45 protein-coding genes and 1 pseudogene (2 of these 46 running past the window's edge) are annotated in these 57,671 nt (G+C 33.9%); 25 read left to right on the forward strand and 21 right to left on the reverse strand.

Features of this window, described 5'->3' with window-relative positions; genetic code table 11:
• From metH to ACFSC2_RS13345, 6 genes are all read left to right on the forward strand, one after another.
• Positions 1–1,314 carry the 3' end of a methionine synthase gene (gene metH / locus ACFSC2_RS13320; RefSeq protein WP_379814939.1) on the forward strand. It extends 1,362 nt beyond the left edge of the window, so the window shows 1,314 of its 2,676 coding nt (coding positions 1,363–2,676); the start codon falls outside the window, past its left edge; its stop codon occupies positions 1,312–1,314.
• Between the two features lie 162 nt (positions 1,315–1,476).
• Positions 1,477–2,433, forward strand: coding sequence for a methylenetetrahydrofolate reductase [NAD(P)H] (gene metF / locus ACFSC2_RS13325; protein ID WP_379814938.1), 957 nt, complete (start codon positions 1,477–1,479; stop codon positions 2,431–2,433).
• Between the two features lie 371 nt (positions 2,434–2,804).
• Positions 2,805–3,473 carry a class I SAM-dependent methyltransferase gene (locus tag ACFSC2_RS13330; RefSeq protein WP_379814937.1) on the forward strand — a complete coding sequence of 223 codons (669 nt, stop codon included), beginning with the start codon at positions 2,805–2,807 and terminating at the stop codon, positions 3,471–3,473.
• A 79-nt stretch (positions 3,474–3,552) separates the two neighbouring features.
• Positions 3,553–4,779, forward strand: coding sequence for a dicarboxylate/amino acid:cation symporter (locus tag ACFSC2_RS13335; protein ID WP_379814936.1), 1,227 nt, complete (start codon positions 3,553–3,555; stop codon positions 4,777–4,779).
• A gap of 130 nt (positions 4,780–4,909) precedes the next feature.
• Positions 4,910–7,978, forward strand: a complete 3,069-nt coding sequence (locus ACFSC2_RS13340) for a T9SS type B sorting domain-containing protein (protein WP_379814935.1) — start codon at positions 4,910–4,912, stop codon at positions 7,976–7,978.
• A gap of 65 nt (positions 7,979–8,043) precedes the next feature.
• Positions 8,044–9,453 (forward strand): pyridoxal phosphate-dependent decarboxylase family protein, encoded by a 1,410-nt coding sequence (locus tag ACFSC2_RS13345; protein WP_379814934.1) that lies wholly within the window; start codon positions 8,044–8,046, stop codon positions 9,451–9,453.
• Between the two features lie 88 nt (positions 9,454–9,541).
• On the opposite strand, the gene ACFSC2_RS13350 is transcribed toward ACFSC2_RS13345, so the two are convergent.
• Positions 9,542–11,659, reverse strand: a complete 2,118-nt coding sequence (locus ACFSC2_RS13350; RefSeq protein WP_379814933.1) for a TonB-dependent receptor domain-containing protein — start codon at positions 11,657–11,659, stop codon at positions 9,542–9,544.
• Between the two features lie 371 nt (positions 11,660–12,030).
• Positions 12,031–12,927, reverse strand: a complete 897-nt coding sequence (gene gldA / locus ACFSC2_RS13355; RefSeq protein ID WP_379814932.1) for a gliding motility-associated ABC transporter ATP-binding subunit GldA — start codon at positions 12,925–12,927, stop codon at positions 12,031–12,033.
• A 147-nt stretch (positions 12,928–13,074) separates the two neighbouring features.
• On the opposite strand from gldA, the gene ACFSC2_RS13360 reads away from it, so the two are divergent.
• The 4 genes from ACFSC2_RS13360 to ACFSC2_RS13375 all read left to right on the forward strand — a co-directional run bounded on the left by ACFSC2_RS13360 (position 13,075) and on the right by ACFSC2_RS13375 (position 15,813).
• Positions 13,075–13,653, forward strand: a complete 579-nt coding sequence (locus tag ACFSC2_RS13360; protein ID WP_379814931.1) for an outer membrane beta-barrel protein — start codon at positions 13,075–13,077, stop codon at positions 13,651–13,653.
• Between the two features lie 196 nt (positions 13,654–13,849).
• Positions 13,850–14,431, forward strand: coding sequence for an outer membrane beta-barrel protein (locus tag ACFSC2_RS13365; protein ID WP_379814930.1), 582 nt, complete (start codon positions 13,850–13,852; stop codon positions 14,429–14,431).
• A 189-nt stretch (positions 14,432–14,620) separates the two neighbouring features.
• Complete coding sequence (locus ACFSC2_RS13370) at positions 14,621–15,205, forward strand: outer membrane beta-barrel protein (protein ID WP_379814929.1); 585 nt, start codon at positions 14,621–14,623, stop codon at positions 15,203–15,205.
• Positions 15,206–15,222: 17 nt separating this feature from the next.
• Positions 15,223–15,813 carry an outer membrane beta-barrel protein gene (locus tag ACFSC2_RS13375; protein WP_379814928.1) on the forward strand — a complete coding sequence of 197 codons (591 nt, stop codon included), beginning with the start codon at positions 15,223–15,225 and terminating at the stop codon, positions 15,811–15,813.
• Positions 15,814–16,184: 371 nt separating this feature from the next.
• Here the strand turns inward: ACFSC2_RS13375 and ACFSC2_RS13380 are convergent.
• Positions 16,185–16,461: pseudogene (locus ACFSC2_RS13380) on the reverse strand (5-methyltetrahydropteroyltriglutamate--homocysteine S-methyltransferase); the annotation flags it as partial.
• Positions 16,462–16,564: 103 nt separating this feature from the next.
• Here ACFSC2_RS13380 and ACFSC2_RS13385 point away from each other — a divergent pair.
• Positions 16,565–17,914: a deoxyguanosinetriphosphate triphosphohydrolase gene (locus ACFSC2_RS13385; protein ID WP_379814927.1), complete on the forward strand. Its 1,350-nt coding sequence runs from the start codon at positions 16,565–16,567 to the stop codon at positions 17,912–17,914.
• 77 nt (positions 17,915–17,991) lie between these two features.
• Here ACFSC2_RS13385 and ACFSC2_RS13390 read toward each other — a convergent pair whose 3' ends face one another.
• From ACFSC2_RS13390 to ACFSC2_RS13415, 6 genes are read right to left on the reverse strand one after another with little or no spacing between them, the layout of a single operon-like run.
• On the reverse strand, positions 17,992–18,993 hold the full coding sequence (locus ACFSC2_RS13390) for a DUF3078 domain-containing protein (RefSeq protein WP_379814926.1): 1,002 nt from the start codon (positions 18,991–18,993) through the stop codon (positions 17,992–17,994).
• 35 nt (positions 18,994–19,028) lie between these two features.
• Entirely contained in the window at positions 19,029–20,816 is a 1,788-nt protein-coding gene (locus ACFSC2_RS13395; protein ID WP_379814925.1) for a 1-deoxy-D-xylulose-5-phosphate synthase, read from the reverse strand.
• Positions 20,817–20,869: 53 nt separating this feature from the next.
• The gene (locus tag ACFSC2_RS13400; RefSeq protein ID WP_379814924.1) at positions 20,870–21,532 is read right to left on the reverse strand and encodes a hypothetical protein; all 663 of its coding nucleotides are present in this window, start codon (positions 21,530–21,532) and stop codon (positions 20,870–20,872) included.
• Positions 21,529–22,410, reverse strand: coding sequence for a hypothetical protein (locus tag ACFSC2_RS13405; RefSeq protein ID WP_379814923.1), 882 nt, complete (start codon positions 22,408–22,410; stop codon positions 21,529–21,531). Before ACFSC2_RS13405 ends, ACFSC2_RS13400 begins: the two co-directional genes overlap by 4 nt.
• A 2-nt stretch (positions 22,411–22,412) precedes the next feature.
• On the reverse strand, positions 22,413–23,654 hold the full coding sequence (locus ACFSC2_RS13410) for an energy transducer TonB (protein ID WP_379814922.1): 1,242 nt from the start codon (positions 23,652–23,654) through the stop codon (positions 22,413–22,415).
• Position 23,655: 1 nt separating this feature from the next.
• A complete protein-coding gene (locus tag ACFSC2_RS13415; protein ID WP_379814921.1) occupies positions 23,656–24,585 on the reverse strand; it encodes an energy transducer TonB in 930 nt (309 codons plus the stop codon).
• A 62-nt stretch (positions 24,586–24,647) separates the two neighbouring features.
• Between ACFSC2_RS13415 and ACFSC2_RS13420 the strand changes: the two genes are divergently transcribed.
• From ACFSC2_RS13420 to pbpC, 4 genes are all read left to right on the forward strand, one after another.
• A complete protein-coding gene (locus tag ACFSC2_RS13420) occupies positions 24,648–25,091 on the forward strand; it encodes a nucleoside deaminase (RefSeq protein WP_379814920.1) in 444 nt (147 codons plus the stop codon).
• Between the two features lie 14 nt (positions 25,092–25,105).
• The gene (locus ACFSC2_RS13425; protein ID WP_379814919.1) at positions 25,106–25,738 is read left to right on the forward strand and encodes a hypothetical protein; all 633 of its coding nucleotides are present in this window, start codon (positions 25,106–25,108) and stop codon (positions 25,736–25,738) included.
• A 274-nt stretch (positions 25,739–26,012) separates the two neighbouring features.
• On the forward strand, positions 26,013–31,688 hold the full coding sequence (locus tag ACFSC2_RS13430) for an alpha-2-macroglobulin family protein (RefSeq protein WP_379814918.1): 5,676 nt from the start codon (positions 26,013–26,015) through the stop codon (positions 31,686–31,688).
• Between the two features lie 218 nt (positions 31,689–31,906).
• Complete coding sequence (pbpC, locus tag ACFSC2_RS13435; RefSeq protein ID WP_379814917.1) at positions 31,907–34,279, forward strand: penicillin-binding protein 1C; 2,373 nt, start codon at positions 31,907–31,909, stop codon at positions 34,277–34,279.
• A gap of 1 nt (position 34,280) precedes the next feature.
• Here pbpC and ACFSC2_RS13440 read toward each other — a convergent pair whose 3' ends face one another.
• From ACFSC2_RS13440 to ACFSC2_RS13450, 3 genes are all read right to left on the reverse strand, one after another.
• Positions 34,281–35,075, reverse strand: coding sequence for a hypothetical protein (locus tag ACFSC2_RS13440; RefSeq protein WP_379814916.1), 795 nt, complete (start codon positions 35,073–35,075; stop codon positions 34,281–34,283).
• A 154-nt stretch (positions 35,076–35,229) separates the two neighbouring features.
• Complete coding sequence (locus tag ACFSC2_RS13445) at positions 35,230–36,774, reverse strand: Rne/Rng family ribonuclease (protein ID WP_379814914.1); 1,545 nt, start codon at positions 36,772–36,774, stop codon at positions 35,230–35,232.
• A 381-nt stretch (positions 36,775–37,155) separates the two neighbouring features.
• A complete protein-coding gene (locus tag ACFSC2_RS13450) occupies positions 37,156–37,446 on the reverse strand; it encodes an HU family DNA-binding protein (protein WP_007805026.1) in 291 nt (96 codons plus the stop codon).
• A 140-nt stretch (positions 37,447–37,586) separates the two neighbouring features.
• Between ACFSC2_RS13450 and mutY the strand changes: the two genes are divergently transcribed.
• The 5 genes from mutY to ACFSC2_RS13475 all read left to right on the forward strand — a co-directional run bounded on the left by mutY (position 37,587) and on the right by ACFSC2_RS13475 (position 42,054).
• Positions 37,587–38,633, forward strand: coding sequence for an A/G-specific adenine glycosylase (mutY, locus tag ACFSC2_RS13455; protein WP_379814913.1), 1,047 nt, complete (start codon positions 37,587–37,589; stop codon positions 38,631–38,633).
• Positions 38,634–39,120: 487 nt separating this feature from the next.
• Positions 39,121–39,561: a single-stranded DNA-binding protein gene (locus ACFSC2_RS13460; RefSeq protein WP_379814912.1), complete on the forward strand. Its 441-nt coding sequence runs from the start codon at positions 39,121–39,123 to the stop codon at positions 39,559–39,561.
• 26 nt (positions 39,562–39,587) lie between these two features.
• Entirely contained in the window at positions 39,588–40,883 is a 1,296-nt protein-coding gene (locus ACFSC2_RS13465; protein WP_379814911.1) for a gliding motility-associated protein GldE, read from the forward strand.
• Position 40,884: 1 nt separating this feature from the next.
• Positions 40,885–41,445, forward strand: a complete 561-nt coding sequence (gene gldD / locus ACFSC2_RS13470; protein ID WP_379814910.1) for a gliding motility lipoprotein GldD — start codon at positions 40,885–40,887, stop codon at positions 41,443–41,445.
• Between the two features lie 183 nt (positions 41,446–41,628).
• On the forward strand, positions 41,629–42,054 hold the full coding sequence (locus tag ACFSC2_RS13475; RefSeq protein ID WP_379814909.1) for a helix-turn-helix domain-containing protein: 426 nt from the start codon (positions 41,629–41,631) through the stop codon (positions 42,052–42,054).
• Positions 42,055–42,457: 403 nt separating this feature from the next.
• Here the strand turns inward: ACFSC2_RS13475 and ACFSC2_RS13480 are convergent, their stop codons facing one another.
• Positions 42,458–42,835, reverse strand: coding sequence for a heavy-metal-associated domain-containing protein (locus ACFSC2_RS13480; RefSeq protein ID WP_379814908.1), 378 nt, complete (start codon positions 42,833–42,835; stop codon positions 42,458–42,460).
• Positions 42,836–42,936: 101 nt separating this feature from the next.
• Between ACFSC2_RS13480 and ACFSC2_RS13485 the strand changes: the two genes are divergently transcribed.
• Positions 42,937–43,806: a DMT family transporter gene (locus ACFSC2_RS13485; RefSeq protein WP_379814907.1), complete on the forward strand. Its 870-nt coding sequence runs from the start codon at positions 42,937–42,939 to the stop codon at positions 43,804–43,806.
• Between the two features lie 150 nt (positions 43,807–43,956).
• Here ACFSC2_RS13485 and ACFSC2_RS13490 read toward each other — a convergent pair whose 3' ends face one another.
• On the reverse strand, positions 43,957–46,005 hold the full coding sequence (locus ACFSC2_RS13490) for a M16 family metallopeptidase (protein ID WP_379814906.1): 2,049 nt from the start codon (positions 46,003–46,005) through the stop codon (positions 43,957–43,959).
• A gap of 13 nt (positions 46,006–46,018) precedes the next feature.
• Positions 46,019–47,341, reverse strand: a complete 1,323-nt coding sequence (locus ACFSC2_RS13495; protein ID WP_379814905.1) for a M16 family metallopeptidase — start codon at positions 47,339–47,341, stop codon at positions 46,019–46,021.
• Between the two features lie 273 nt (positions 47,342–47,614).
• On the opposite strand from ACFSC2_RS13495, the gene rplU reads away from it, so the two are divergent.
• The 3 genes from rplU to ACFSC2_RS13510 all read left to right on the forward strand — a co-directional run bounded on the left by rplU (position 47,615) and on the right by ACFSC2_RS13510 (position 49,751).
• The gene (gene rplU / locus ACFSC2_RS13500; RefSeq protein ID WP_306155849.1) at positions 47,615–48,052 is read left to right on the forward strand and encodes a 50S ribosomal protein L21; all 438 of its coding nucleotides are present in this window, start codon (positions 47,615–47,617) and stop codon (positions 48,050–48,052) included.
• 24 nt (positions 48,053–48,076) lie between these two features.
• Positions 48,077–48,337, forward strand: coding sequence for a 50S ribosomal protein L27 (rpmA, locus tag ACFSC2_RS13505; protein ID WP_012023622.1), 261 nt, complete (start codon positions 48,077–48,079; stop codon positions 48,335–48,337).
• 112 nt (positions 48,338–48,449) lie between these two features.
• Positions 48,450–49,751 carry a hypothetical protein gene (locus tag ACFSC2_RS13510; protein WP_379814904.1) on the forward strand — a complete coding sequence of 434 codons (1,302 nt, stop codon included), beginning with the start codon at positions 48,450–48,452 and terminating at the stop codon, positions 49,749–49,751.
• An 89-nt stretch (positions 49,752–49,840) separates the two neighbouring features.
• On the opposite strand, the gene ACFSC2_RS13515 is transcribed toward ACFSC2_RS13510, so the two are convergent.
• Together ACFSC2_RS13515 and ACFSC2_RS13520 are read right to left on the reverse strand one after the other, a co-directional pair.
• The gene (locus ACFSC2_RS13515) at positions 49,841–52,549 is read right to left on the reverse strand and encodes an AsmA family protein (protein WP_379814903.1); all 2,709 of its coding nucleotides are present in this window, start codon (positions 52,547–52,549) and stop codon (positions 49,841–49,843) included.
• Between the two features lie 62 nt (positions 52,550–52,611).
• The gene (locus ACFSC2_RS13520) at positions 52,612–53,193 is read right to left on the reverse strand and encodes a MiaE family protein (protein WP_308095943.1); all 582 of its coding nucleotides are present in this window, start codon (positions 53,191–53,193) and stop codon (positions 52,612–52,614) included.
• 114 nt (positions 53,194–53,307) lie between these two features.
• On the opposite strand from ACFSC2_RS13520, the gene ACFSC2_RS13525 reads away from it, so the two are divergent.
• Positions 53,308–54,552, forward strand: coding sequence for a glycosyltransferase (locus ACFSC2_RS13525; protein ID WP_379815448.1), 1,245 nt, complete (start codon positions 53,308–53,310; stop codon positions 54,550–54,552).
• On the opposite strand, the gene ACFSC2_RS13530 is transcribed toward ACFSC2_RS13525, so the two are convergent.
• The 4 genes from ACFSC2_RS13530 to ACFSC2_RS13545 form a co-directional block, all read right to left on the reverse strand.
• Positions 54,549–55,427, reverse strand: a complete 879-nt coding sequence (locus ACFSC2_RS13530; RefSeq protein WP_379814902.1) for a helix-turn-helix domain-containing protein — start codon at positions 55,425–55,427, stop codon at positions 54,549–54,551. The two genes, ACFSC2_RS13525 and ACFSC2_RS13530, sit on opposite strands and share 4 nt — an antisense overlap.
• 96 nt (positions 55,428–55,523) lie before the next feature.
• On the reverse strand, positions 55,524–56,054 hold the full coding sequence (locus tag ACFSC2_RS13535) for a carboxymuconolactone decarboxylase family protein (RefSeq protein ID WP_379699924.1): 531 nt from the start codon (positions 56,052–56,054) through the stop codon (positions 55,524–55,526).
• Positions 56,055–56,238: 184 nt separating this feature from the next.
• On the reverse strand, positions 56,239–56,361 hold the full coding sequence (locus ACFSC2_RS13540; RefSeq protein WP_379814901.1) for a hypothetical protein: 123 nt from the start codon (positions 56,359–56,361) through the stop codon (positions 56,239–56,241).
• 254 nt (positions 56,362–56,615) lie between these two features.
• Positions 56,616–57,671, reverse strand: partial view of a hydrolase/aminopeptidase gene (locus tag ACFSC2_RS13545; protein WP_379814900.1) — the 3' portion only. Its footprint extends 792 nt past the window's final position; the window shows 1,056 of its 1,848 coding nt (coding positions 793–1,848); its start codon lies off the right edge, out of view; it ends in the stop codon at positions 56,616–56,618.

Below are 57,671 nucleotides of genomic sequence, written 5' to 3' on the forward strand. Positions count from 1 at the left end.
GAAAAAATCATTGCAGCGGCAATCGAACATGAAGTTGATATTATCGGATTAAGCGGATTGATCACTCCTTCGCTCGACGAAATGGTGTATTTGGCTAAAGAATTAGACAAACAAGATATTAAAATCCCGATTATGATTGGTGGGGCAACGACTTCGCGCGCGCACACCGCCGTGAAAATTGCGCCTCAATACAGAGAAACTGTAATTCATGTAAACGATGCTTCTAGAGCCGTTACTGTTGCAGGAAATCTGTTAGATCATAACCGAAAAATATATGCAGCAGATATTCGTGCAGAATACGATTCTTTTAGGGAAACGTTTCTAAATCGTTCGAGAGATAAAAACTTCTTGACGATTGAAGAGGCTCGTAAAAATAAATTACAATTGGATTGGAATGAATACACTCCAACCAAACCTAAAAAGATAGGCGCACAAATTGTCGAAGTTGAATTGGATGTTTTGGTGCCATATATCGACTGGACGCCGTTTTTTCAAACTTGGGAATTGTATGGGAAATATCCAGCAATTTTAACAGACGAGGTTGTGGGCGAACAAGCGACTTCTGTTTTTGCAGACGCTCAGGCGATGCTGAAAGTAATTTTGGAAGAGAAAAAACTAAAAGCAAAAGGTATTTTCGGAATTTTCCCTGCCAATCAGATAGACGACGATGATATCGAATTGCGTGATGAAAACGGAAAAGTGTTAGAAAAATTCTTAACGCTTCGTGTGCAGGGACAAAAAACAAAAGGTGCTCCAAACATTGCTTTAGCCGATTTTATCGCTCCAAAAGAAAGCGGAATCACCGATTATATGGGCGCATTCTGTGTAACAACAGGTTTTGGAGTTGACGAATGGGCTGCAGAATACGAGAAAAACCTTGACGATTATAATTCGATTATGGTTAAGGCGCTTGCCGATCGTTTTGCAGAGGCTTTCGCCGAATATCTTCACGAGAGAGTACGTAAAGATTTCTGGGGTTACGATTCAGAAGAAGCTTTGACCAACGAAGAATTGATTAAAGAATCTTATAAAGGAATCCGTCCCGCTCCGGGTTATCCAGCTTGTCCAGATCACTTAGAGAAACCAACGATCTGGAAGCTTTTAGATGTAGAAAAACAAATAGGAGTGAAACTAACTGAAAGTATGGCAATGTGGCCGGCTTCATCGGTTTCAGGATATTATTTTGGAAATCCGAAAAGCAAATATTTCGGTCTCGGAAAAATAAAAGAAGATCAGGTTACAGATTACGCCAAACGCCGAAATGTACCGCTGGATTACGCCATGAAATGGTTGAATCCTAATATAGCAGATTAAAAATTAGTCATAAAGTCGAAAGTCTTAAAGTCCGAAAGGAAAGACATAAGACTTTAGAACTAGTTGAATCGTAATATAGCAAACTAATTAGTTTAAAGTCAAAGTCATAAAGTCCGAAAGGAAAGACTTTCGACTTTCGACTTTACAACTTTAAGACTTAAAATGAAAGTAACAGAACATATAGAAAACGCCAAAGGAAAAACATTATTCTCATTTGAAATTATTCCGCCTCAAAAGGGGAAAAGCATTCAGGAATTATACGATAATATTGATCCGTTAATGGAATTTAATCCGCCGTTTATTGATGTGACAACTTCTCGCGAAGAGTACATTTATATTGATAAAGGCAACGGACTTTTAGATAAAAAATTGACTCGTATGCGTCCGGGAACGCTTGGAATCTGCGCTTCTATAAAACATAAATACAATGTTGACACTGTACCGCATTTGCTTTGCGGTGGTTTTACTAAAGAAGAAACCGAATACATGCTGGTTGATTGTCATTATTTAGGAATCAATAATGTAATGGCGCTTCGCGGAGATGCCATGAAAGACGAACAATCTTTTGTGCCAAAAGCGGGAGGAAATCATTATGCAGTTGATTTGGTGAAACAAATCAACGATTTAAATTGCGGAAAATATCTGCATGAAGTGATGGATGCGGATAACAAAGCAGATTTCTGTATTGGTGTTGCAGGTTATCCAGAGAAACACTTAGAATCTCCTTCTTTACAATCAGATTTAAAAAGATTGAAAGAAAAAGTGGATGCCGGAGCTGATTATGTAGTTACGCAGATGTTCTTCGATAACTCAAAATATTTTGCTTTCGTAGAAAAAGCAAGAGAAATGGGAATCACAATTCCGATTATTCCTGGAATTAAGCCAATTGCGGTTCAAAGACATTTACAAGTATTGCCACAAATCTTCAGAATCGATTTGCCAGAAGATTTAATCGATGCTGTTGACAAATGCAAAAATAACGCTGAAATCAAACAAGTCGGAATCGAGTGGGCGATTCAGCAGTCATTAGAATTAAAAGCGGCTGGAGTTCCGTTTTTACATTATTATTCAATGGGTAAATCTGAGAATATTCGTCAGATTGCTAGTCAGGTTTTTTAATTTTTTTACCATTAAGATATTAAGTTCATAAAGTCAAGGCTTAATTTTCTTTTTATTATTAGAACTAGGTCATAAAGCTTAGCTTAATTCTCTTAATGCCTTAATGGTAATATTCAATGGGTTTTAATTTTTCTAGTTTTAAAACACACAGTTTGTCATTTCGACGAAGGAGAAATCGCACTCGGGATTCGACAAAGATTGAAAATATGCTTTGCGGAATTTCTAGTGCGATTTGCTTCGCCAGTTCGCTATCGCTCGGGTCTCCTTTCAGTCGAAATGACAAGAATACTGTAAAATTTGGAATTTGGATTTTCAAAATTTGGAATTTGAATTAAGATATTGTTTAATTTAGAAGTTTAAAATTTCATACCATGGAAAAAGAAGAATTACAAGCCATAGCCTCACAATTGAAAAATCCTTCAGGCGAAAAAGGAATTGAAATGGGTAATATGATGAACGAAACGAACATCAATATGACCAAACATTCTATCCAAAATCTAAATATTTCGAAGGAAAATAAAATTCTGGAATTAGGTCACGGAAACGCGGGACACGTTGAATTTTTATTCGAACAAGGAAAAGACCTCAAATATTACGGACTTGAAATGTCGGAACTGATGTTTCAGGAAGCACGCCAGATCAACCGAAATTTTGTTTCTCAAAAACAGGCTTTCTTTTCTCTTTATGACGGCAATAAAATTCCGTTTGAAGATGAATTTTTCGATAAAGTATTCACAGTAAATACCATTTATTTTTGGCAGCGACCAGAAGAATTACTTGCAGAAATTTATCGCGTTTTAAAACCAAATGGAAACTTCTGTCTGACTTTTGCAGAAGAAGATTTCATGAAAAAACTGCCGTTTACGCAATTTGATTTTGAACTTTACAGCACTCAAAAAGCGCAGGATTTAATTGGAAAATCGGATTTTAAAATCATTTATACCGAAACACAGACAGAAAAGGTAAAAAGCAAAACAGGTGAATTGGTTGACAGATCTTTTACAACATTTGTATTAGAAAAGTCATTTAAATCATTTTAAGTTGTTGCATTAATTTCAGCAAACTTTTAGTACTTCATTGTTTCCTATTAGTTTTTCAATTGTAATACTTTAAAAAAATATGGAAGTAAAAAAGATCAACTTTCTACAAAGTTACAGCAGTATTTTATTACTTCTTGGCGGTATCATTATCGGTAGTATTTTCGGATTGGTTTTTGGCGAAAAAGTTTTGGTGATAAAACCGCTCGGAGATATTTTCCTGAATTTACTTTTTACAGCGATTATTCCGCTTATCTTTTTTACAATTGGTTCTTCGATTGCGAATCTGGAACGGACAGAAAAACTTGGAAAACTATTCTTTATCATGATAGTGGTTTTTCTGGCGACGATTTTAATATCGGCAATTGTAATGATTTTTGCTGTATATCTTTTTCCAATTCATGAAAATATTGCAATTGCAAAAATTCCGTTTGAGAATGTAGAATCTGGATCGGCGGGAGATCAAATTGCCAAACTGCTTACTGCAAATGATTTCTTCGAATTATTGTCACGAAAAAGTATGCTCGCGCTGATTATTTTTTCTTTTTTAATTGGTTTTGCCACATTACAATCGGGAGAAAAAGGAAACGCTTTCAAGAGTTTTCTGGATTCCGGAAACGAAGTAATGAAACAGCTTTTAAATATAATAATGAAATTGGCACCAATTGGTCTGGGAGCTTATTTTGCTTATCAAGTTGGTATTTTCGGACCGCAGTTGTTTGGTGTTTATGCAAAGCCTATGGCGGTTTATTACGCAGCCTGTGTTTTCTATTTCTTTACCTTTTTTAGTTTATATGCGATTGTTGCGGGCGGAAAACGTGCTTTCAAAGTCTTTTGGAGCAATAATATTACGCCATCTTTAACCGCAGTTGGAACTTGCAGCAGTATTGCCACAATTCCTGCAAATCTAGACGCAGCACAAAAAATGGGAATTCCGTCTCACGTCCGAAATCTTGTTATTCCGCTTGGAGCACCTTTACATAAAGACGGTTCTAGTATGTCATCCATCTTAAAAATTACTTTTCTATTTGCCATGTTTGGAAAAGATTTTACCGAACCTTCAACAATTCTTTTGGCTTTAGGCATAACAGTTATTGTTTCTATAGTCGAAGGCGGTATTCCAAATGGAGGTTATATTGGCGAAGTTTTAGCTATTACGGTTTATGGTTTTCCAATGGAACAGGCGCTTCCAGTTGCGATGATTTTAGGAACCTTAGTTGATCCAATTGCCACTTTATTAAATGCAAATGGCGATGTAATAGCTTCAATGGTGGTTTCGAGATTCTCTGAAAAGACAAAATGGGAATAGAATTCGATATCAAATAATACATTGGTAGATAAGACTTTTAGATACATCGATTGTTTACTTCACTTAGTATAAAAGTTTAATGTAATGACTTATTAAACAGTAGTTTTACAAAGTAAAAATGTTTTTTATTTTGAGAAGTAAAACTCTTTTTGTTTTAGGTTTATTCGTTGTCTGCTTCCATGTGCACGCTCAGTTGTGCACAGGAAGTTTAGGCGACGCTGTAGTTAAAATCGATTTTGGTACAGGAACTTCTTCCCACGGAACCGCTTTGGGAACTGGAATTACAAGTTACACCTACACAACAGCAGATTTCCCAAATGATGGTTCTTATACCATAGAAAAAGCAACCAATACTCCAAATACATGGTGGACAACTACAGATCATACCGGAGGTGGTTATATGATGGTCGTAAACGCCAGCCTTTCTACAACTGATTATTTTTATAAAAATACCGTTACAGATCTTTGTCCAGATACAACTTATGAGTTTGCAGCTTGGATTATGAATTTATTGCGATCAAACGATACAAGTCCACCCAATATTACTTTTACGATCGAGTCTACAACAGGTACAATTTTAGGGACTTATAATACAGGCGACATTGCCTTAAATTCTAGTGCTGTTTGGAAACAATATGGTTTTTATTTCACCACACCTGCAGGAATTTCGACGGTAGTAATTAGAATGCGAAATAACAAAGCGGGTGCTGCACCGGGAAATGATATTGCTTTAGACGACATAACCTTTAGAGCTTGCGGACCAACAGTAACTTCAACAATTCAAAACAATACCAATACAAGTTTAACGATTTGTCAGGGAGATTCTCAGAGTTATACATTAACAGGAGATGTTTCTTCGGGATATTCCAATCCGGCTTATCAGTGGCAGGTTAGTTCAAATAACGGAACAACTTGGACAGATATTTCTGGAGCAAATGCACTAAGCTATTCTTTTATTCCAAATACAACAGTAGGCACATATTTGTATCGCATTGCGGCAGCTCAAAATGCTAATATTTCTTCAGCTTCTTGTAGGGTTGTTTCTAATAGCATTACTTTTAAAGTAGACGAAAGCACCATTGCTCCATCTTTCACTACTGTGCAGCCAACATGCGATGTGCCAACTGGAACAATAAATATTACCACAAACGCAAATACAACTTACAGTATCGACGGAGTGAACTATCAATCTTCGGGTATTTTTTCTGGATTGGCAGGTGGAGATTACAATATAACGGCCAAATTAGCTTCGAGTTGTGCTTCTAATCCTTTGGTAGCGCATATTAATAGTATTGCAACTTCAAATGCAACTCCTACTTATTCCGTAATGCAGCCTGTAATTTGTTCTAATCCATTAGGAACCATAACGATTGCAAGTTTAGATTATGAATATAGTTTTGATAACGGTACAACATGGTCTCTTACTAATAGTAAATCTGGACTAGAAGCGGGAGATTATTTAATAAAAACCAGAAACAGCTCAAATTGTGAAACTTCTGCAGCATTAGTTTCGATATTAATGCCGCCTGGTTATCCGCCGACTCCAACAGTTTCTGTTACACAGCCCGATTGTTTAATTGCTGCAGGAACAATAGCAGTTTCAGATATTGAAGCTTCTTATAGTTTTGATAACGGCGCAACATGGACAACATCCAATTCAAAAAACAATTTACTTCCCGGAAATTATAATATACTTTTAAAAAACACTCTTGGCTGTATATCTCTTGCAGCAAAAGAAGTAGCAATACAATCGTATGTCAATACAGAACCGCTTCCAACAGCTCAAACACCTCAAACTTTCTGTGTTCAGCAAAATGCGACTTTAAGTGATATAAGTATAAACGGAAATAAGATTAAATGGTATGATGATGCAGTAAATGGAAATTTAGTATCTAATGCCACAATTTTAGAAAACAAAACCTATTATGCTTCGCAGACTGTTTCCGTTTGCGAAAGCGAAAGAATTCCTGTCGTTATCAATATTCAAAATACAATTGCGCCGACGGGTAATTTAGAACAAAACTTTTGTACGAGTCAGAAACCTGCAATTTCTAATCTAGAAGCCACAGGAACAAATGTTGTTTGGTATGATAATGCAATAAATGGAAACGTTTTGGTTTCGACAGAAAGCTTGATTGATGGAAAAACCTATTATGCATCTCAAACTTTGAATGGCTGCGAAAGTGTAAATAGATTGGCTGTTAAAGTTACGATTGTTGCTCCAAGTCTTGCCATTCAGAATGTGACTTCGAATGTTTGTGATGAATTAAACGATGGATCTGAAACAATAGATCTTACCTCTTATAATGCATCAATAGCAACTTGCAGTTCTTGTACTTTTACTTATTTTACAAGTTTGTCTGGAGCAGAAAATCAAACTGTAAGTGAAGAAATAAACAATTTTTCGAGTTATAATTTAGCGATAGGAACTACTATTATTTATGTGCGAATTGATTCTAATGATAAATGTTATCAAGTTGCCGAGTTGCATTTAACACTTGTAAACGTGCCAGTAATTGCGATTTCAGATGTTGTATCATTATGCGAAAATGCAGCGGTTGAAGTTCATGCCGGGTTGGGTTTCGATAGTTATGTATGGTCAACAGGAGAAACTGCAGAATCGATTACTATTACAGAAGCTGGTAAATATTCGGTGACAGTTACTCAAAATCATGGAAATGCGATTTGTTCTTCAACAAAAGAATTTCAGGTAAAACTTTCTAACAGCGCGACAATTAAGAATCTTGCTGTAAAAGATTGGAGTGATACCGAAAATGTAATCGTTGTTGAATTATCAGACAGCAGTCTGGGCAATTATGAATATTCGATTGACGGAATTAATTATCAAGACAGCACTACTTTTTCGGGTTTAACAACTGGAGATTATGTTGTTTATGTTCGGGATAAAAACGGCTGCGGAACAGTAAATCAAGAAGTTTTTCTATTAAATTATCCAAAGTTTTTTACACCAAATGCAGATGGATTTAACGATACTTGGGGAATAATTTTCTCTGAAACAGAACCTTCTATCAATACAAAAATCTTTGATCGATATGGTAAATTGATCAAAGAATTAAATGCTTACACGACTTGGGACGGAACTCTTAATGGTTACAATCTGCCATCTTCAGATTATTGGTTTGTTGTCACTCGAGCAAACGGAAAAGTGTATAAAGGTCATTTTAGTATGAAAAGATAAAGTCATGGTTGTTTTTAAATGAATGCGTATTATTTCTTAAATTCGGGTTCAAATAAATACAACAAATGAATTCAGTACTACATCAAGATTTACACGATTTCGAAAATATATTAGAACAAGCAAAACAGCAGGGAATTGATTTTTTAAATAATCTAGAAAATGTTCCAACATCGACTACCTATAAAATTGAGGCAAAAAGAAGCTTAAACGAAACAGGTTTAGGATCTGTCGAAACTCTTAGAGAATTTAATGAAAGATTAGCGCCCTTAATGGTATCATCTCCAGGACCAAGATATTGGGGATTTGTTACCGGAGGATCAACACCGGCTTCTATTGTCGGCGATTGGCTTGCATCAGTTTATGATCAGAATGCTCAAGGAATAAACGGGCAGGGCGGAAACTCTGCTTTAATTGAATTTGAAACTATTAATCTTTTGCTGCAGTTATTAAATTTACCAGATACTTTTCTAGGCGGATTTGTAACCGGTGCAACAATGTCTAATTTTACTTCACTGGGAGTTGCCAGACAATGGTTGGGAGCACAATTTGGGAAAGATTTCGCTAAAAACGGAATCTCAGAAAAGATCAATATTTTTACGGCTACACCACATTCTTCTTCAGTAAAATCACTTTCGATGCTCGGAATCGGAAGTCATAATTTTACTTTGGTTAAAACAATAGAAGGTAATCGCGAAGCAATCGATATTCAGGATTTAGAGAAAAATATTGAAGCTTTAAACGGAAAACCTTTTATCTTAATTTCAAGTGCTGCAACGGTAAATACAGCCGATTTTGATGATTTTAAAGCAATATCAAAACTTAAGGGAAAATATAAATTCTGGTGGCATATCGATGCTGCATTTGGCGGTTTTGCAGCAGTCTCAGAAAAATACCAACATCTGGTAGAAGGCTGGGAAGGAGCAGACAGCATTACGATCGACTGTCATAAATGGCTGAACGTGCCTTACGAAAGCGCTTTTTATTTAATTAATAAAGAACATGTAAATCTGCAGATCGAAACATTTCAGAATTCGAACGCGCCTTACTTGGGAAATCCCTTAGAGAACTTTAATTATTTAAATTTCCTTCCCGAAAATTCAAGACGTTTGAGAGCCTTGCCGGTTTGGTTTTCGCTTCTAGCGTATGGAAAAGAAGGATTCTGCGATCTTGTTGAAAAAAGTACTTCTTTAGCCCTGCATTTTGGAAACGCTTTAATCGAGCAAGATTCGTTTGAATTATTAGCGCCAATTCGTTTAAATAATGTTTGTTTTACTTTAAAAGGAGATCACAATCAGGAAAAAGTGTCTTCGTTTTTATTTGCCTTAAACGAACGTGGCAACGTATTTATGACGCCGACTGTGTATCAAAACAAAAAAGGAATTAGAGCGTCTTTTGTAAATTGGAGAACAACTGAAAATGATATTAAAATTGTTATTGAAGAAATGAAAGAAACGCTTCTCGATTTAGAAATATAACTAAAATACAAGAGCCTGTTTTGAAGGAAACAGGCTCTTAACTAACACAAAAAAAAACAAAAAACAAGGTATTATAAAGAACGAATTTTTAGATTCGATAAGTAAATGCAATCGTTGCAATTCGATTATCGAGCTCATATTTTTTATCAATAGCAGTTTGTCCCACTACCGATTTGATGTAGAAATTATTAGTATTGAAAATATCTGTAAAATTGAGTTTGATATTTCCTTTCTTAGCCAAAACCTGCTTAGAAATTCCAACGCTGAAATCAAAGAAAGCATCACGCTGATAAATTCCCAGATTTGATTTTGATTGAAAATTAGCATTCGCTTCCGCTTTTAAAGTTTCAGTTATCGTAAACGAATTTTGCACATTCAGATTCACCGTTACAATTGGGTCAATTGTAGAACTATTCAAAACATTGCCCATAAATTTATTTTCAAAAACATTGAATAAAGTATTGATAGACCACCATTTATTAAGCTCAGAGCTATTCGTTATATTCACTCCGTAATTGTATGATTTGTCAACATTTATTTGCGTTGTAACTGTCGTATTCGTGTCTGGATTATAGTTGTACACTTCTGTGAAAACATCTTTTGTGCTGTTAAAATAAACAGAAGCCATAAAAACACTCTTCCATGCATAACCAATTTCTGCAGCATGAGTAATCTCAGGAATCAAGTTTGGATTTCCCTGCGAATAGTTAAAAGAATCATCATAAAAGCGAAACGGATTCAAATCAAACTGACTTGGTCTGTTGATTCTTTTACTATAAGAAGCATGCGCAGAATGATTACTTGTAAATTCATATTTTAAAGAAAGACTCGGAAACCATTTTAAATAATCATCTTTATGTTTTTCATTTAAAGTTTTCTGATCAATATCAATAGCAGTATACTCAGATCGTAAACCACCCTGAATATTCAGCTTTTCTAATTGATATTTATAATTAATGTATCCAGCATAAATCTGTTCATTGTACTCAAAATGATTGGTCGAATTCGGGTCAATCTGCCATTGATTGTTTTCATTAAACTCATAAACAGAAGGATTATCATTGTTTTTAATACTTGTTTTAAAACCCCATTCGATAGATTGTTTTTCTTTAAATGGATTCACAAAATCGATTTTTCCTGTAAAAACCTTTAACTGTGACGGAATAAAACCACGGCGATCATTTATGACGGCAGCGTTTGCAATATTGTCGGCACTTTGAAATTGATTCGATCTAAATTTTGAAGTTTCATATTCAAAATCAAAAGTCATGTTTTTTCCTTCGGTATTAAATTTATGAACCCCTGAAAAAGCATAGGTATAATCATTCCAATTTTCTTTGCTGGAATTGTAGGTCAAAGCATCAAAAAGAGACAGATTTGAATTGTCTGTAACCCTATTTGTACCATTTGCGAAGTTTTCATAACGTCCGATTTTGGCGTCAACGTAAAACTCTAAATTGGTTTTTGGCGAAACCTCGTACTGCGTTCCAATTTTAAAATTGTTCGAAGTTAAAGGTTCATCGGTAATTGAAGTCTGATGATTTTTAGTTGCAATTTCCTGACGTGAAACATCTGTAAACTGCGTCTGGTTGAATTCTTTATGTTCTTCTTCACCACGAAAAGTATAGCTGTAATTTCCAAAAAAGCCCCATTTATCTTTATTATAATTTAAATTAAAGCCAGAATTGGTTCTGTTTTTTCTGCCGCGTCCGTAGCTTGCAAAAGCAGTCCCTTTTAAGCCTGAAGAGTTTGGTTTTTTTAATATAATATTGATAATCCCCGCTTTTCCAGCTGCATCAAATTTAGAAGACGGATTTGTAATCACTTCAATCTGTTTGATGTTTGATGAGGTCGTCGATTTTAAATAGTTGGCTAGTTCTTTCTGCGAAAGCTGTGTTAATTTTCCATTAATCATAACACTCACACCTTGCTGTCCTCTAATAGAAAGATTTCCGTCTTGCGAAACCACCACGCCTGGCGCACGCGATAAAACGTCAAGAGCCGTTCCACCTTCAGAAACTATACTATTTTCTACATTAAACACTAGACGATCTGATTTTTGAGTGTATAAAACTTTCTTTTTAGCAATAACAATTTCGTCCAAAACATTAATTGAAGTTTCAACGATACTGTCTTTTTCTTTTTCGGTTTGTGCGTATCCATAAGCTGAAAAAGCAAACATTATGGAGGTTATAATATTTTTCATGTTGTTCAATTTGGCAATGCTCTAAATTTTTCGATTTAGAAATAATCTTTACTATTTTTTTGAATTAGAATTATTGCAGTACAATTTCTTCTAGTTTATCAAAAATTTTGTTTTGAAGATTAAATGCGTGAATTGAAACAGCTGAAATTGTTTTTTTTATTGAAAGGAGTATAGATAACATATTGTGGCATTTTAAATTCTGATGCCAAATATATAACTATTTATAATAAGTCTAAATAAAAATAAATTTTATTTTTTAAAGTTTAATGCTAAGGCATTGATAAATAGGAGAAAGTAGAATTTATTAAAAACAAAGAATCGACTTGTTTTATAGAAAAACAAGCCGATTCTTACTTAAAAGTTAACCTAATTTATTTAGTAATTTCTCTAAATACAGCTTCTAGGTTTTTATTTTTTTGATTTAATTGCAACGTTTTTAATCCGTTTTCGTTTGCAAAGTCAAAAATAGCGGGACGCATATCTTTTTCTGTAATAAAAGTCAATTCCCAAGTCATGTCATGCGTGTTGACATACGAAGAAATGTTTTTCAGCTTAGCCAAAAGCTGTTCTTCAACCTTGTAATCAAACTCAACTTCAATCACTTGCTCTTTGTCTGTTGTCACTAAATGATCTAACTTATTGTCGGCAACAATCTGTCCTTTGTCAATAATTATGACACGATCACAAATTGCTTCAACTTCCTGCATGATGTGTGTTGATAAAAAAACCGTTTTATTTTTACCCGCATTTTTGATCACGTTTCTAATTTCCATTAACTGATTAGGATCCAGACCAGTAGTCGGTTCATCCAAAATCAAAACATCTGGATTATGAAGCAAAGCATTTGCAAGTCCCACACGCTGGCGGTATCCTTTAGACAATTGTCCGATCTTTTTATGGCTTTCTGGTGTCAGTCCTGTCAGTTCGATAACTTCCTCAATTCTTGATTTTGGCACAGAATATACGTCGGCATTAAAAGCCAAATACTCACGAACATACAAATCCAAATACAACGGATTATGCTCTGGTAAGTACCCAATTGATCGTTGTACTTCTTTAGCGTTTGTCATGACATCGTGGCCATTTACAAGGGCTGTGCCATCATCTGCCAATAAATAAGTGGTCAAAATTTTCATTAAAGTAGATTTTCCAGCTCCGTTTGGACCAAGAAATCCGACAATTTCTCCTTTCTGAATTGAAAATGAAATTGAATTTAATGCTTTTTGTGTTCCGTAACTTTTTGATATGTTGTTTACTTCTATCGACATGGACTTTTTATTTGCTACAAAAGTAAACAGAAATAGTTTGGATTGCTACATTTTGTATTCTAAAGAATTTCTTAAAAATTTTAACGAGTCCGCCATTCACGGCATTGTTGTTGTTAAAGGAAACTTAAATTTAAAAAAAATAACCAAATGAAAAAGATTTTAGTGATGGCTGCTTTAGCTATCTGCAGTTTTGCAAACGCACAAAAAGGAACAATTTTAGTAGGTGGTAACATTGGATACACTTCTGAAACTACTGATTCTCGTTTTAGTGAAACAAAATCAAACGAATTTAGCTTTTCTCCAAAAGTAGGTTACCAATTTCATGATAACTGGACTGTTGGGGGTGAATTCACTGTTGCTTCGTCAAAAGATGATCAAGGAGCAAACGAATACAAAACAAATACTTCTAGATTTGGAGCATTTGTACGTTATACAATGCCATTAAGCCAGACTTTTGCTGTATTCGCTGATTTAGGAGCTGGTTTTCAAAACCGTACTGAGAAAGATTATATTGGAGCAGCATACTCAAAATATAAAGCAGACGGAATGTACATTGGTGTAGTTCCTGCTCTTTTTATTAACATGCAAAAAGGTTTCGGTTTAAACTTCAGCATTGGAGGTTTAGGATATGATACATTAAGCTATGATAATAATGGTCCAGATGTTAAAAGATTCAACTTTAACTTCGGTCAGACATTTAACATTGGAATCTCTAAAAACTTCTAATCTTAGTTTTTATATTCAATTTCAGAAAGCACTCCAATCGGAGTGCTTTTTTTTATGATAACAATTTATTTTTATTTTTTTAATTTCTGATACTCCAAACTATGGTTGTTTTTAATTAATTGTTAATAAAAGCATTGCTTGTTTATCTTGGTATTTTTGTTGCTCATTGTATGTGAAATCTTAATAAATATAACATATGAAAAAAATGCTACTTATTCTTGCATTGTCAGTATTTGGCTTTGCAAATGCTCAAAAAGGAACAATTTTAGTGGGCGGAAACATTGGTTATTCTTCTAACAAAATTGAACGAGAAATGGCACCATCGAAAAACACTACCTTTCAATTTTCTCCAAAAGTGGGATATCAATTTCATGATAATTGGACAGTTGGAGCAGAATTTTCTTTAGTGTCTTCAAAAAGTACTATTGAAGAAGGCGAAGGAAAAGCTACTAATTTTAAAGCTGGAGCATTTGTAAGATATACAGTGCCATTGAGCGAGACTTTTTCTGTTTTTGCAGATCTCGGAGCTGGTTTCCAAAACCAAAAGGATAAGATTTATGAAAATGGAGTGCTAACATCAGAAGGTAAAGGAGATGGTTTGTACGCAGGAATAACGCCAGCTCTTTTTATTAATATGAAAAAAGGCTTTGGATTAAACTTTAGTATCGGCGGTTTAGGATACGAAACAATGAGTTATGATGCTACAGATGCGGATGTAAAATCGTTCTATTTTAATTTTGGAAAAACGATAAACATAGGAATCTCGAAAAACTTTTAAAATTTTACTTTTTCATTTTAAGGAAAGCACTCCAAATCGGAGTGCTTTTTATGCTTAAAGAATTCAACTCTAAAATATTTTAGAATTAAACATTTGAAATTCAGTTTTTTAAAAATAAACCTTAGAATAATTAAAAATAGCGGCATTGTTGTTGTGAAGCAGTAAGTAAGAAATTTATATACAAAAATTATGAAAAGAATGTTACTTATTGTTGCAATAGCTATGTGTAGTTATGCAAATGCTCAAAAAGGATCTGTTTTAGTAATGGGAAGTATTGATTACAATTCTCAGAAAACCTCTTATGATGCGGGGGATACCACGCAAAATTCTTTTGGTTTTTCACCCAAGGTCGGATATCAATTTCACGAAAATTGGACAGCGGGTATAGAAGCTAGTGCAGGATCTTACAAATATGAAAATTATACATCTGGAGTACAGAAAACTACAAATTTCTCTGTAGGAGGATTTGTTCGTTATTCTAAGCCTTTAAATGAGACATTTTCATTTTATACAGACTTAGGGCTTGGTTATTTAACTAGAAAAGAGACAAGAAATTATCCTTTGGCTCCAGATTATGAAGAAAAAGGAAATGGAATGTATGTTAATGTTACGCCAGCCCTATTTATTAATGTGCATAAAGGGTTTGGTTTGAACTTTAATATTGGTGGATTAGGGTATAATGCTTTGAGTTTTGATAATAATGAAAGGGAGGATAAAAACTTTAGTTTTACTTTAGGACGATCATTTTCTATAGGTATTTCAAAGAATTTTTAATCTAAAACAGACATAAAATGAAAAAAATATTAGTTCTTCTTGCATTGGTTATTTTTAGCTGTGCAAACGCTCAAAAAGGATCTGTTTTAGTTATGGGAAGTATAAGTTATTATTCTCAAAATACTTCTAGCACGAATGGAGATGATAAACAAAATACAATTATTTTTCAGCCAAAACTTGGTTACCAATTTCATGAAAATTGGACAGCAGGTGTGGAGGCAAATTTTACAAGGGTTAAACAGGATTTTATCTATGACACTGGGCGCAAAGATAGAGTTTATTCTTTTGGCGGTTTTTTGCGTTATACGAAACCTTTAAATCAAACTTTTTCGGCGTATGCTGATTTGGGTGTTGGTTACCAAAATAGAAAAGAGATAAACACCATTAATTCTGACAGATATTATTTTGATTATGACGGAATTTATGCATCTATTACACCAGCGATTTTTATTGATGTATATAAAGGTCTTGGTTTAAATTTTAATATAGGAGGGTTAAATTATAATGTCATGAATTATGATGGAGCTTCAGGAGAAAGTTCTAAAGCAAAATCATTTAATTTTACTTTAGGACAAGCATTTTCTGTCGGTATTTCTAAAAACTTCTAATCTTAAGGTTTATATTTTAAAAGCACTCCACTTGGAGTGCTTTTTAATAACAAGGATTTATAGTAAAAAAAATCTTATTGCGATATTTAAATAACTTTTACAGTCTATTTTGTCGTTTAGTTCGTCATAATTTTGCCTATCCAAAATATTAAAATCAAAGTGCCATGAAAATTAGAAATATTGAAAAAGAAGAAGTAAATAGAGAGAACATTGTCACCAAAGTTATATGGTTTGTTTTAGGATTTATAGTTTCATTTATCCTTTGTAAACTTTAAAAAATTAATGCCAGCGAGCGGTGCCGAAACTAAATTATAACTAATTTTCGGCGCAGCTCACTGGCATAAAAAAACAAAAATATTCTAGTAAAACTCTTAATTTACAGAAGTCTCAACTGCTGCTCTCATTTCTTGTGGTGCAGCTACCATTTCTATCATAGCTTTTTTGGTTTCGTCCCAATGACGCGTTTTTAAACGCAGTCTGGATTTACCCAAAGCTGATTTCCAGGTCCAATTTCGTTTGGATATTTAAGTTGGTAAAAGCATCTAAAAGTTCCATTTGCGAACCAGAACACTCAATTGTAATCACGTTGGCATCCTTATCGGCAATATTCTGAATAATGTCGTTAAACTCGCTGTAACACGTTGGAGTTTTAGAATATGAAATCCTTAAAATAAAACGTATTTTTGTAGCTTCGGGAATCAATCTATAATCTATCCCGATAATTATCGGAACAAAAATCTAAAATTAAAAAATGAACTGGGAACAACTTTTATCACTAAAACGACAAGGCGACACAAGCAAAAGATTACGTGCAGAACAAGATGACACCCGTTTAGGATTTGAAGTAGATTATGATCGAATTATCTTTTCGGCTGCTTTTAGAAGCCTTCAGGATAAAACTCAGGTAATTCCGCTTTCTAAAACAGATTTCGTACATACGCGTTTAACGCACAGTTTGGAAGTTTCTGTTGTAGGACGTTCGCTTGGACGTTTAGTTGGAAAAAAAATTATTGAAAAATATCCGTATTTAAAAGAAGTTCACGGTTATCATATGAATGATTTTGGAGCTATTGTTGCGGCCGCTTCTTTGGCGCACGACATTGGAAATCCGCCTTTTGGACATTCTGGTGAAAAAGCGATAGGAGAATATTTTTCTATTGGAAAAGGACAAAAATATAAAGAGCAGCTTACCGCTAAAGAATGGCAGGATTTGATTGATTTTGAAGGAAATGCCAACGGTTTTTCGGTTCTTACCGCAAGCCGTCCCGGAATTGAAGGCGGACTTCGTATTTCGTATGCAACTTTGGGTGCTTTTATGAAATACCCAAAAGAAAGTCTTCCGAAAAAGCCAACCAATAATATCGCTGATAAAAAATACGGTTTCTTTCAGTCAGACAAATCATTTTTTGAAGAAGTCGCTGAAGATATGGGAATGATTGCTAATAAATCGGGAGAAGATATTGGTTTTGAAAGACATCCGCTGGCTTATTTAGTAGAAGCAGCAGATGATATCTGTTATACCATTATTGATTTTGAAGACGGAATTAATCTTGGTTTGGTATCTGAGGATTATGCCTTAGAATATTTGATTAATCTGGTAAAAGACAGTCACTCTTGGAAAGATAAGTACCATAAACTGCTGACCAAAGAAGATCGTATTAGTTACTTGAGAGCTTTGGCAATCGGAACTTTGATTAATGATGCTGTAGATGTTTTTATTGAAAATGAAGAAACCATTTTGGCGGGACAATTTCCTTATGCTTTAACCGATAAAAGCAAATACAAAGCACAAATAGATGATATTATCAAGCTAAGCGTGGATAAAATCTATCAAAGCCGTGAAGTTGTGGAGAAAGAAATTGTAGGTTATCAAATTATTCAAACGCTGTTGGATAAGTTTATTACAGCATTTAACAATAAATATGAAGGAACGGCTTCTAACTATGATAAATTGATCTTAAAAATGCTGCCAGAAAAACATCATTTAGATAAAACCAATTTATACGATCGTTTATTGCATATCTGTCATTATGTTTCGCTTTTAACAGATGGAAATGCCTTAGAATTGTTTGAAACGATTAACGGAAGAAAGAAAAATTAATTTCTATATTGCTGACAAAAAAGCCTTTTAAAATCCATAAATTTTAAAAGGCTTTTTTATTTGATTTATAAGTTTAGTTATTGAAAAGCATATACCAGACCAACTCCCAAAACTTGTCTTAACTGCATTTTTGGGCCGTCGTTTACTTGCGATTTTGTTCCTGTTACTGGATCAACAACATCTTTTTTGGTTTTAATATCGTCGTCATAGACCAAATGCACACCGATATTTGCCTTTACATAAGCATTAACGACCAGATCTAATTTGGTGTCATAATCGATATCGACATTACCAAATCGGTTTAAGTAGTCGGTATAGAGACTTAATCTGTTTTCATAGAAAACGTTTTTATAGATTTCGGTTTTCATATATCCTGTAAATAGAATACCAAATTCGGCTTTTACTTTCTGACCTTCGCTAACTAAGATTTGACTATCAGGATTTAACGGGTCAGCCATATAAACTGCTTTCTTAACACCAAATGCTCCTTGATTAGCTAAATCTTGGTCTAGAACCAAAGTAGTTTTTAACGTTATAGGAGAGAAATAAAACACTCTGTTTTTTGCTTTATTCGAATTCTCAGCTCCTGCTCCCAGAAATACGTATGCTGGCGCAAAAGGCTTAGAAATGGCAATATCTCTGTTTGGATAATTGTAACCGTTTGTAAATTGTGTATTGAAGTTTAATTTTGAAGAATAATACCAGTTTGAAGCAGTATCTTTTCTAAAACCATAAGTGGAGTTAAATTGCACCGCATCGTCTGTCTTTCGTAATTCGATACCGTCTTGCTTATTTAAACCATATTTTACAATAAGTTCGTTTACCCATTTATGATTATCTTTTGCGTAGGTTCTATTAAATTCACCTTTAAATAAACCGGAAATAGAACTCGTTCCCCCGGCACTCCAATTGACAAAAGCGATTTCGGAAATGTCAAAGCCAAGCTGATTCTTCTTTATCCAGTTCGAGGGCGGTTTAGGCGCTTGATTGGGACTCAAAGTAGTTTGTATAATCTGGGCAAAGTTATTAGAAGTACACAAAAGCAATAAAAGCAAAAGGGTAGAACGCAATAATTTCATTATGGTAATTTTAATATTTTGGTGGCGCAAAATACTTATTTTGCCCCGTTAGAAAAAAGATTTATTAAACTTTTAACGTCAATTTTACAGATTTGTTGTAATTGATCTACGGTTCCATGCTCAATAAAATGGTCTGGAACGCCTAGATTTTTGATGTTACTTTTATAATTATGTGAAGCGGCAAATTCTAAAACTGCGCTGCCAAAACCTCCGTTTACAACACCGTCTTCTATAGTAATGATATCTTCAAAATTGGAGAGTATATCGTGTAATAGTTGGACATCTAAAGGTTTTATGAATGGAAAATCATAATGGGCAATAGTTTCAGAATTTGCACATTCTTGAAGCGCCAAAGTTACATTATTTCCAATTGTTCCTGTTGATAAAATCGCTGTTTTTGTACCGTTTTTTAAACAGTTTGCCTTTCCAATCTCAATGAATTTGTAGTGTCCGAAATTTTTTACTTCCCAATCGGAGATAACACCTCTTCCTCTCGGATAACGTATTGCGATCGGATGATTTAATTCAGTTTGTACGGTGTACAGAATGTTCTGCAGTGCAATTTCATTTATTGGAGCATAAATCATCATATTAGGAATAGATCTCAAATAGGCAATATCAAAAACACCGTGATGCGTTGCACCATCTTCACCTACCAATCCCGCGCGGTCTAAGCAAAAAATAACAGGAAGATTTTGTAAAGCGACATCATGTATAACTTGATCATACGCGCGCTGTAAAAAAGTAGAATAAATGTTGCAATACACAATCATTCCCTGAGTTGCCATTCCCGCAGCAAGTGTTACTGCGTGCTGTTCTGCAATACCAACATCAAAGGCACGATCTGGAATTTCGTCCATCATAAATTTAAGAGAACTTCCAGAAGGCATTGCAGGAGTGATTCCGATGATTTTTTTGTTCTTTTTGGCTAAATCCAAAATAGTTAAACCAAAAACATCCTGATATTTTGGAGGCAGATTTTCTTCAGATTTTAAATGAATTTCGCCCGTTGAAGCATCAAATTTTCCAGGCGCATGGTATTTCACCTGATTTTCTTCGGCTTGTTGAAGACCTTTTCCTTTGGTAGTTACAATATGAAGAAACTTTGGACCTTGTGTCTTTTTTAACCTTTTTAATTCTTTGATTAATGACGGAAAATCATGTCCGTCAATCGGACCTGAATAATCAAAATTCAGCGATTTGATGATATTATTCTGTCTAGGATTTTTTCCGTTTTTAACCGCGGTAAGATATTGTTTCAAAGCGCCGACACTTGGGTCAATTCCAATAGCATTATCATTCAAAATAACCAAAATATTAGCATCTGTGACTCCAGCATGATTTAAGCCTTCAAATGCCATTCCGCTCGCTATTGACGCGTCGCCGATAACTGCAACATGTTCTTTTTTCAAATCTCCTTTGAGCTTAGAAGCAATTGCCATTCCTAAAGCGGCAGAAATTGAAGTAGAAGAATGCCCAACGCCAAAAGTGTCATAAACACTTTCACTTCTTTTAGGAAAACCAGAAATACCACCCAATTGTCTGTTGGTATCAAAATTTTCTCTTCTTTCGGTCAGGATTTTATGTCCGTAAGCTTGATGTCCGACATCCCAAACCAATAAATCTTCAGGAGTATTAAAAACGTAATGCAAAGCAATTGTAAGTTCTACAACGCCAAGACTTGCGCCCAAATGACCTTCTTTTACAGAAACAATATCAATAATAAAATCGCGTAATTCCTGAGCGACTTGCGGAAGTTGTTTCTCTTCTAAAAGACGTAAGTCAGAGGGATTTTTTATGTTGGAGAGTAGATCGCTTTTCATTGTAAGGTAAAAAGCAAATTTACGGTTTTAAATTTAATTTCTTTTGAAACGTCTTATTTCAATAAAATGGGTACAGAATATTGCATCCTGGTCTTTTTTCCATTCGCCTCGCCCGGCTGCCATTTAGGACATAAATTTAAAACTCTGATGATTTCTTTTTGCAAAGGTTCTTCAACAGCAGGCGAACATTCTAGAAATGATACACTGCCGTTTTTCTCAACCGCAAAGGCAAGTGTGAAGTTGAGTTTCCAATAATAAATCCCTTCAGGTTTTTTATATTCTTTCATAAAAAAAGTATGAAATTGATCAATACCGCCTGGGAATTCAGCATTTTTAGGAGTTTCACTTACTTTATTAGGAGAATTTATTTCTTTGGTTTTTGGAGGTAATCCTTTAGAAGAAACGGCTGTTGAATCTGTTTTTATTTTCTTTTTTAACTTTTTTTCTAATACCACAGTCTCGTTTGATTCTTTTGTTAATAAAAGTGTAGAATCATTTTTGGAGTTGTTTTCACTTTTAGAAATTTTACTTTCAGTCACTTTTGTTGTTGATGTATCAGCTGTTTTTACAACTTCAACATCAATATTTTTTCTATCTTCTTTACCGTTACAGCCACAGAAAAGCAACCCAATCACCATTATCGATAGGGTAAAAAACATTTTATTGCAGTTTCCAAGACAAGTTTTAGTCAAGGTTATTTTGCATTGTTTTTTCATGATTGAATAGCTATTGGAAAACTGTATTTTGTTCTTGTTCTTTTTCCGTTCTGTGTGCCAGACTGCCATTTGGGCGATAAGTTTAAGACACGTGTTATTTCTAATTTTATTTTTGGATCAATATCTTTTGGAAATTCAAAGGACGACAATGAACCATCTTTTTCAATCACAAAATTAATCAAAATCTTGCTTTTTGGATTTTCGGCTTCTTCTGGAAGTTTAAATTCGCTGACAAAAAATTGATAAAAATTGTTAATGCCACTAGGATAATCTGGACTTGTTTCAATTGATGCTCCCATAACATAAAGACCGTCTTCTACAATTGAATCCTTTGCAGTTGTATTTTGATCCTTTATTTTAGCGGAAGAATTGTCTTTATCAATAAAAGCTTCTCCGCAAACTATAGGACGTGGTTTTACAAATTTGACAGGAATAGATTTCGGCAATACCGGAATTGGAATACTGTCTTTTGACAATTCTTTTTCAACAATTCTTTCTTCTAATTTTTTATTTTCAACAATTTCTATTTTATCAATTTTCTTTTTATTTCCATTTTTGTCTGAACAGCTAAATAAAGTGGTTCCCATAGAAATAAACAGCGCCAATAAAAACATTTTATAATACTGTGTTTGTGCATATAAAATGCGATCAGGAATTTGGATTGTAATGGTATCTAGTTGTGATTTTTTAAATCTTCCGCAAATTTTTTCATTCTGATGTTCAGTAAAATAATGTCGAATTTCTTCAGGATTCATCGTAGAAAAATCAACAACCGTTTTAGAACAACTCATGCAGAAACGACCATTTTCTCTTGGAGTCATTTCGTCCCAGTTTTCATGGCAAGGTTTCGGAATTGTGATTTTGTATTTGATTTCCATTGTTACTTTTTAAATGAGATCGGCAAAGTCATATTTGATCTCACAGCACGATTGTTTAATTTTCCTGGAATCCATTTTGGACTCATTTTTAAAACCCTTATTGCTTCTTCTCCGGTTCCTGGTCCAGCGTCTCTTAAGATTTTGAAAGTACTCAATGTTCCATCTTTTTCTACTACAAAAGCTAGGTATATTTTCCCTGTACGATTGATGTTTTTCGGAATAATATAATTGGCATTCACAAAAGAATAAAATTTATTAATGCCGCCTTCGGGATTTGGCATTTTATCGAGAGAAAATGTGTTAAAAAGACCGTCGTAGTCAATAGGGATATCTCCTGATTTTTGACCTGCGTCAACGGGAGCTATTTCTCCAATTGCCATTGAATGATAATCTTCGGAGTCTTTTTTAAGGGTCATTTGTAAAGTATAAGATGATCGAACAATACGACCATTTAATTTCCCAGGAATCCAATTCGGAGCTTTTTTCAAAACGTTGATCGCTTTTTCGCCTATATCTTTTGGTGTATTCTTGACAATATTGAAATTACTCAAACTGCCATCTTCTTCTATAACAAATAGGATAGATATTTCTCCTCGAAATTTTTCTGTTTTGTTTTGCGCGACATATTCTTTATTAAAAAAATCATAGAAACTTTCCATACCGTTTTCAGGAGCTGGTAAAACATCTAAATCGGCTGAACTATATACCATGTGATATTGAAAACGCCCTCTTTCATCAAGTCTGGGCGGAAGAAGTACTCCCATTGTAACGTGAACATCACTGTCTTCTACTGTTTTTTCTGTTCTCTTTTTAGATTCGAACTCATGTCCATAACACCAAGAAACAGGTTCATTATCGTCTTCATTTTGCGAAGCATTATCAACAATCTCGATTTTATCAATTTTGTTTTTATTGCCGTCTTTGTCTGCACAGCTGAATAAAGTTGTTCCCATTGATACAAACAACGCCAAGACAAACATTCTGTAATAATTTGTTTGTGTATACAAAACCCGACTCGGAATTTGAATGGTAATTGTGTCTAATTGAGATTTTCTAAATCTGCCGCAAACATTTTTATTCTGATTTTGGATGAAAAAATGCTGAATTTCTTCTGGCATCATCGACGTAAAATCAACAACTGTTTTAGAACAATTCAAACAAAATCTTCCATTATCTTTTGGCGTCATTTTGTTCCAGTCTTCGTGACAAGGCTCCGGAATTGTGATTTTATGATAGTTCTCCATTTTAAAAATTATTTGCGAGGCTGATTTTTGTATTATTGGCCTTAACAAGATCAATAGTAGTTATTTTAGATAGATTTCTTTTTCTATTATTTAGCGTATCTTTTTCTACTAAAATTTTAAGTCTCATCACAACCGAATCTCTATCATCAACAAAACCAGGTATCCATTTTTTTGATTTTTGCAAAACGCGGACAATTTCTTCTCCAGTTTCATGACCAATATTATCAAACACTTTTATCTGGTTTAGGATTCCATTTTTTTCAATTACAAATGAAACTTCAATTTCTCCCGTGCTCCGTTTGGCTTTTTTAGGAATTTTAAAATCACTTCTTATTAAATCATAAAACTTTTCTAAACCGCCCGGATAATCTGGGAGTTTTTCTAGAACGCAAATAGGAGGTTGAATTGCGGGCATTCCAGTAATATGGCTTTCGTAAACAGCTTCAACTCCGATTCCGACTTTTGGCTCCTCAATTATAGCAATAGGACTTATTGTTTGAAGGGGTTTATTGCTGATTAAGCTGTCTTTTTTATTATCATTATAAACCTCTTTATTTATTTGCTCTTCAATAACTTCTATTTTATCAATAGTGTGTTTATTTCCTTTGTTATCAGCGCAGCTAAATAAAGTTGTTCCCATAGCAATAAATAATGCAAGCAAAAACATTTTAGAATAATGTGTTTGTGTATACAAAACCCGACTCGGAATTTGAATGGTAATTGTGTCTAATTGAGATTTTCTAAATCTGCCGCAAACATTTTCATTCTGATTTTGGATGAAAAAATGCTGAATTTCCTCCGGCATCATAGCCGTAAAATCAACAACTGTTTTAGAACAATTCAAACAAAATCTACCATTATCTTTTGGCGTCATTTTGTTCCAGTCTTCGTGACAAGGTTCCGGAATTGTGATTTTATATTTTCTTTCCATAAAGAGAATTTCGAGAAATAAATGTAATAAAAAATAAGATGTAAAAATGTATTTTTGCATTTATGGAAAATCCTTTCACCGACGAATATTTTATGAAGAAAGCTTTGCAGGAAGCTGAAATGGCTTTTGAAAAAGGCGAAATTCCTGTGGGAGCCATAATTGTTGTAGCAGACAAAGTTATTGCCAGAACTCATAATCTGACAGAACTTTTAAACGATGTTACAGCTCACGCCGAAATGCAGGCGATAACTTCGGCGGCAAACTTTCTTGGCGGAAAATATTTAAAAGATTGTACGTTGTATGTTACTTTAGAGCCTTGTCAGATGTGCGCGGGAGCTTTGTATTGGAGCCAGATTACTAAAATTGTTTTTGGCGCACGTGATGAACAAAGAGGTTTTCTCTCTATGGGAACCAAATTACATCCTAAAACTACTGTTGTCTCCGGTGTAATGGCCAATGAAGCGGCTGATTTAATGAAACGTTTTTTTCTCGAAAGACGTAAGTAAATATTAAAAGGATTATGACCGATTTCTCAATAATAAAAAATTTATTTCACATCAGCGAATCTGATGGTTTTTCAAATAATGAAATTCAAGTTGTAAAAGATATTTTTGGACAACTTCCAGAGGCTTTTGTAGATTATTATACGCAATTGGGAAAAATTCAAAGTTTAAATCATACCCAAGATTCGTTGATTGTTCCAGAACGTTTTCAATATTTTACACATAACGATTATCTGATATTTTATGCTGAGAACCAACGAGTTTGTGTTTGGGGAATTCATAAAGATGATTTATCAAGTCCGAATCCGCCGGTTTATATAAGTTATGATGAAAAAGAATGGAATCTGGAAACAGAAACATTAACAGATTTTTTTACAGCAATGGCATTTCTTCAGGCTGGTTTTGCTTTAGATTTTACCTGTGATACTTTTTATGAATTAGAAACTGAGGATTTAGATTTTATTACGCATCAATTTTCGAATAAGGGAGTTTCATTTAAACATTGGGCAGAAGGAATTCAATTTTATGGAAACCATGATGATGATGTAATTGTAGTCATGAGTAATAATCAGCTTTTTTATTCATCAAATACACAAGCGCATTTCCTTGAAATGGATAAAGTGCTGTCAAAATTAGGAACGGAACTTTAATTTTTTAAGAAAAGGGTCGCTGACTCAGATGAAAGCGGTATTCTTTTTACCCGCTTTTTGAAGGATGAAAAGATATACCGGACAGCTGGAATATGTTCTGATTAACTCTCAGGGCTTTATAAACTTCAACAAAAGTTAAATAATCATTATTAGAGAATTTTCTTCTTAAAGGCACTTCAAAATATTTTTACTTTTATCGCTATTTAATTTGTATTTTGCTACTAATGTTTTAGCAGTAAATATTCTAGTTTGTTAACCCTTAACTCTAAGTAAATTGAAAGCAAAAGGTTTAGTTCTCGTATTTTTTGTGTTTTTTATTTTTCAATCTTGTGGTCGAAAATCAAATTTTAATTCCGATTTCTCTTTATTCAAAGATTACATCGTGAGTTTTACAGGCGGTATCGTGTCGTCGCAGTCCGATATTCGTGTGGTTTTGGCATTCGATAAAAAAGAATGGAAAGTAAATGAAGTTTTAGAAAGCGATTTGTTTGATATCTCGCCAAGTGTAGACGGAAAAGTCGTGGCACTTTCTGGAAATACAATTGCCTTTATTCCAGAAAAGAAATTAAAAGCTGGAACGGAATATCAGGTCACACTACATCTTGATAAACTGATTACGCTGCCAAAAGAGAAAGAAAAAGAGCTTTCTGATTTTAATTTTACAGTTAAAACAATCAAGCAGGATTTTGTCATTAATACTGCAGATATTCAATCGTATAACAAAGAATATCAATATTTAAACTGCGTTTTAAAAACAGCAGACGAAATGGATCTTGAAACTGCAATAAAGTTAGTTTCGGCAACTCAAAAAGGAAAAGATCTTAAAATTAAATTCGATAAAAAAGAAGGAACAGCCAAAGAATTCCACTTTATAATTGATAGTATTCAGCGTTTTGATGAAGCTTCGAACGTCGAAATTGCCTACGATGGAAGCGATGCTGATATTGACCAAAAAGGCGAGCAAGATTACGCCGTTTCGAGTATCAAGGAATTTAAAGTGGTTAAAGTTGAAGTGCCAGAAGGAACTAATCAATCTGTTTTAATCAATTTTTCTGAACCTTTAGAAAAAGGACAGGATTTCAAAGGTTTAGTATCCATTCAAAACACAGATAATCTTAAGTTTTCGACACAAGGGAATTTACTAAAAGTATATTTTACCAATCAAGCGGCTCCTCAAAAAGCCACAGAACCTGTTGCGGTTGTCGCTGAAGAAGAAATAACCGAAGTTGCAGTAGATTCGGCTGCAGTCGTAGTTGACAGTGCAGCAGCTGCGCCTGTAGAAAGTCCTGTAGAAGTGGTTGAAGAAGAAGTGCCATCAGAACCTGAGCCAGTTTTGACAGGAGATTTATTGTTAGAAGTTTTTCAAGGAATCGAAAGCCAATACGGCAATAAAATGAACAATAATTATTCTGAAAAAATAACTTTTGACCAGATAAAACCAAGCGTTCGTTTCATTAAAAACGGAACAATTCTGCCAAGTTCCAACAATTTAAAATTAAATTTTGAAGCTGTAAACTTAAGTGCAGTTGATGTAAAAATATATAAGATTTACAAAAACAACATTCTTCAGTTTCTTCAGTATAATGCATTAAATGGCGCGCAAAATCTTAAAAAAGTAGCACAGCCAATTGCCAAGACAACGCTCAATTTAAAAGAAAATACTTTAATAAATCCGACGAAATGGAACACTTTTGCTTTGGATTTATCTAAAATAATCACGCCTGAACCTGGAGCCATTTATCGTGTAGAATTTGAGTACAAAAAGAAATATTCTATGTACAAATGCGAAACTTCAGACGAAAGTGAACCTGAAACAGAGGAAGAAGAAGTTGATGAAAATGATGTCAACTACAGCGGCAATAATTATGACGACTACTATTATGATGATTATGAATGGAGAGAAAGTCAAGATCCTTGCTCCAGTTCGTATTATTATAATGCCAAAATCGGAACCAATATCTTAGCATCAGATTTAGGTGTAATTGCCAAAAGAGGCGAGAATAAATCGTATTTATTTGCAGTAAATAATATTGTTACAACAGAACCAGTTTCGAATGCAAGAGTAGATTTATACAGTTATCAACAACAAAAACTAGCAACAGCAGCAACAAGCAGTGAAGGAATTGCATCTTTCCAATTAGATAAGTTTGCTTATTTCGCTATAGTTTCACTTGGAGATCAATCGACCTACGTGAAGCTGGATGACGGACTTTCGTTATCTGTAAGTAATTTTGATGTTGCGGGAGAAACACTTCAAAAAGGTTTAAAAGGATTTATTTTCGGAGAACGAGGCGTTTGGCGTCCCGGTGATAATTTATATTTATCTTTTATTTTGAATGATGCTGCGAATAAACTTCCGAAATCGCATCCGATTAAATTTAGATTGAATGATCCAAGCGGGAAAACAACTTATCAAACTGTTCAAAAAACAAACGATTTAAATCATTATTCCTTTGTAGTTCCGACAAGTCAAGATGCACCAACAGGAAATTGGGAAGCAATGGTTAGTGTCGGCGGTGCTAAATTTTATAAGAGTATTAAAATAGAAACGATTAAGCCGAATCGTTTAAAAATCAAAAATAATTTTACAAGAAAAACGCTTTCGTCTTCTTATCCAAATGCAAGTAATCTAGAAGTGACATGGCTTCATGGTGCAATTGCGAAGAATTTGAATGTAGAAATGCAGGCGAAATTTTCACAGCAGACCACAACTTTTAAAGGTTACGAAAAATATAGTTTTGATGATTTAGTAAGACAATTTGGTTCTGAAGAAATCAATATTTTCTCAGGAAAGCTAAATGAAAATGGAAGAGTTTCCGTTCCGATTGATCCTAAATTACAAGGTCAGGCACCAGGAATGCTTCGCGCTTCATTCATTACAAAAGTATACGAAGAAGGAGGAGATTTTAGTACCGATGTGATTTCGACCACTTATTCTCCATACAAAACTTATGTCGGAATAAAATCACCTGAACCAAACAAATACGGAATGCTTGAAACTAGAACTGCGAACCGTTTTGAAGTAATTACAGTTGATGAAAATGGAAGACCAAAATCAGTTAGAAATCTTGAAGTGCGAATTTATAAAGTAGACTGGCGCTGGTGGTGGGATTCGTCAAGTGATAATTTATCGAATTATAATTCATCAAATTCAACAACATCTTACAAGTCTACAACTGTAGATACCGATTCGAGCGGTAAAGGAAGTTTTCAATTTACATTATCAGATGAAGAATGGGGACGTTATTTAATTCGTGTAGAAGATGGTACAAGTGGACATGCAACAGCTTTAACCGCTAATATTGACTGGCCGATCTGGTCTGGAAAAACGCGAAATAGAGATGCATCAACAGCTAATATGCTGGTTTTTTCTACCGATAAAAAGAATTATGAAGTTGGAGAAAAAGCACAGATTTCGTTCCCGTCAAGCGAAGGCGGACGTGCTTTAATCTCGATAGAAAACGGATCGAAAGTAGTGCAGACCGTTTGGGCAAAAACACAGAAAGGAGAAACAAAAGTTGAGATTCCGATTACGGGCGCGATGGCTCCAAACGTATATTTCAATATTACGCTTTTACAGCCTCATGCAACAACCAAAAATGATTCGCCTATAAGAATGTACGGTATTGTTCCGATCGAAGTGGTTGATAAAAATACGATTCTGGAACCAAAACTGAATATGCCAGATGTTTTGAGACCTGAACAGCCATTTACGGTAAAAGTAAGCGAAAACAAAGGCAAAGCAATGACTTATACAATTGCAGTTGTTGACGAAGGTTTATTGGATTTAACTCGTTTTAAAACACCAAATGCATGGGATAGTTTCTATGTTCGTGAAGCTTTGGGTGTAAAAACCTGGGACGTTTACGATGATGTAATTGGTGCTTACGGCGGGAAAATCAATCAGATTTTCAGTATTGGAGGTGATCAGGATTTAGGCGGTGGAAAAGCAAAAAAAGCCAACCGTTTTAAACCTGTTGTATTGTATTATGGTCCTTTTAAATTGGATAAAGGCGAAACCAAATCACATCAATTAAAACTGCCAAAATACATTGGCTCTGTTAGAACAATGCTTGTCGCGGGTGATGCAAATACAAGTGCGTATGGAAGTGTAGAAAAAGCAACTCCGGTTAAAAGTCCTTTGATGGTTTTAGCTTCATTACCAAGAAAAATTTCGCCATCAGAGAAAGTAACACTTCCTGTAACCGTTTTTGCAACCGAAAATAAAATCAAAAACGTTTCGATTCAGGTAAAAACCAGGAACGGATTAAAAGTAATGGGAAGTGCAGTTCAAAAATTAAGTTTTGCACAACCAGATGAAAAAATGGCTTACTTTAATTTAGTTGTAGGTGCTACAACCGGAATTGCAAAAGTTCAGGTTATTGCGACTTCAGGAAGCGAGAAATCGGTTTATGATGTTGAAATTGACATGACCAATCCGAATCCAGTTACGAGTACTTTTACAGATATTATTTTACCGCCAAATAGCAGTAAAACTATTTCGTGGAAAACATTTGGAGTAGCTGGAAGCAACAAAGCAAGATTGGAAGTTTCGTCTATGCCAACCATTAATTTAAACGGAAGATTGCAATTCTTGATTCAATATCCGCACGGTTGTGTTGAGCAGACGACTTCTTCGGTTTTTCCACAGTTATTTTTGAATGATGTAGCAGATATCGATTCTAAACGTAGTGCAATAATTCAAAAAAATATCGCTGCCGGAATTACGAGATTAGGAAGTTTCCAATTGGCCAATGGAGGATTGCCATACTGGCAAGGAAACGCCATTGCAGATGATTGGGGAACATCATACGCGGGTCATTTCTTGATAGAAGCAGAGAAAAAAGGTTATGTTTTACCGATTAATTTCAAATCAAAATGGCTGTCTTATCAGCAGAGAGAAGCGAAACAATGGCGTTTTGAACCAAAATATGGCAATGATTTAGCGCAGGCATATCGTTTATACACTTTGGCTTTAGCAGGAAATGCAGATCTTTCTTCTATGAACAGACTTAGAGAAACCAAAGGTATCTCAAATGAAAGTATGCTTCGTTTGGCTGCTGCTTATGTTTTAGCAGGGCAAAAATCAGCAGGACAAAGCTTGTTTTTGAAAACAAGTATCGACGGCAGTTCAGACGGTTACAGCTATTACTATTATGGCTCAACCGAAAGGAATAGAGCAATGGCACTAGAAACGATGCTTTTATTAGATCAAAAACAAAAAGCGTTTGCAACAGCAACAAAATTAGCCAAAGAAATGGCAGCAAATCAATGGATGAGTACACAGACTACGGCTTATTGTTTGTATGCGATGTCGAAATTTGCGGCTTCGAATGGTCCAAAAGGTATTAATATTCAATTCAATAAAAACGGAAAAGCAGAAACTATAAATACAGCAAAAACAGTTGCAGACAGGAGCTTGTCTGTTCAGTCAGGATCAAACAGTATTACTTTAAAAAACAATAAAAATAATACAGTGTATGTTCGTGTATTGAATACTGGAATATTGCCAATAGGTCAAGAAAATGCAACTCAGAATGACGTTTCGGCTTCGATAGTTTTCAAAAATAGAAAAGGAAGCGTAATTGATGTTTCTAGAATCAGTCAAGGTACTGAGTTTGTTGCCGAAGTAACCGTTAAAAATCAAAGAGGAGAAAGCGTGCAGAATGTAGCTTTGTCACAGATTCTTCCTTCAGGGTTTGAAATTGTAAACACCCGTTTTACTGATTACGGAGATGCTGTAAACAATATTGCAGATTATATTGACATTCGTGACGATAGAACAAATTTCTATTTCGGAATGAAAGCCAGAGAAACCAAAGTGTTTAGAATTCTGTTGAATGCTTCATATTTAGGTAATTATTATCTGCCAGGATTACAGTGTGAAGCCATGTACGATAATACTTTCTTAGCCAGAACAAAAGGATTCTGGGTTGAGGTGGTGAAATAAATTTTATAGCCACAGATTATATGGATTAAAAGGATTTTTAAAAATCTGTGTGAATCAATTTAATCTGTGGCAAAAAAATCTTTATGATAAAAGGTCTCCCGCAGATTTTGCAGATCAAGCAGATAAAATAAATCTGTAAAATCTGCGCAAAACTTCGCGTCCCGATAGATAGCGGGATTGCGAGTAACTTAGTGCCTTTGCGGTTAAAAAAATAAAAATTGAAAAATAAATTAAAAGCCTTTTTCCAACGCATAATAATTTGGATAAAAAAGAACAAAATAAAATCAGCAATTGCATTTCTGCTCTTGCTGATTTATTATTTTGCACTTCCAAAACCTTTATTTCAAGAGCCTTATTCAACCGTAATTGAAAGTAAAGAAGGCGAATTATTAGGCGCAAAAATCGCCAGAGACGGACAATGGCGTTTCCCTGCTCAAGACAACGTTCCTGATAAATTCAAGAAATGTATTGTTTATTTTGAAGATGAATATTTCTATAAACATCCCGGTTTTAATCCAGGGGCAATGATAAATGCTTTCAAGCAAAACCAAAAAGCGGGAAAAGTTGTTCGAGGCGGAAGTACTTTGACACAGCAAGTGATCAGACTTTCGAGGAAAGGAAAAAAGCGAACTTACTTTGAAAAAATAATCGAAATTATTCTTTCAACGCGTTTGGAATTAGGATATTCCAAAAACGAAATTTTAGAATTATATGCAGCACACGCACCATTTGGAGGAAATGTTGTCGGACTAGAAATGGCTTCATGGCGTTATTTTGGAGTACAGTCCAATCAATTATCGTGGGCAGAAAATGCGGTTTTGGCTGTTTTACCAAATGCACCAAGCTTAATTTATCCAGGAAAAAATCAGATTAAATTATTAAAAAAGAGAAATCAGCTTTTGCTAAAATTGCATAAAGAAGGTATAATCGACAAGCAGACTTACGAACTTTCTATTGAAGAACCATTGCCTCAAAAACCTTATGATTTACCGCAGATTGCACCGCATTTATTGCAGCGTGTTGCAAAAAATGAAGAAGGAACAAGAGTTAAAACTACTCTAGATTATGCGTTGCAAAATAGAATAAACCAAATTGCAAGATATTATTACAATCAATACAAACAGAATGAAGTACATAATCTGGCTGTTTTAGTGATTGATGTTGAAAGCAGGAATGTGATAAGTTACGTTGGGAATTCGCCCACAGATAGTGATCATCAAAAAGATGTTGATATTATCGATGCTCCAAGAAGCACGGGAAGTATCTTAAAACCATTGCTTTATGGAGCTATGCTTGATGAAGGTGAATTATTGCCTAATACTTTGATAGCCGACGTTCCAACACAGATTTCAGGTTATACACCGCAGAATTTTAATTTGACTTTTGACGGAGCTGTTCCTGCGCATCGAGCTTTATCAAGATCTTTAAATATTCCAGCAGTTTTGATGCTTCAGGAATATGGAGTAAATAAATTTTATGAAGAACTCCAGAAATTTAAACTAAAAAACATCAATAAAACGCCAGATCATTACGGACTTTCACTGATATTGGGCGGGGCTGAAAGTAATTTATGGGATTTGTGCAGAACGTATGCAGGCTTGTCTTCGACTTTAAATTATTTTACAAAACAAGGAAAATATAGAGAAAATGAATTCTCAGAATTAAATTATAAAAATAATTTTGAACCAGATTTTGGTTCAGAAACAGACCAAAAGAATATTTTAGGTTCTGGGGCTATTTGGCAGACTTATAATGCAATGGAACAAGTAAACCGACCAGAAGGAGATGAAGCGTGGAAATTTTATGACAGTTCGCTTAAAATTGCGTGGAAAACAGGGACCAGTTTTGGAAACAGAGATGCGTGGGCAATTGGAACCAATTCTAAATATGTTGTTGGAATTTGGGTTGGGAACGCTACAGGCGAGGGAAGACCAACTTTGACAGGAGTGACCAGTGCAGCACCTATTTTATTTGATGTTTTTAATTTACTGCCGAGACAAAAATGGTTTCAAACACCTTACAAAGATTTGGCTGAAGTTGAGGTTTGTAAATTAAGCGGTTATCTGGCTAAAGATGGCTGTCCGAAAATAAAACAATGGGTTCCCAAAAAAGGAAAATCTACGGTTGTTTGCCCCTATCATAAATTAATTCACGTAGATAAATCGGGGCAATTTCAAGTAAACAGTAGCTGCGAAAGCATAGATAATATCGTAGCGAAGAACTGGTTCGTATTGCCTCCCGTTATGGCTTGGTATTACAAAAGCCAGCATATTGATTATCTTCCGTTACCTCCTTTTAAAGAAGGCTGTCAAGGAAATCAAAGCACTACAATGGATTTTATTTATCCCAAAGCAAATAGTAAAATCTATTTAACTAAAAATTTCAACAGCGAAGTACAGCCCGTAATTTTAAAAGTAGCTTATGCAGAACGTGATAAAGAACTGTTTTGGTATGTTGATGATGTTTACAAAGCCACAACAAAGACATTTCATGAATTGCAGATTACACCAACAGCTGGTTTTCATTACATTACAGTCGTAGATGAATTTGGAAATGAAATTCGAAGAAAAATAGAAATTGTAAGGGAATAGTTTACTGAATAACATTGAATTTTTGATAAGCCCTTTGGCTTCTTGAAAGACGAAGGGTAATAGAAGTAGTAAATCCTTTGTAGGTTGGTATTTTGTCTTTATTGAAAGGGAATGAATAACCGAAACCTAAATCAATTAGATTTAAAAAAGTAAAACCACCCAATGCATAGGCATTTTTATGAGAACTTCCCGCTTTTAAAAATAAGAAATCTTTATTGTACGAAAGATGTAAGTCAGGAAGCCCATAATAATTGCCATTATAACTATTTGTAATTCCATATCCTATTCCTAAAAAAAGTTTGTCTTCATGTTTACAATCAAGACAAAATTCCAGTCCTGCAGTAAGCAGACTTTTGTTGGCAACGCTGTAGTTGATATAAGTCATAGGCGGAATCGGAACGCGAAATGTGCCTGGTGCGGGTTTGTCAAAATCTCGTGAATAGGATAGAGATCCATCTTCATTAAACCATTTTGCTTTTCCTGCGTTATTATTGCCTTCTGCGTCTTTGGTGTAACCTTCAAACTGTAACACATTGTTTTTTACGTAGTAATCTTTTATGAGGTAAAGAGAATCAACATATTGTATTTTGTGTCCGATTGCTTTTGTTGTTTTTATTTTGATAGGTTTTATTCTATAATAAACAGCAGAATCTTTAGTGGTTGTTTTCCATTTTGAATTGAAAAATATAGTGTCTATTTGAGCTGTTAAATGGTTAGAAAAAAGAATAAAAGCCACTATAATAAAATAGCAAAAATGATTTTTATAGACAAAATATTTGGTTGTTTTAGACAGCATGCGCGTTAGATTGATAATTTTAAGTCTAAAAATACTTTATTACATTTTTATATCTAATCTTTAAAGAATCTTTTTATGTTAGAATAAGATAAAATTTCTTAGAAAAAAGCCATAAAAAAACCGCCAATCTCACGAAAGGCGGTTTCTAATTTTTTTATTCTGAAATAACATTTCCTTTTTTATCGTAGAAATGATATTCTAAGTACGTGTAAGCGTCACGAGGTATGATTTTCACCCATTTCTTATGTTCAAAAAACCATTTTGAACGTAATGATGGAAAACCTTTGCTGAGGTATGCAGCCACAAACGGATGTGTGTTAAGCACAACTTTATTGTGGGTTTTTAAAAGTCTTTCTAAATCAGCAGTAATTTTATCGATAATTAAAATTGGCGCTTCAATTTCGCCATTAACTTTATTAGGATCTTCTTCTCTGGTTTTTATATTAACTTCTGGTCTTACTCGCTGTCTTGTAATCTGGACTAAACCAAATTTACTTGGCGGTAATATTTTATGCTTTGCTTTATCGTCGCTCATTTCTTCTCGCAAGAAGTCGAACAAAACCTTCCTGTTTTCAGGATTTGACATATCAATAAAATCAACTACGATTATACCGCCCATATCTCGCAGACGAAGTTGTCTTGCGATTTCTGCTGCAGCAATCATATTCACTTCCATGGCTGTGTCTTCTTGGTTGGTGGCTTTATTAGAACGGTTTCCGCTGTTTACGTCAATAACGTGAAGAGCTTCGGTGTGTTCTATAATAAGATAAGCACCTTTGCTCATAGAAACTGTTCTGCCAAAAGAAGTTTTGATTTGTCTCTCTATATTATATTTCTCGAAAATTGGAGTGTCGTTTGATTGATAAAACTTCACAATAGATTGTTTCGAAGGTGCAATTTCTTGCAGATATTCCTTCGTTTGGTGGTACAACTCTTCGTCATCTATTTGAATACCGCTGAAGGTATCGTTAAAAACATCTCTTAATATTGAAGAAGCTCTGTTAAGCTCTCCTAATACTTTGGACGGATGATGAGCAGTTGGTAATTTTTTACACATTGCAGTCCATCTGCCAAGCAGGTTCTGCAAATCTTTTTCTAATTCGGCTACGTTTTTGCCTTCGGCTACTGTACGAACAATAACACCAAATCCTTTAGGTTTGATCGATAGAACAAGTTTTTTTAGACGATCCTTTTCTTTTTTGTCTTCTATTTTTTGAGAAATAGAAACACGATCAGAAAAAGGAACTAGAACAATAAATCTTCCGGCAAGAGAAAGCTCAGCACTTATTCTTGGTCCCTTGGTAGATATAGGTTCTTTAACTACTTGAACTAAAACAGATTGATTGGCACTTAAAATATCAGTAATGATGCCATCTTTGTCAATCTCTTTTTCAAACTGAAAGGTTTTTAGGGAGAAATCTTTTAATTTACCTGCGCTTACAAGTTTTATGAATTTCAACTGAGAAGCTAAGTTTGGACCCAAATCGTGATAATGTAAAAAGGCATCTTTTTCGAAACCTACATTTACAAAAGCAGCATTAAGTCCGGCAACTGGTTTTCTGATTTTGGCAATAAAAATATCACCAACCTGAAAATTGCTTTTCTCTTCTTCTTTGTGTAATTCAATTAGTTTTCCATCTTTTAATAAGGCAAAATCTACGGCATCAGAACTAGATCTAATGATTAATTCTTTATTCACACTGTAAATTTTTATCTGTTTTTTCAGAAAATAGAAAAGAGAGAGAAGAGCATAGATTAAAAAAATCTAAAATCTAAAATCTAAAGTCTAAAATCTTATCTACAGATGGATTAAACAATATTTTAAACAGGTATTAACCCGGTGAAAACTAGCTGGCAGTTTTCAGTTTTAAGTAATCAGTGGACTGAAGACTAAAAACTGAAGGCTGAATACTAATTTTCAATTTCAATGAACTTTTAAAAAGAAAAAAGTAGTTTAAAACTACTTTTTCTTTTTGTGGCGGTTAGCTCTCGCTCTTTTTTTACGTTTGTGAGTAGCTACCTTATGTCTCTTTCTTTTTTTACCACTTGGCATATCGTGTCAGATTTATGTTAATTAATATTATTTTGCTTCGTTGTTAGTTTTAACTCCTTCTACAAATACTTTTGCAGGTTTAAACGCAGGAATGTTGTGTGCAGGAATTTTGATAGTTGTGTTTTTTGAAATGTTTCTTCCTGTCTTTTCAGCTCTAGTTTTTACGATGAAACTTCCGAAACCTCTTAGGTAAACATTGTCTCCAGTTTCTAATGAAGTTTTAACTTCTTCCATAAAAGTTTCAACTGTTGCTTGAACGTCTCCTTTTTCAAGACCTAATTTCTCTGAAATTTTAGCTACGATGTCTGCTTTCGTCATTTTCTTTCCTATTTTATTTTATAAATGGTGTATTATTTTTTTGAGTTTGCAAATATAGGAATTAAAAAAATAATTAATCAAGCTAATTCGTTAAATTTTAATTACATAAACATTTACTTTTGTATTCTAAGTATTTTGCAATGGATTTTTATAACATCTTGATAAAATGGTATTTACAGAACAAGCGCGACTTGCCGTGGCGAAAAACGACTAATCCGTACCAAATTTGGCTCTCAGAAATAATGCTGCAACAGACTAGAGTAGCGCAAGGAATGCCTTATTTTTTTGTATTTACCAAGGAATTTCCTACTGTAAAAGATTTAGCCGATGCTTCAGAAGAAAAAGTTTTAAAACTTTGGCAGGGTTTGGGCTATTATTCCAGAGCTCGAAATCTTCATAAAACGGCTCAATTTATTGCTTATGAATTAAATGGTGTTTTTCCTGATTCTTATAAAGAGCTTTTGAAACTTAAAGGTGTAGGCGAATATACCGCGGCTGCAATTGCTTCTTTTTCTTATAATGAAGTGGTGCCGGTTGTTGATGGAAATGTTTTTAGGGTTTTGTCTCGTTATTTTGATATCGAGACAGATATTGCACTTCCTGCGACTAAAAAAGAATTTAGCGCTTTGGCTCAAGAATTAATGCCGTCTGATAATCCGGCTATTTTTAATCAGGCTATAATGGAGTTTGGCGCCTTGCAATGTGTGCCTAAAAATCCTGATTGTGACATATGCGTTTTTAATGACAGTTGTGCCGCCTTGCAGAAAAAGAAAGTAAATATGCTTCCGGTTAAATTGAAGAAAACGAAAGTCACTAATCGTTTCTTTAATTATTTGATTCTTGAAGATACGCTCGGCAATACTTTGATTCAAAAAAGAACCGCAAAAGGAATTTGGCATAACTTATATGAATTCCCGCTTCTGGAAACTCAAGAAATTGCAAGTTTTGATTTTGTTGCAAATGAAGTTCAGAAAACGATTTTAGCATCATATACTATATTAAGTATAGAGGAGTGTTCTGAAACTACAGTAATTCATAAATTGTCTCATCAGCATTTGCATATTCAATTTTGGAAGATCAAGGTTGAAGGAGTAATTGTCGATGGAGTTGACTTAGAAAAATTAAAAACCTTTCCTTTTCCTATCGTAATTTATAATTTCATAGAAAATATGGAAGTTAAATTCTAAGAATTCTAATTTGAACTATTTGAGTACGCATATAAAAGCATTTTTATAAATAATTGAAAAAAATAACCAGCGATAGCTATTTCGCAAGCCGATTTTGCTGCTTTGGGACTTTTTATTTTCTTTGAATTGTAAATCACGAACCCAATAATTGGAATTAAAAAAGAAATTATTTTTAATATTAGATTTAGATCTCGGCCGTAATCTGAGTTTGAGTATTCTGAATTGTAATTATGCATTTTCTTTTTTAATAGAATAAACGGAAAAACAAAAGTAAGTTTTTATTTACAAAAAGTTAGTTTCTTTTTTGATTTTTATTTTAAATCATGCTATTAATTAGATTTAAAGATGAAGTAATTGATTATTGAAAACAGAAAGTCAATATTATATTAAAGCGTTAGAGTATTGCAAGTAGTTTTACAATTTTATAGAAAAGCAGGAATTAAATTGCTAAAAAAATGTATCTTTGGTAGAAATACCACAAAAAACTATGAATGGAACATTAAATAAAGTGATGCTTATTGGCCATTTGGGCGATGATGTAAAGATGCATTATTTTGATGGAGGCAATTGCATTGGACGTTTTCAGCTGGCTACAAACGAAGTATATATAAATAAAACGACCAACGAAAAGATAACTTCTACCGAATGGCATAATTTGGTTGTGCGTAATAAAGCGGCTGAGATCTGCGAAAAATACCTTTCTAAAGGAGATAAAATTTATGTTGAAGGACGTATAAAATCACGTCAATGGCAGGCAGAAGACGGAACCACAAAATATACTACAGAAATTCAGGTTACAGAGTTTACTTTTCTGACAACCAAAAAAGAAACTGCAAATCATAAACCAAATCAAGAGTCTGAACCAGCAAAAAATACTAACTTTGATGCTTCAAACGAAGGGCTTCCTATTAATGATCTGCCTTTCTAAAATATGTTTAATTAATCTTTTTTAATTTGGACCCGGAGCCCAGTTTATTTTTAACTACAAATCTTGACAGCAATTTAATAATTGGTACTGTCGGAATATTTATTCTGCTGTTTTTATCAGCTATAGTTTCAGGTGCCGAAGTGGCACTTTTTTCTTTATCTCAAAAAGAAATTGACGAAACAATTCAAGACAATCTGGCAAAAGGTAAAATTATTTCAAATCTTCTTGATAGACCAAAAAAACTGTTGGCTACATTATTGGTTGCTAATAACTTTTTCAACATTGGCGTAGTAATCTTGTTTGCTTTTATAGGGCAGAATATTTTTTCTAGTGTTAGTTCGCCAGCCTTTAAGTTTGTATTAGAGGTAATTCTCGTAACATTTTTAATTCTTTTGTTTGGCGAGGTGCTTCCTAAGGTTTACGCAAGCAGAAATAGTGTTCAGTTTGCCAAGCGTGTAGCGTATCCGATTTCTTTTTTAGATAAATTGCTTTCGCCAGTAAGCTTGCCAATGCGTAGTGTTACCTTATATTTGCAACGTAAATTAGGAAAACAGAAAAATAATTTTTCAATAAATCAGCTTTCGCAAGCTTTAGAATTAACAGATTCTGAAGGAACTTCGCAAGAAGAGCAGAAAATTTTAGAAGGAATTGTTTCCTTTGGAAATACCGATACTAAACAGGTAATGAGCCCGAGAATTGATATTTTTGCTTTAGAAATATCAGAATCTTTCGTGGCTATTTATCCTAAGATAATTGATAAAGGATTTTCAAGAATTCCGGTTTATCGAGATAATATTGATCAGATTGAGGGTGTTCTTTTTGTGAAAGATTTACTGCCGCATATCGATAAAGAAGATTTTGACTGGTCATCTTTGATAAGAGAAGCATTTTTTGTTCCAGAAAATAAAAAGCTCGATAACTTATTAAAGGACTTTCAGAGTTTAAAAAGCCACTTAGCAATTGTGGTTGATGAATATGGAGGAACTTCAGGATTGGTCTCTTTAGAAGACGTTATCGAAGAAATTGTTGGGGATATTAGTGATGAATTTGATGACGAGAATGTGAATTATTCTCAGATTGATGATAAAAATTTCCTTTTTGAAGGGAAAATAAATTTAAAAGACTTTTATCGAATTGTAGATGTTGACGAAGAAGTTTTTGAATCACACAAAGGAGAAGCCGAAACGCTGGCCGGATTTATTTTGGAAGTTTTAGGCAATTTTCCCAAAAAAGATCAAAAAGTAGCTTTTGAAAATTGTGTTTTCACAATAGAAACAGTCGATAAAAAAAGGGTTAAACAAATAAAAGTTACATTAGAATAAAATGTTTAAGAAGATAATTTTTGCGTCAACTATGGTTTTGACGATCATGATGGCAAGTTGTAAAAATGATGTGGTACCAAAACCAGTTAGTTTTTTACGTTTAGACTATCCAGAAGCCAAGTATATGAGTTTTGAAAACAATTGTCCGTTTGCTTTTGAAATGAATGAAGACGCAGTTATTAAAGGTGAAAAAGAATGCGGTTTTACAATTACATATCCTAAAATGAAGGCGACGATTTATTTGACCTACAAACCTGTAAATGGTAATATTGATAAGCTTTTAAAAGATGCTCAAAAACTGACCTACGAACACGTAATTAAAGCCGATGATATTTTGGAGCAACCCTACATTAATCCTTCAAAAAAAGTATACGGAATGTTTTATCAGGTTGATGGAAATGCCGCAACAAACTCTCAGTTTTACGTTACGGACAGTACAAGACATTTTTTAACGGGTTCTGTTTACTTTTACGCAAAACCTAACTTTGATTCGATTATGCCGGCAGCAAGTTATATTAAAAATGACATGCAGCATTTGATGGAAACGTTAAAATGGAAATAAAGAAATAAAAAAAGGATCCGATTTGGATCCTTTTTTCTTGTCCGAAAAATTGTATTTTTGTATAAATCAGACAAGCAGAAATTGTTGTTTGTGGCAATGAAGTATTTTTGCTGTATCGTACAAAACGAAAGATGTTTTTTACGGTTTGTATTATTTTTTATTCCTAATTATTACCTTTGAATTATGAGCACATTAACGAAACCAAATCATATAGGGCGAAAAATAAGCCGTATTCGTGAATTAAGAGATATGAAGCAGGAAGCATTGGCTCAGGCTTTAGGAATTACACAGCAGACAATTTCGAATATAGAAAATAGTGAAACCATTGACGAAGATAGATTGGCAGAAGTAGCCAAAGCGCTTGGTGTAACTGTGGAATCGATTAAGAATTTTTTTGAAGAAAGCGTGATTAATTATTTCAACAATATTTACGATAATGATTTTAGTCATAGCATTGGAGCTGTTCCTATAAATCCAAATAACTGTTCTTTCAATCCATTAGATAAAATGATGGAGATGGTAGAAGAAAATAAAAAACTTTATGAGCGCTTATTGGAATCTGAGAAAGAGAAAATAGCTTATTTGGAGAAGTTGTTGAGAGATAAATAGTACTTAAGTTATAATTAAAAGAGCTGAATCTAAAATAATTAGATTCAGCTCTTTTTTTAAGGTCAAAAATATTATAGCCCGAAAGCTTTTGTGTTTAATGAATTTAGAATGTGTCTATTGTTGCGGGCACGGATTGCAAATCTACGCTATCTGGTCTATCATTCCGTAGGAATGTCTCGTCGGCAGAAAAAAAATGTAATTAGGTATTTACGTTCCGTAGGAACGTTTGATATTCTGGATTTTTAAAAATAATTTCAAAACCAAACGTTCCTACGGAACGTAAAAATCAACTATAATATAATTTTCTATTAATGAGATGTTCCTACGGAACAATATAGGATGAAAATAAAAATGGCTGTTTCAAAAATAGAAACAGCCATTTTTATTTCGTTGAATTTCGAATTTAAGATTTAAAATTCGAAACCTTATAAGTTTTCCCATCTCCAGTTTCCTGAACCACTTTTGTTAAAGACTCAGGATTTTGAACTGTTTTATCAAAACTAACTGTTGCCGTTTTTTTGTCAAAATCAACTGTTGCTTTGTCCACACCGTCAAGATTTGCTAATTCTTCTTCAATTGTTTTTGCACATCCAACAGCACAAGTCATTCCGTCTATTGTGAAGCTTGCTGTTTGTAAGTTTTCAGCAGCGATTGCTTTATGTTCTTTTGGAGCGCTTTTTTCAGCATTTACAACTTGAAGGCTTTTATCTTCTTCTTTTTTGCATCCAACGAATACTAAACCAGCGATTGTTGCGGCTATTAAAATTTTTGAAATCTTCATTATATATAGATTTAAATGACTAAATAATTTTTGTGCAAAATTAATAAAAACCGAGAGGTCAGTCCATAAAATTATTACAAATTTGCAGTAAAATGCGATTTATGGAAACAAAACAGTTAAAGTGGATTTATTTAGCGATTCTATCTCTTATTTGGGGAAGCTCTTTTATTTTGATTAAAAGAGGATTGGTGGGCTTGAACGCGATTCAGGTTGGATCATTTAGAATCATCTTTGCTGCTTTGTTTTTGTTATTGATTGGTTTTAAAAGTTTGTCGAAAATCTCTAAACGCCAGTGGAAATACGTTGCCATTACGTCTGTATTTGGAACTTTTATGCCAGCCTACCTTTTTGCCATAGCAGAAACAGAAGTAGACAGTTCGATTGTGGCGATTTTGAATTCACTTACGCCTCTAAATACTTTAATTTTAGGAATAATTGCATTCGGAATCCAATTTCAAAGACGACAAGTTATAGGTGTTTTTATTGGATTAATAGGTTGTCTGCTGTTGGTTTTTAGTGGTGCTTCAGCTCATCCAGGGCAAAATTATTATTATGTTGTTTTGGTAGTTATTGCAACTTTGAGTTATGCGATAAATGTCAACTTGATTAAAAAATATTTATCAGATTTAAATTCGCTGAGTATTACAACAGGAAATTTTACCGTATTACTTCTTCCGGCACTTTTCATTTTGAGTACAACAGATATCAGTCAAAAAATACATCTAGAAACGGCACAAACCTCTATTTTCTTTGTTATGATTTTAGGAGTCTTAGGAACCGGAATTGCAAATGTTGTTTTCTTTAAATTAATTCAAATGTCATCTCCTGTATTCGCAACTTCGGTAACTTATTTAATTCCGATTGTTGCTTTTTTCTGGGGATTATTAGATAACGAAATGCTGACACCCATTCAATTCTTTGGAGCATTTGTGATTTTGATCGGTGTTTATTTGTCGGCAAAAAAGGGTTAAGGGGTATAAGTTATGGGTTAGGAGTTGGGATTGAAAACTTTAGCATTTACTTCGCTTCAAACATGATGAATAAAAAAAGCTTTGTCAAAGTTTTAAACTTTGACAAAGCCTTAAAATATTAGTTGCTTAGAAGCTTACACTCTTAGCGGCTTATAAAAAATCTTTATCCGAAACTCCTTCATTAATCTTAATATCAGCCATTTTAATATCCAGTTCAAAACCTACATTTTGAACTAAATTAAAAGGGACTTTTACACCTTTTACTTCTCTGTAATCATTAAAATTCGTGATTTGAGTTGCCGATTTTCCGCCTTGTTCGCGAAGTTTAGATTCAGCTGTTTTTAAGCCAGATTTAATATCGTAATAGTAAGTTGTTTTACCGTCTTTAATTACGTAAGCATCACTTCCGTTAATTGGCTCAATTCCTTCCACTTTTAAATCAGTTCTTTTTACAAGTTGTAATTCTTCAAAAGGAGCAGCATTAGCTTTCATTTCGACTAAATCTTCACCTTCAAGGTTTTTTCTTTGTCCTTGTTGTTCGATATAAGCACCTTTTTCATTTACAACCTGTTTCATTAAATTCATAGTTCCCATTGATAGTGAAACCATCATTTTTCCTTTAGAATCTAATTTAGAAGTAAAAGTAAGCGGAGTAGGGGCTTGCGGAATAGTTGTAGAACCATTCATAAAAAGTGTTTTTACACTTGTAACCGCTTTTTCGCCGCCAATTGCTTTAATGTAATTTTCAAAAACAGTTTTTGCAGAAATGTCTTTTGGAGCTTCTTTTTTAACAGCAGGTTTTTCAACAGGATTTCCGTATTTGTCAAAATAGTTAATAGGAATTTGAAGTTTTTCTAAACCAGTAAGAACATCAGATCCTTTTCCTACGATTACAATTCGCATATTGTCCAATAAAAAATACTTGTTGGCAACGCGATAAATGTCGTCTGCGCTAACATTATTAATAGTTTGAATGTATTTTTCGTAGAAATCTGCTGGAAGTTTTTCTGTTTCGATGTTCAAAGCATAACGCGCAACAGCCTGCGGTTTTTCAACCTGCATTACAAATCTTCCGATGTACCCTGCTTTTACATTTCTTAAAACTTCTGGGTCCACTCTTTCTGTTCGAATTCTTTTGATTTCTTTAATGAATTGAACAACAGCGCTGTCTGTAACTGTATTTCTAACAGCAGACGAAGCTTTAAATTTACTTACATATTTACTGCTTCCAATACTCGAACTTGCGCCGTAAGTCCATGCGTGTTGTTCGCGTAGATTCATGTTTAAATAACTGTTGAAATCGCCTCCTAAAATTTGATTAGCAATTACCGCAGGAAAAAAATCAGGATCGCTCATTCTTAAATTGACAGTATTGATAAGTGAAATTTCAGACTGAACTGCATTCGGAACATCTACAAAATCAATTTGAAGTTTTGAAACATTCGTTGGGTTAGGATAGCTGTTTTTTGGAGCCGTTTGTTTTTTCCATCCTCCAAATAATTTTTCGACAGAAGATTTTGTTTCTTTAAATTTTACATCACCAATTACCACTAGATAAGCGTTTTCTGGAACAAAATAAGTGCTGTAATTGTTCTGAACATCAGCTAATGTTACATTTTTTACCGTTTCCTCAGAAAGATATTCCCCGCTTGGGTGATTTTTACCAAAAGCTAAAACGTCAACCACGCGATTTGCAATAGCTGGAACGCTTTTTTCGTCGGCTTTAAGACCTTCTAATAACTTAGCTTTTTCTTTATCAAATTCTGTTTGTGTAAAATTTGGCTGTAAAGCTCCTTCTGCCAAAAGTTCTAGTACGCGTCCAGAATATTTTGACAAAGAACTTGCGTAAGCACCTTGAGAATTGAAGTTGATATTGGCTCCGTAGAAATCAATTTCCTCGTTAAAAGCCTCTTTTGTCGTTTTTTTGGTGCCGTTTCCGATCAAACTGCTTGTTAGTTCATCTACGCCTTTTTTGTTTCCTTCGGTAAACGGCGCATTATCAAGAGTAAGATTAAAACTTACTCGAGGCAGTTTATGATTTTCAACAACTAAAACCTTCATTCCGTTTGACAAAACAAAAGTCTGCGGTTTTTTGATGTTGACTACTGGTGAACTGCCTGGCTTTGGTTGTGGACGATCTTGTGCTTGCATAATTCCGTTTAGGAATAAAAGGATTAAAAATGGATATATTTTTTTCATGATTCGAGGCTTCTTAATTTTGAACTTTTGTTGAAGGAATATAATCTAAAACCAAACGTTGATTTGGGTTTAAATACTTTTTGGCAACTTCTCTAATCTCTTCTCTTGTAATGGAGTGGTAAATGTCGATTTCTGTATTAATCAGATTTACATCGCCGTACAATAAGTAATAAGAAGCAAGATTCTCTGCAATTCCTTCTACGCTTGCATTTGCATTCACGTAATTATTGTCGAATTTGTTTTGTAGTTTTTCGTAGTCTTTTTCAGAAATCAAATCGGTTTGGATTTTAACGATTTCTTCGTCCATTTCTTTTAAAATGTCCGCTGTCGTATTGGGAGCCATCGGCAGACCATATAAAATGTACATTCCGTAATCTTCCTGACTAAAACCAACCGCACCAATTTGAAGCGCCATTTTTTTATCGTCAACTATTTTTTTGTACAATTTCGAACTTTTTCCGTCACTTAAGTAAGAAGAGATTAAGTCTAAAACTCTCGCGTCTCTTGTTTTCATCGAAGGTGTTCTGTAAGAAGCGACAACCATAGGAATCTGAATATTCGGATCTTCGTAAGTTGCTTTTATTGTTTGGGTAATTGGTTCTTCGTTATAAGTTTGTTTTTTAACCTCTTCGCCTCTCGGAATTGATCCAAAATATTTTTGAATCCATTCTTTAGTTTTGGTTTTATCAAAATCTCCTGCGACAACCAAAACGGCATTGTTTGGAGTATAGAATTTTTTGTTGAAAGCCTGAAACTCTTCCAAAGTAGCAGCATCTAAATCTTTCATAGAACCAATTGTAGTCCATCTGTAAGGATGATTCTTGAACATATTTTTCTTGACTTCAGGAAGAATATTCCCGTACGGCTGATTGTCGTAACGCATTCTTTTTTCTTCTTTTACAACTTCGTTTTGAGTGTCAACACCAATTTTATTAATGATTGGATGCATTAATCTCTCAGATTCCATCCATAAACCAAGTTCTAAACTGTTTGAAGGGAAAACTTCATAATAATAAGTTCTATCGTCGTTGGTGTTAGCATTGTTTACACCTCCATTTGCGGTAACGATTTTCATCCATTCGCCACGTTTAATGTTTTGGGTTCCTTCAAATAATAAATGTTCAAAGAAGTGTGCAAAACCAGTTCGGTCAGGACGTTCGTCTTTAGAACCAACATGATACATTACAGAAGTAATAACCACAGGCGCAGAAGGATCGTTGTGTAAAATAACATGAAGTCCGTTGTCTAAATTGTATTCTTCAAAAGCTACTTTTTGAGCATGAGCCACTCCGCCGAGCATTAATGCAGCACTTAACATCATTATTGATTTTTTCATAAAGATTAATAATTTTATATACCTAATAATATAATAGGTAGACATTGTCGATTATAGTTACGTCAAAAATAGGTTTTTTTAATCATGAATTAATGATTTGTTTATAATTGAATGTTATTTTAACAATCTTTTACTTAAAAATGGCTTAAAAAATTGTCGAAAAGTGCTTGAAAGACAGGATATTTAGGGTTGAAAATATTTTTATGGCTATAGATTGCACAGTAAAATTTTAGTTGTATATTTGCAACCTTAAAATCAATAAATCAATTTGGTATGTATGCAATCGTAGAGATAGCAGGGCAACAATTTAAAGTAAGCAAAGACTTAAAGGTTTATGTTCACCGTTTGGCTAACGAAGAAGGTTCAAAAGTTTCTTTTGACAAAGTTCTTTTATTAGATGATAACGGAAATGTAACTTTAGGCGCCCCAGCTATAGAAGGTGCTTCAGTAGAAGCTAAAGTGTTACAACACTTAAAAGGTGATAAAGTTATCGTTTTCAAAAAGAAAAGAAGAAAAGGATACAAAAAAAGAAATGGTCACAGACAATATCTTACACAAATTGTAATTGAAGGTATTACTGCAGCAGGTGGAACTAAAAAAGCAGCAGCTAAAAAAGCAGTTGTAGCAGAAGAAGCTCCAGCTACTGAAGAAGCTCCAAAAGCTAAAAAAGCAGCAGCTCCAAAAGCAAAAAAAGAGACTACTAAAGAATAATAACAATATTTAAACTCATACGTCATGGCTCACAAGAAAGGTGTCGGTAGTTCGAAGAATGGTAGAGAATCAGAATCAAAACGTTTAGGCGTTAAGATTTATGGTGGTCAAGCTGCTATTGCTGGGAACATCATCGTTAGACAAAGAGGTTCAAAACACAATCCAGGTGAAAATGTTTACATCAGTAAAGATCACACTCTTCATGCAAGAGTAGCTGGAGTTGTTAAGTTCCAAAAGAAAAGAGATAACAAATCTTATGTATCTATTATTCCTTTCGAGGCTTAATAATCAAAGATTACTTTTTACAAAACCCGTTCATTTTTGAACGGGTTTTTTGTTTTTAAGATTTTGCAAAAGAAGTTTTTTTCTATTTTTGTTTGAATATATACTATTTGATTTGAAAAATTTTCTTTTCCTTTTCTTGTTGTTTGCATTTCGTCTGTATGCAAATGATCCCGCAATCATTCAAAATAAAATTGCTGTTCAAGTATCGTCATTAAATAATTCGCAAAAGGCAATATTGTATGAATATGCAGTTTTAAAAATGCATAATGCGAATGCTGAACGTTATTGGGAATTGCATGAAAAAGATTTCGTTGATATAAATGATTCTGTTAGAGATCAATTAGCATCAGAAATTTATACACATACACAGTTTTCGTATAAACCAGATAAAAATTTTTCGACAGATACTTCCTTAAAAGTGCAGCTTTTAAGTAATTGGATGTTTTATTTGGCGGCCTTAATTGCAGTTTTAGCACTAATACAATTGTTTAAAAATTATTGGAGCTGGATAATTCAGGTTCTGATAAAGAAATTGGCGCCAATTTTCAGATTATTGTTTTCGCCGATTTTACTGACTTACGAAATGCTTTTGGCGGGTGGAGTTTGTATTTTTTTTGGATGTTTTATGGAAGAATTTGTTTCGCGAACAATTGTAATTCATATCGGAATATTTTTGTTGTGGAGTCAATCTACGGCAATTCTAACCCAAAAGTATTTGGCTGAAAAATACATATTTGATATTCCAGTTAATTTTTGGGGAAATGATAGCTGGAAAACGCTCAAAACAATTTCGATTCCTGCTTTCATTATTGTGGGTGCTTTGGTTTATGTTATAGTAAATCGACCGAATGAAACTTTTTATATTTATGAATTAGTTGCGGCAGTAATTGCAAGTGTTTATACTTTGCCATTTTGGAGAAGCATAGAAAAATATTTATCCAGACTTTTATTTCCGTTTAAAGATGATCTTGTTGAAAGAAGTGTTTATACGTTGGCTTCGGTTACTATTTTAGCGCTTTTAGCAACGGTTTTGTTTGTTTTTAATTTTTCAAACAATATTTATTTCGCTCAAATAATTGTTGCACTGGTAAGTTTGTTGTCTGTTTCCTTTTTGATTTTGTCTTTTAAATGGTTTTATAGAAGAGATTATAGAAATTATTATTATGTGCAGTTTGTAACCTTTGCTTATTTATTGACGGCTCTTTATTATGGTTTTTATGTTCAATCTATTGAAATAGTTTGGATGCCTTTACTTTGTTTGAGCTTCTTTGTGATTATTAAGTACTGGGAAATTATCACGTCTTATTTTTATTGGAAGAACAGCAAAACCAAAATCTGGGGATTTCTCGGAATGTCTGTTTTATTATGGGTTTTAGGAAAAGGAGTTTTGTATCTATTGAATTTTGTTTTATAAAAGAAAAAAACCTTTGTCAAAGTTTTAAATTTGACAAAGGTTTTTTTAAAGCTGGAATTTAGAATTTAAAGCTATTCTTGATATCTATTTTATTCTGGCTCTTCTGTTTTACGGCCAACTTTTACTTTTGGATTATCCTGAGTGCCTGTTATACTCATAGGAATTCCGAATATACCTAAAGGAGGCAGTCCTAAACGCATTTTTAAGTTTAGTTTTCCGTCTAGACTTGTTGTGCCCTCGATTCTTGGTCTAAAGCCCGCAAATTTAAATTTAAATCGGTCTATAGTCATGATGTTGTTCTTGATCATAGTTTTTATATCAACTTTTGAAACATCCGGATTTTTCATTGATTCAGAACCTGTTTGTTTGCTTACGGCATTAAACATTTTTAAACCTCTTACTTTTACATCTTTTACCGAAAGTATTCCGCCTCCGGTAAGAGAAGGATAAACGGGATTCATATTGCCATTTAATCTGCCTCGTAATTGATAATCAAGTGAAACAATTCCTTGTGCTTTTCCTGCAGCGCTTGCCATTTTTCTGAATACATCAATTTCATTGTATGCTCTTTTGATGTTAAAATCAGATGCCTTGATTTTGTAATCAAAATGAGCGTTTTGAGTGTCAACAGCCTGATAACTTCCGTTCATAACAACATGGCAGCCAATTAAGTTAAAGCCTGTTTGCTGCATGGTAAGTTTGTTGTTATTGATGTTTAGATTTCCTTTTGCATTCTCAAGTGTTAATTTATCGAAATAAACTTTTTGAGCATTTGCTGTCAGCTCCAAATCAAATTTTTCGGGAATTATGATAACTCCAGACTTTGTAGATTTGTTTTTTGAGGCATGTGTTGGGGTATTATTAAACATAAATTCATCCACGTTAATATATTTGGAAGATATGTTAAACGACCCTTTTAGTATTCCATTTTTTCTTGTAGCATAGTTAATTGCATTTTGCAAATAGCCATTCATTGTAAAATCAGACTGTCCGTATGATGCTAGGAAATTATTAAATAAGATTTTATCCTGATCGATTTTAAAAAGACCGTCTCTAATGATAAATTTTTGAGGTAGAAATTCAGAAGCAATCCCAATGTTTCGGATCTCCAGAGTTCCTTTATTGTTCAATTTATTATAATTTCCATTTAAGGCATCACTTTGCTTTCCTTTTAAGGCTAAATCTGCTTTTATAAAACCATCTAAGCTTAATCCTTTGTGAGAGAAAACTTTGTATATTTTTTTGACATCAAGCTCGCCTTTCGCAGTAACATCGTAATTTAAATCATCAAAATTATTTAGAAGAGCCTGAACAAAAAACGGTTTTCCTTCAAAAGTAAATTGAGCAGGTTTAAGATTCAATTTTAGATCTTGAAAAGTTCCTTTTTTATCCTCAATTGTAGTTTTGAATTCAATATTGGTAATAGGATTAGGATAGTAACTTGTTTTTACAAATCCATTCTTTAGATCGATTGTACCGTTTGAAATAGGGAAAAGCTTATTTTTTCTGTCAAATGTACCTTTTGCCTTAATGTCTCCAGTCAAAATTCCTCTTAAGGTTAGACCAGGAACTCCTAATCCTTTATTGAGTTTCTCAAGATCAATTTTGGCTTTAAATTCGGCATCTACTTTAGGCGCATCTATTCCTTCAAGGTAAAATTTTGATTTGAAATAATCGTCACCTACATTTAAAGATAAATTTGCAGCATTTACAATTAGCGAATTTGGCTTTAAGGAAGGAAGTTTGCTTTTGATTTCAACATTTAAGTCCGAAACTGGAAAATCGCTATTGTCATAATTTATATAACCATCTTCTATTTTTAAATCGAAATTTAAATCAGGCGCAATATTTTGTGAGGCAATATACTTTCCTTTTAAGGTTAAAAGCAGATTCGTATCTCCTTTTAACTCCGTTTTAGAAAGCCAGGTAACGTATTTTGGAGGAAAAGCAGTAAAAACATCATATAGCTCACTATCGTCAGATTTAATAACAAAATCCATATTATAGCCGTCTTTTAAGAAATCAAAATTACCTTTAAAGTCAACTGACAACTGATTGATTTTTAAATTGTTCTGTTGAAAAAAGAATGACAAAGAGTTCATGTTGACCTGAGTAATAAGATCAGCATCTACTTTTTTATTCATTAAATAAGGTTCGTCATCATAAATAATATTCAGCTTCTCAATTTTTGCTTTTGAATGAAGGTCAAATACAGCTTTATTTAAATCACCTTTTCCTAAATAGTCAAAGCCAAGCGCGTCAAAATGCACTTTTGTAGATTGATCATCATAAATAATTTTACTATTTAAGATTTCTATTCGATCCAGCTTTAAAGCTGTGTCAGTGCTGTCTTCAGGCTTAGAATCCTGAGGTGTAGATTTGTAAACGTTGTAATTAGCTTCTCCGTTTGAGTTGACTTTTACATTGATAAAAGAATCTGACAAATAGATTTCGTCAATTTTTGCTGATTTACTAAAAATTAAACTTAGGACATCAATACCAAAAGAAACCTCTTTTGCTGTAATAAATTTTTCATTTTTATAAGGTGCAGAACCATTTAATTGTAAATCGTTCAGGGTTAAAGTCAGCGATGGAAAGTGACGAAAAAATGAAACAGAAACATCTGAATAATTAAGTTCTGCACTTAAGCTTTCGTTTGCTGTCTTTTTAATTTTTTCTTTAATCTGGTCAGCAAACAGAATAGGGGTTAAAAAAAGTAATGTTAAAATTACGGCAAACGTAATTCCGGTATATTTAGCAATTTTTAATAAAAAAGGTTTTGATGTAATTTTAGACATATAGGCGTAGATGCGGTATTTTAATTGATTTGGGGCAATGAAATAAAAAAAAAGTGTAGCTGTTATCCGTGAACGGTTTCATTTTTACCATAATTGGTAATAATAGAACCTTCATATTCAATCCATTCTTTCCAGCGTTTGTCAATATCAATATTATCCTGATACTTTCTGGCGAATCCTAAAAATGTGGTATAATGTCCAGCCTCAGAAATCATTAAATCGCGATAGAATTTGGCTAATTCTTGATCCTTAATATTTTCAGAAAGCACTTTAAAACGCTCACAGCTTCTGGCTTCAATCATAGCCGAAAACAATAAACGGTCGCAAAGCGCGTCTCTGCGGCTTCCGTCTTTCTTCATAAATTTAAAAAGTTCATTTACATAATGATCCTTTCGTTCACGTCCTAAAGTAAGGCCGCGCTTCTTAATCACGTCATGAACCATTTGTAAATGTTCCAGTTCTTCTCTGGCAATAACCAGCATTTCTGTTACAAGTTCTTCTAATTCAGAATTGTATGTAACGATGCTGATCGCATTCGAAGCGGCTTTTTGTTCGCACCAAGCGTGGTCAGTCAAAATTTCTTCGATATTTGACTCAACGATATTTACCCAGCGCGGGTCTGTGGCTAATTTTAATCCTAACATAATTTAGCGGAGATTTATTGCCGCAAAATTAGTGTTTTTTTACCACCGAAAGTCAGGAAAAATGGTGCAAAAATGTTCAAAAAAGCATTATTTTGTAAAATGAAACCAATTAAAATGGAACAGTCCAAAAAACTCTTAATTATAGGCTTTGTGTGGCCGGAACCAAACTCGTCTGCGGCGGGAAGTCGAATGATGCAGTTAATTTCTATTTTTCAAGAAAATAACTTCGAGATAACCTTTGCAAGCCCTGCAATGGATAGTGATTTTATGGTTGATTTAAGTGAATTTGGAGTCACAAAAAAAACGATAGAATTAAACAGCAGTACTTTTGATGTTTTTATAAAAGAACTGAATCCGGCAGTAGTTCTGTTTGATCGTTTTATGATTGAAGAACAGTTTGGATGGCGTGTTTCAGAAAATTGTCCGGATGCAATTCGTCTTTTAGACACAGAAGATTTGCATTGTTTAAGAACGGCAAGACAAAAAGCATTCAAAGAAAACAGAACTTTTCAATTCACAGATTTACTTTCTGAAGAAGTAGCAAAACGAGAAATTGCAAGCATTTTAAGATGCGATCTGAGTTATATTATTTCTGAATTTGAAATGGAAATTTTAAAAAATGTTTTTAAAATAGATTCTAGCGTATTGCAATATCTTCCTTTTTTGGTTGATGAAATGAATGAAAAAGAACTTGAAAAATTACCTTCTTTTAAGGAAAGAAACAACTTTGTTTTTATTGGAAATTTTCTTCACGAGCCCAATTGGAATACCGTTCAATATTTAAATGAAGAGATCTGGCCGATCATTAATACACAATTTCCAGAAGCAGTTTTAGAAGTTTATGGCGCTTATCCGTCTCAAAAAGCGTTGCAGCTTCATAATGATAAAAAAGGTTTTTTGATTAAAGGAAGGGCAGAAAACGCCGGCGAAGTGGTGCAAAAAGCAAGAGTTATTCTGGCTCCGATTCGTTTTGGGGCAGGTCTAAAAGGAAAGCTTTTAGAAGCAATGCAATGCGGAACGCCAAGTATGACGACAACAATTGGTTCAGAAGCAATGCATGCAAATCTGCCGTGGAATGGTTTTGTAGAAAATAATCCGCAGGAATTTGCTAAAAAAGCAATAGAACTTTATCAGAATGAAAATATTTGGAAGGAATCTCAGAAAAGCGGCATTGCGATTATAAATCAATGTTATAAAAAAAATAAATACGCGTCCGAATTAATAGCAGTAATAAATAATCTGCTGCAAAATTCAGAAACGCATCGTCTCCATAATTTTATGGGAAGTCTGCTCCAGCATCATACTTTAAAAAGTACAAAATACATGTCAAAATGGATAGAAGCTAAGAATAAAAATTAAGCTTCCATTTTCCCAAAACCTACCGTTTCACGATAAATTTGTGGCGAAACATCGGCATTCGTTTTAAAGAAACGGCTGAAATAATGTTCATCATCATAACCTAATTCGTAGGCGATTTCTTTTACCGTTTTGTTAGTAAGGTATAATTCTCTTTTCGCTTCAATGATTATTCTTTCCGAAATTAAATCGGTTAAAGTTTTATTGAAGTAGTTTTTAGACAATTTAGCCAATGCTTTAGCCGAAATATTTAGCATATCAGCGTAATGACCTGCCGAATGTTTGGTTTTAAAATTGAGTTCAATCGCATCTTTAAGATTTTGAAGAATAAAAGGTTCTTTAGTATCTGGAACAGCTTTCATTTCTTCCAGTTGTTCTGTTTTTAATCTTGAAGCGGTAATTAGGAAAATCTTCAAATAAGAAATTAATAATTCATATTGTGCTAATTCTGCATTTTGGATTTCAGCTTTCATTTGGTCAATAACCATATTAAAAGTCAGAATTGCTTGCTCTGTAACCTTTACATAAGGAGGCTGATAAATATTATTGAACAAAACTCCATTGCAGGAAACCTCTTTTTGATGCATATGAATACAATAAAAATCAGGATGAAAATGAATAGCGATTCCTTCAATTTCTTCATTTACGCAAAGCATAAATGGTTGATATGGAGAAAAGGCGAGAAGTGAATTTTCTTCAAATTGATGTTCTGCAAAATCGGCTTTTACTTTGCCTTTTCCTTTCGTTACCCAAATCAAAGAATAATAATTGTTTCGCTGTAAATGATCAAAGTAACTATTGTCTTCAAATGAAAGAATTTTGAAAGCCAAATTACCATTCTGAGGATTTATTAAAGTAGAAACATTCTGCGAGCTCATGATTTATTTCATTTTTGAAAATATAAAGATAGCTCTCAAATAAATTCGGAGCTATCTTTATACATTGTTTTTTGTTATTGTGAAAGTGCTGTTTAATTATACTGCAGGAAAGTCAATTTCAGTATTAGCTAAATTGTTGAAGTAGTTTGTCAATACGTTCAGAGCTGTATGTGCAACAGTTTCAGCAATTTCTGCGTCAGAAACTCCGGCATTTTTAGCTTTATTTACATCTTCATCATTTACTAAACCATTTTTGCTGATCAAAGTTTTCGCCAATTGTAAAATAGCTTCTGTTTTAGCATCTGTAGAATTTCCAGTTCGTGCTGCGTGTAAAACTGCTGGATCTGCTTTTACTAATTTCTCTCCGATAAAAGTGTGAGCTGCTAAACAGTAATCACAAGAATTGCTTTCTGAAACTGCTAAGGCAATTAATTCACCTGTTTTTGCACTTAATTTTCCGTGGCTCAAAGCACCGCTTAAGTTTAAATATCCTTCCAAAACCGCTGGAGAATTCCCCATTGTTCTCATCATGTTCGGAACAACACCTAATTTTGCTTGAACTGCGTTGAATAAATCTTTAGTTTTTCCTGTTACTTCTTCTGGGTTTAATGCTGTTAATCGTGTCATTTTATTTAATTTTTAAAGTTGTTATTTGTTGTTGTCTTTTGACATTACAAAGTTGCGACGATTACAGATTTTAGAACATGGAGGATTTACGCTATGTGATGGACAATTTTCCCTGATTGTTTTTTGGAGTAAAAAGTATGATTTTATTCAGGAGCTAATCCAGCTTTCCGTTTCAAGTCCTCGCTCAAAAGCCTGATTTTTCTAAGCCATAAAACGAGCTTCCGTTGGTCGCTGTTTTCTGGCAAGAAAAATTCAGGCTTTTGAGCTCCGGGCTTTCCACTTCAATCTGGGCTAGTGTAGGTTTCATAAGATGTTTTTTAGGGATAAAAATTCCGGAGGAATGAAATATTTATAGATTAATTGTTTAGCACATTTTAAAAAAGCTCCAGCGGAGCGACATATTTATAATCTCAACAACTTGATGTACCGCTTCGCTGGAGCTTTTTAAAAATGAAATTAATTATTTCTATAAATATTTCGTCCCGCTGGGACTTATTGAGAATAAAAAAGAGGTTGCCTTTAATGTGACAACCTCTTTGTAAAATTATGTTTTAAGAAAAATTATTTCAAAACCCCTTCAACAGCCTGAATAGTCGTTGCGTGATAACCCGATTTTGCTTTATCAAAAATCTGTTTTGCCCAAACTTTTCCTTCTGGGGTTTTTACCATTTCCTTATAAAGCATCATTACAGATCCTGTTCTGCTGATTCCGATTAAGAATTGTTCAATTGCTGGATTAGCAGCTTTGTATTGATGGCGAATTGCCTGCACAAACCATTGACGTTTAATGATAAAATTGCCGCCTTTTGTAAAGTTGAATTCTTTGTCAATGGTATCCATTTCCGCAACGGTAATATCAGCTGGAAGATGATCGATAAAATGCTGTTTTTCGGCAGTTGTTGTAATTTTTTTACTTAATCCTGCAACGCCAGTTTCTCTCCAGCTTTTTTGGATCGCATCGATCGCATCGAAATCGGCAGCGCTTACTGGAAGAATATTTGACGGAATTCCTGGTTTGTAAATCCAGTCTTCTAATTTGATTTTGTCTGCTAAAGCTTTGTCGCCTTTAATTAAATTTTCATTTAAGTATTTAACGAAATTTTCTGTTGTAATAGATTGGAAAGCGTGAGAATCAAAATAATTTTTAATGAACGGATCAAATTTTTCTCTTCCAACAGCATTTTCAATAACTCTTAAAAACGCATATCCTTTCACATAAGGAATTTGACTAATTCCGTCATCTGGATTTCTATTCGTTAAGCTTACTTTTAGTCTTGTGTCTGGATTTGTATCTCCATATTCAGCTACGTTATCAACTAATTCTTTATTAGTAATAACATTTTGCATTTCAAATTCTTTCTTACCAAAAATAGCTTCTCCGATTCTATGTTCAACATAAGTGGTGAAACCTTCGTTTAGCCAAATATCATCCCAAGTGGCATTTGTAACTAGATTTCCACTCCAGCTATGGCCTAATTCGTGTGCTAATAAGCTTGTCAGTGAACGATCTCCTGCAATAACGCCTGGAGTCAAGAATGTTAAGTTCGGATTTTCCATTCCGCCGTAAGGGAAACTTGGAGGTAAAACCAAAACATCGTAACGTCCCCATCTGTAAGG

Origin of the sequence: Flavobacterium artemisiae (assembly GCF_042678225.1) — a bacterium.
GTDB classification, from domain to species: Bacteria; Bacteroidota; Bacteroidia; order Flavobacteriales; family Flavobacteriaceae; genus Flavobacterium; species Flavobacterium artemisiae.

Excerpts from the sequence above, each read along its gene's own strand:
- metF (WP_379814938.1), top strand. The coding sequence starts at position 1,477 with ATGAAAGTAACAGAACATATAGAAAACGCCAAAGGAAAAACATTATTC.
- ACFSC2_RS13330 (WP_379814937.1), top strand. The coding sequence starts at position 2,805 with ATGGAAAAAGAAGAATTACAAGCCATAGCCTCACAATTGAAAAATCCT.
- ACFSC2_RS13335 (WP_379814936.1), top strand. The coding sequence starts at position 3,553 with ATGGAAGTAAAAAAGATCAACTTTCTACAAAGTTACAGCAGTATTTTA.
- ACFSC2_RS13345 (WP_379814934.1), top strand. The coding sequence starts at position 8,044 with ATGAATTCAGTACTACATCAAGATTTACACGATTTCGAAAATATATTA.
- ACFSC2_RS13350 (WP_379814933.1), bottom strand. The coding sequence starts at position 11,659 with ATGAAAAATATTATAACCTCCATAATGTTTGCTTTTTCAGCTTATGGA.
- gldA (WP_379814932.1), bottom strand. The coding sequence starts at position 12,927 with ATGTCGATAGAAGTAAACAACATATCAAAAAGTTACGGAACACAAAAA.
- ACFSC2_RS13360 (WP_379814931.1), top strand. The coding sequence starts at position 13,075 with ATGAAAAAGATTTTAGTGATGGCTGCTTTAGCTATCTGCAGTTTTGCA.
- ACFSC2_RS13365 (WP_379814930.1), top strand. The coding sequence starts at position 13,850 with ATGAAAAAAATGCTACTTATTCTTGCATTGTCAGTATTTGGCTTTGCA.
- ACFSC2_RS13370 (WP_379814929.1), top strand. The coding sequence starts at position 14,621 with ATGAAAAGAATGTTACTTATTGTTGCAATAGCTATGTGTAGTTATGCA.
- ACFSC2_RS13375 (WP_379814928.1), top strand. The coding sequence starts at position 15,223 with ATGAAAAAAATATTAGTTCTTCTTGCATTGGTTATTTTTAGCTGTGCA.
- ACFSC2_RS13385 (WP_379814927.1), top strand. The coding sequence starts at position 16,565 with ATGAACTGGGAACAACTTTTATCACTAAAACGACAAGGCGACACAAGC.
- ACFSC2_RS13390 (WP_379814926.1), bottom strand. The coding sequence starts at position 18,993 with ATGAAATTATTGCGTTCTACCCTTTTGCTTTTATTGCTTTTGTGTACT.
- ACFSC2_RS13395 (WP_379814925.1), bottom strand. The coding sequence starts at position 20,816 with ATGAAAAGCGATCTACTCTCCAACATAAAAAATCCCTCTGACTTACGT.
- ACFSC2_RS13400 (WP_379814924.1), bottom strand. The coding sequence starts at position 21,532 with ATGAAAAAACAATGCAAAATAACCTTGACTAAAACTTGTCTTGGAAAC.
- ACFSC2_RS13405 (WP_379814923.1), bottom strand. The coding sequence starts at position 22,410 with ATGGAAATCAAATACAAAATCACAATTCCGAAACCTTGCCATGAAAAC.
- ACFSC2_RS13410 (WP_379814922.1), bottom strand. The coding sequence starts at position 23,654 with ATGGAGAACTATCATAAAATCACAATTCCGGAGCCTTGTCACGAAGAC.
- ACFSC2_RS13415 (WP_379814921.1), bottom strand. The coding sequence starts at position 24,585 with ATGGAAAGAAAATATAAAATCACAATTCCGGAACCTTGTCACGAAGAC.
- ACFSC2_RS13420 (WP_379814920.1), top strand. The coding sequence starts at position 24,648 with ATGGAAAATCCTTTCACCGACGAATATTTTATGAAGAAAGCTTTGCAG.
- ACFSC2_RS13425 (WP_379814919.1), top strand. The coding sequence starts at position 25,106 with ATGACCGATTTCTCAATAATAAAAAATTTATTTCACATCAGCGAATCT.
- ACFSC2_RS13440 (WP_379814916.1), bottom strand. The coding sequence starts at position 35,075 with ATGCTGTCTAAAACAACCAAATATTTTGTCTATAAAAATCATTTTTGC.
- ACFSC2_RS13450 (WP_007805026.1), bottom strand. The coding sequence starts at position 37,446 with ATGACGAAAGCAGACATCGTAGCTAAAATTTCAGAGAAATTAGGTCTT.
- mutY (WP_379814913.1), top strand. The coding sequence starts at position 37,587 with ATGGATTTTTATAACATCTTGATAAAATGGTATTTACAGAACAAGCGC.
- ACFSC2_RS13460 (WP_379814912.1), top strand. The coding sequence starts at position 39,121 with ATGAATGGAACATTAAATAAAGTGATGCTTATTGGCCATTTGGGCGAT.
- gldD (WP_379814910.1), top strand. The coding sequence starts at position 40,885 with ATGTTTAAGAAGATAATTTTTGCGTCAACTATGGTTTTGACGATCATG.
- ACFSC2_RS13475 (WP_379814909.1), top strand. The coding sequence starts at position 41,629 with ATGAGCACATTAACGAAACCAAATCATATAGGGCGAAAAATAAGCCGT.
- ACFSC2_RS13480 (WP_379814908.1), bottom strand. The coding sequence starts at position 42,835 with ATGAAGATTTCAAAAATTTTAATAGCCGCAACAATCGCTGGTTTAGTA.
- ACFSC2_RS13485 (WP_379814907.1), top strand. The coding sequence starts at position 42,937 with ATGGAAACAAAACAGTTAAAGTGGATTTATTTAGCGATTCTATCTCTT.
- ACFSC2_RS13490 (WP_379814906.1), bottom strand. The coding sequence starts at position 46,005 with ATGAAAAAAATATATCCATTTTTAATCCTTTTATTCCTAAACGGAATT.
- ACFSC2_RS13495 (WP_379814905.1), bottom strand. The coding sequence starts at position 47,341 with ATGAAAAAATCAATAATGATGTTAAGTGCTGCATTAATGCTCGGCGGA.
- rplU (WP_306155849.1), top strand. The coding sequence starts at position 47,615 with ATGTATGCAATCGTAGAGATAGCAGGGCAACAATTTAAAGTAAGCAAA.
- rpmA (WP_012023622.1), top strand. The coding sequence starts at position 48,077 with ATGGCTCACAAGAAAGGTGTCGGTAGTTCGAAGAATGGTAGAGAATCA.
- ACFSC2_RS13515 (WP_379814903.1), bottom strand. The coding sequence starts at position 52,549 with ATGTCTAAAATTACATCAAAACCTTTTTTATTAAAAATTGCTAAATAT.
- ACFSC2_RS13520 (WP_308095943.1), bottom strand. The coding sequence starts at position 53,193 with ATGTTAGGATTAAAATTAGCCACAGACCCGCGCTGGGTAAATATCGTT.
- ACFSC2_RS13525 (WP_379815448.1), top strand. The coding sequence starts at position 53,308 with ATGGAACAGTCCAAAAAACTCTTAATTATAGGCTTTGTGTGGCCGGAA.
- ACFSC2_RS13530 (WP_379814902.1), bottom strand. The coding sequence starts at position 55,427 with ATGAGCTCGCAGAATGTTTCTACTTTAATAAATCCTCAGAATGGTAAT.
- ACFSC2_RS13535 (WP_379699924.1), bottom strand. The coding sequence starts at position 56,054 with ATGACACGATTAACAGCATTAAACCCAGAAGAAGTAACAGGAAAAACT.
- ACFSC2_RS13540 (WP_379814901.1), bottom strand. The coding sequence starts at position 56,361 with ATGAAACCTACACTAGCCCAGATTGAAGTGGAAAGCCCGGAGCTCAAA.